This window comes from Streptomyces sp. FIT100 (assembly GCF_024584805.1).
Lineage (GTDB): Bacteria > Actinomycetota > Actinomycetes > Streptomycetales > Streptomycetaceae > Streptomyces.
In genome coordinates, this window is record NZ_CP075715.1 from 5835643 (window position 1) to 5893313 (window position 57671).

The following is a 57671-nucleotide window of genomic DNA, read 5'->3' on the forward strand; positions in this document are numbered from 1 at the left end:
CACCAGGAGACCGGCCGGGACCTCATCGTCGTCAGCGACTGGATGGCCGCCCGCTTCGTCCGCCTCGGCTGGGTCCAGGAGATGGACCGCGCCCGGCAGCCGAACGTCGCGGGACACCTTGACCCGCAGCTGCGCCGCCCCGCCTTCGACGAGGGACGGCGGCACAGCGTGCCCTGGCAGTCGGGGATCACCGGCATCGCGTACAACCGGCGCGAGCTCGGCCGGGAGCTCCGGAGCGTCCGGGACCTCTGGGCCGCCGACCTGCGCGGAAAGGTGACGCTGCTCTCCGGGCTCGACGAGTCCTTCGCCCTCCTCATGCAGGGCGAAGGCGTCGACATCACCCGCTGGACCGCCGACGACTTCCACACCGTGTGCGACCACGTCGAGAGGCTGGTCGCACAGCGGCACATCCGCCGCTTCACCGGCAACGACTACATCAAGGACCTCTCCACCGGGGACGTCCTCGCCTGCCAGGCGTACTCGGGCGATGTCATCCAGCTCCAGGCGGACAACCCCGACATCGAGTTCGTCGTGCCCGAGGAGGGCGCCGAGCTCTGGGCCGAGTCCCTGATGATCCCGAACCTCGCACGGCACAAACGCAACGCCGAAGCGCTCGTGGACCACTACTACGAGCCCGAAGTCGCGGCCGCACTCGCCGCCTGGGTCAACTACGTCTGCCCCGTGCCCGCCGCGCGCGACGTCCTCGCCGACTCGGACGACGAGGAACTCGCGGCCCTTGCCGAGGACCCGCTCATCTTCCCCGACGGTGCGATGCGCCGGCGTCTCGCCATCGCACGCGACATCACCTCCGAGGAGCGGACGGACTTCACGAAGCGGTGGAACGGGATCGTCGGCCTGTAGCGGACTCCGATCAGGCCGACCGTCGACCCGCTTGTCACCCATGGACCGTTCGCCGCCCGGGCGGTGCACGAAGCCAGGCCGTCGACGGGCGCGAATTCCCCGTCGTCGTCGGCGTGATGGGTGCCGACGTCGCCGCGGCCGCGGTCACCGGGCGGGGTTCCGGCGGCCGGTCCGGCGTCGACCAGGGCACGCTGAGCGGCTTCGGGCCTCACCCCTGCTCGTCGTCCCGTTCACGCTCCGGGCGCGGGGCCGGCTGCGTCGCCCGGGCGTGCTGCGTCCCACCCGGGCGCGTGATGCGGTCGCCGGGCGACCCCGGTTTTTGAACGCGTTCATGCCGGGCGTACGCTGCGGGCATGAGCGAGCGAAGAGCGCTGCTGAGGCGCATACGCGTGTGGCTGGTCGTGTTCATCGTCTGCCTGGTGGCGAGCGGGCTGACTGCCTTCCCGCTCGTCACCGAAGTACGCCTTGCCGACGCCGCGTTGGGGTCGTGGGCCGCCCCGGCCGGCGACGCCCTTCCGGCAGCGGCGGAGTGGATCGAGCGGGTGCGGCAGGGCCTTGACGCCGCCGACGAGCAGTACCCCTTCCTGCTGTACGGCACCGACTGGCTGGCCTTCGCCCACCTCGTCATCGCCGTCGCCTTCTACGGTCCGTACCGCGATCCCGTGCGCAACATCTGGGTCATCGAGTTCGGCATGATCGCCTGCGCCGGAATCATCCCGCTCGCGCTGGTCTGCGGACCGATCCGGGGCATCCCCTTCTGGTGGACGGTGATCGACATGTCCTTCGGGGTGTTCGGCGTGATCCCGCTGCTCGTCGTCCGGCGCATGATCAAGCGGCTGGAAGCCATGGCAGCCATGGAGGCCACAGCAGCCGGGCAAGCCGCGCAAGCCGCGCAAGCCGGGCAAGCTGGGGAAGCTGGGGACGCCGTGCAAACGGGAGGAGCCGGAGAAGCCCTGGAACGGCCGGCGGTCTGAGGCGGGGCGCCGCCGCTACGGTTTGCGGGCCACCGCGCCGAACTGCGCGACCTCCGGGTCAGGATCGCCCTCGGCACGCCAGCGCGAGCAGGAGACGATGCCGGGGTCGAGCAGGTCGAGGCCGCCGAGGAAGCCGGCGAACTCGGCGCGGCTGCGTGCGGTGATGGGCGGTGTCGCGTTCTCGTTCCAGAACGCCATCGCCTCGGCGTTGCCCTCGCCGCCCAGCTCCAGCGTGGGGTGGGTGACGGCGAGATGGCTGCCCGACGGTATGGCGTCCATGATGTGGCGGACGATCGCCGTGGCCTTCTCCGTCTCGATGATGAAGTTGAGGATGCCGAGCATGATCACCGCGACCGGCTGCGAAAGGTCGAGCGTGGGCTTGACCGAGCTCAGGATGTCGTCGGGGCGATGGGCGTCCGCGTCGATGTACGCGGTGCGGCCCTCGGGGGAGCTGGTCAGCAGCGCGCGTGCGTGGGTGAGCACGATCGGGTCGTTGTCCACGTACACGATCCGCGACTCGGGCGCGATGCGCTGGGCGACCTCGTGGGTGTTGTCGACGGTCGGCAGGCCGGTGCCGATGTCCAGGAACTGCCGCACCCCCGCCTCGGCGGCGAGGTACGTGACCGCGCGGCCGAGGAACGCCCTGTCCGCGCGGGCGACCTGGCGGATGCTCGGGAACAGCCCGGTCACCTGGTCGCCGACCTGACGGTCGATCTGGTAGTTGTCCTTGCCGCCCAGCCAGTAGTTCCACACGCGGGCGTTGTGCGCGATGTCGGTACGGATCCTGTCCATCTCGGTCACGCGGAGCGTCCTTTCGCTGCGAGGTGCGTGCGGAGTACGGAGGCGAGGGTGTCGACGCGGTTGGTGGTGATCGCGTCGACGCCGCTGCCGACGAGGCGGCGCATCGTACGGCGGGTGTCGGCGGTCCAGGCGGAGAGCAGATACCCGTCCGCGTGGACGCGGTCGGCGAGCTCCCGGCTCACCAGGCCGAAGCGGTAGTTGAGCCAGCGCGGCCGCAGGGGGGCCAGCAGGCTGGGGCGGGGCGGGGCGAGCGTCGTCCAGGTCAGGGCGATCTCCGCGCCCGGGTAGGCGGCGCGCACCGCGAACAGGGCGCCCACCCCACCGGTGTAGTAGACCCGCTCACCCGCGCCGCATTCGCGCACCGTACCCACGATGGCCCGGACCGCCGCCTCGTCCGCGCCCGGAAGGTCCAGCATCAGCCGGTGGGCGCCCACCGCGATCAGCGCCTCGCGCAGGGTGGGCACCCCGCCGTACGTCAGCTCGGTCAGCTGCTCGTGGCTGAGCCGGGCGAGCGGGCGGTCGTGGCCCCAGAGCCGCTTGAGGGTCTCGTCGTGCAGCAGCACGGGCACCCGGTCGCGGGTCAGCCTGACGTCGACCTCCACGGCGTCCGCACCCCGCTCGATCGCGGAACGCAGCGACGCGATCGTGTTCTCTCGCGCGACGTACGGGTCGCCGCGATGCGCTACGACAGTGACGGCATCCATGGGCCCGACCTCACCCCGCCAGCCACTGCTCGGTGTACGCGTCGATCTCAGCGGCGATCCGGGCCTTGCCGGCCGGGTCGAGGAACGACGCCTCCACCGCGTTCTTGGCGAGCGCGGCGACGCCCCGCTCGTCCAGGTCCAGGAGCCGGGCGGCGACCGCGTACTCGTTGTTGAGGTCGGTGCCGAACATCGGCGGGTCGTCGCTGTTGATCGTCACCAGCACTCCGGCGGCGACCATCTCCTTTATGGGGTGCTCGTCGAGCGTGGCGACGGCCCGCGTCGCGATGTTGGAGGTGGGGCAGACCTCCAGCGGAATCCGGTGCTCGGCGAGGTGGGCCAGCAGCTTCGGGTCCTGCGGGGCGCTGGTGCCGTGGCCGATGCGCTCGGCGCGCAGCTCGTTGAGGGCGTCCCAGATGGTGCCGGGCCCGGTCGTCTCGCCGGCGTGCGGAACGGACCGCAGCCCGGCGGCGATGGCCCGGTCGAAGTACGGCTTGAACTGCGGCCGGGGCACGCCGATCTCGGGCCCGCCGAGGCCGAAGGAGACCAGGCCGTCCGGGCGCAGGTCGACCGCGAGCCGCGTGGTCTCCTCGGCCGCGTCGAGCCCCGCCTCACCGGGGATGTCGAAGCACCAGCGCAGGACCACGCCCAGCTCGGACTCGGCGGCCTTGCGGGCGTCCTCGATCGCCTCCATGAAGCCCTGCGCGGGAATGCCGCGGCGGGTCGAGCTGAAGGGCGTGAGGGTCAGCTCCGCGTAGCGGATGTGCTGACGGGCCATGTCACGGGCCACCTCGAAGGTCAGCAGCCGGACGTCCTCGGGGGTGCGGACGAGGTCGACGACCGACAGGTACACCTCGATGAAGTGCGCGAAGTCGGTGAACGTGAAGTAGTCGGCGAGGGCGGCCGGATCGACGGGGACCTTGGAGTCCGGGTGCCGGGCGGCCAGTTCGGAGACGATGCGCGGCGAGGCGGAACCCACGTGGTGGACATGCAGCTCGGCCTTGGGCAGGCCCGCGATGAAGGGCTGGAGATCGGTCATCGGGGTCCTCCGTGTGTGCCGGTGCATACGTCAGGGATCATCGTAGGCGGGGTGGGTGCCGTGCGTGTGCGCCCGTAGCATGACGGAATCACGATGGGGGAGGGCCCAATGGCAGACCAGAGCGACCAGAGGCCGGACGGACACCGGACCGGCGACCCGTGGGCACCGCCCGAGCGCAGGGCGTCCCAGCCCCAGGACCGGGTGGAGCTCGGCAAGGCGACGCCGGACGCGCAGCAGGGCCGCCCCACCGTGCACGACCAGCCGACGGTGGCGTCGATGCCGTCCGCCGGCACCGGCGGCGCCGCTCCGCAGGGGGTGGACCCCGGTGCCGTACCGCCGCCGCCGACCGCCCCCGGCGGACCAGCGCAGCCCGCCCCCGGCCCGTACGGCTACCCGGCCGCGACCGCCACGCCCGGCTACGGCTATCCGGGCACGCCCGGCACCCCGGACGCCGGCACACCCGGCTACGGCTACCCGGGATACCCGGGCTACCCCGGCTCCTCCTGGGCCATCGGCCCGGCGCCGCAGAACGGCATGGGCACGGCCGCGATGGTGCTCGGCATCCTCGCGCTCTGCCTCGGCTGGTGCTACGGGATCTTCGGGCTGATACTCGGCGTCCTCGCGCTGATCTTCGGCATCCTGGGCCGCAAGCGGTGCCGGCGCGGTGAGGCGAACAACAACGGCCAGGCCCTGGCCGGGATCATCCTCGGCGCCATCGGCATGGTCGTGGCCGTGTGCTTCATCGCGCTCTACGTCTGGATCTTCGCGAACGCCGACGAATGGGAAGAGAGCGGCATCGACGACGACCCCTGGGCGACCACCCTGGTCGTCGGCGCGGCACCCCGCTGACGGACAGGCGGCACCCCGCTGACGGACTGACGGACTGACGGACTGACGACAGACGGACAGACGGACAGACGGGACGGACGGACCGTCCGGGCGGCCCCGCACCGCCCGGACACCCGCCTGCTCAGCCCTCCCGGGACCTCAGCCGCTCCCGCGCCTCCATCAGCGCGAACCCCAGCAGATTCAGCCCGCGCCACAACGCCGGGTCCTGGGCCCGCTCGTCATCCGCCGCCAGCCCGATGCCCCACACCCGGTCCATCGGACTCGCCTCCACCAGCACGCGGTCCCCGGTCGAGAGCAGGAACTCCCGCAGGTCGGCGTGGTGGGCGAACTTGTGCACATTGCCCTCGACCACGATGCCGAAGCGCTCGCGCTCCCATATCTCGCCGCTGAAGCCGCGCACCAGCCGGCCGGCCTTCTTCGCCAGCGCCGGATTCGCCGCCCCGACGGCCCTGCGCTCCGCCTCCCCGTCCCCGAAGACACGGGCCTTGCCCGCCATCATCCAGTGCTCCGCCGTCGCGTATTCGATGCCGTCCACCGTGAACGGCGCCGGCCACCACTGGCTGAGACAGCCGGCGCCGATGGTGCCGTCGCGGCGCGGCGTGTGCCCCCAGAAGTGCAGATACCTGATCGTCCCGCCCCCGCCGATCCGCTCGATCAGCGCCTCCGTGTACGCCCTGTCGCTCCCCATGCACGCGAGTCTGGCATCCGCCACTGACACTCCGTACGGGGATGGCCACGCCCACGCGACACATGGTCGACCGATTCCGTCGCGTAACCAAAAGGCAACTACGGAATCACTTGTTGGCGAAGTATCACTCTGTCAGGATCGGCACTCACTTCGAGCTGGAACAACGGAGAGCGTGATGGGCAACCGCTTCCAGGCACAGGACCGCTTCAAGGACGGCGCGCAGTTCATCGGCGGACAGTTGCGCACGGGCACATCGGGACGTCACCACAGTGTCGTCGACCCCGCCACCGGGGAGCAGGTCCTCGACTACGAGCTCGCCGGCACCGCCGACGTCGATGCCGCCGTCGCCGCCGCGCGCGCGGCGTTCCCCGGCTGGGCGGGCGCGACGCCGGGCGAGCGCTCCGACGCCCTGCACCGCTTCGCCTCCGTGCTCGCCGAACAGGCCGAGGACTTCGCCGGGGCCGAGTCGCTCCAGTGCGGCAAGCCGATCAAGCTGTCCCGTGAGTTCGACGTGCCCGGCACCGTGGACAACACCGCGTTCTTCGCCGGTGCCGCGCGTCATCTCCAGGGCCAGTCCGCGGGCGAGTACAGCGGCGACCACACCTCCTATGTGCGCCGCGAGCCGATCGGTGTCGTCGGCTCCATCGCGCCCTGGAACTACCCGCTCCAGATGGCCGCCTGGAAGGTCCTCCCCGCCGTCGCCGCGGGCAACACGATCGTCCTCAAGCCCGCCGAGATCACCCCGCTGACCTCGCTGATGTTCGCCCAGGCCGCGGCCGCGGCCGGACTCCCCGACGGTGTCGTCAACATCGTCACCGGCACGGGCAGGGAGGCCGGCGAGCACCTCGTCGGGCACCCCGACGTGGCCATGACGTCCTTCACCGGCTCCACCCCGGTCGGCAGGCGCGTCGCCGAGCTCGCCACCGCCACGGTCAAGCGGCTCCACCTGGAGCTCGGCGGCAAGGCCCCCTTCGTCGTCTTCGACGACGCCGACCTGGAGGCCGCCGTGCACGGCGCCGTCGCGGGGTCGCTGATCAACAGCGGCCAGGACTGCACGGCCGCCACCCGCGCCTATGTGCAGCGCCCGCTCTACGACGCCTTCGTCGCCGGCGTGGCCGATCTGATGGCGACCGTGCGGCTCGGCGACCCCTTCGACCCGTCCACCGACCTCGGCCCGCTCGTCTCGCACACCCAGCGCGACCGGGTCGCGGGCTTCGTCGACCGTGCCCGCTCGTACGCCACCGTCGTCACCGGCGGCCGGGCGCCCGGCGGGGAGCTGGAGCGGGGCGCGTACTACCTGCCGACGCTGATCGCCGGCGCCGCACAGGACAGCGAGGCCGTCCAGTCCGAGATCTTCGGCCCCGTGCTGGTCGTGCTGCCGTTCGACTCCGACGACGAGGGCATCGCGCTGGCCAACGACACCCCGTACGGCCTCGCCGCCTCCGCCTGGAGCCGTGACGTCTACCGGGCGGGCCGTGCCACGCGCGAGATCAAGGCGGGCTGCGTCTGGGTCAACGACCACATCCCGATCATCAGCGAGATGCCGCACGGCGGATACAAGGCCAGTGGGTTCGGAAAGGACATGTCGGCGTATTCCTTCGAGGAGTACACGCAGGTCAAGCATGTGATGTACGACAACACCGCGGTGATCAGGAAGGACTGGCACCGCACGATCTTCGGGGACCGGACGTAGCGACCTGCGGCCATCGCCGCCTGGAGCCGGCTGCCCGACCGACGGCCACACACACCCGAGAGGGAACAGCGCATGGAGCAGTACCAGTCCGACCGCCTCTCCGCGGCCCAACTGGCCGCCGTGCAGCGCAGCATGACGAACGGCAGGGGTGCCCTCTCCCGCCGCTCGCTGCTGCGTGCCTCAGGCATCGGCGCACTCGCCGTCGGCGGTGCCGGGATGCTGAGCGGCTGCGGTATCCCGCCCGCCAAGCGGGAGGGCGAGGCGGCGGTCTCCGACGACCACTCGGCCAAGGAGAAGCGCATAGCCTTCTCCAACTGGACCGAGTACATGGACATCAGCGAGGACGAGAAGAGCCGTCCCACTCTGGAGGCGTTCACCAAGCGCACCGGGATCACGGTCAAGTACACCGAGGACATCAACGACAACGTCGAGTTCTTCGGCAAGATCAAGCCGCAGCTCGCCGCCGGTCAGGACACCGGCCGCGACCTGATCTGCGTCACCGACTGGCTGGCCGCCAGGATGATCCGGCTCGGCTGGGCGCAGAAGCTCGACCCGTCGAACCTGCCGCACGCGTTCGCCAATCTGTCCCCCCAGTTCCGCAGCCCCGACTGGGACCCGGGCCGGGCCTACTCGTACCCGTGGACCGGCATCTCCACGGTCATCGCCTACAACTCCAAGGCGACCGGCGGCCGCACGGTGGACTCGGTCACCCAGCTGCTCGACGACCCCACGCTCAAGGGCCGCGTCGGCTTCCTCACCGAGATGCGCGACTCGGTCGGCATGACCCTGATCGACATGGGCAAGGACCCCGGGAACTTCACCGACGCCGACTACGACGCCGCGGTCGGCCGGCTCCAGAAGGGCGTCGACAAGAAGCAGATCCGCCGCTTCACCGGTAACGACTACACCTCGGACCTGGACAAGGGCGACCTCGCCGCGTGTCTCGCCTGGGCCGGTGACGTCATCCAGCTCCAGGCCGACAACCCGGACATCAAGTTCACGATCCCGTCGGCCGGTTACATCACCTCCAGCGACAACCTGCTGGTCCCGGCCAAGGCCCGGCACAAGACCAACGCCGAGAAGCTCATCGACTACTACTACGAGCTTCCGGTCGCCGCGCAGCTGGCCGCCTACATCAACTACGTCTGCCCGGTCGACGGCGTGAAGGACGAGCTCGCGAAGATCGACCCCGCCCTGGCCTCGAACACGCTGATCCTCCCGGACAAGGCCATGGCCGCCAAGTCCCACGCCTTCCGTTCGCTCAGCAGCAAGGAAGAGACGGCGTACGAGGAGAAGTTCGCCACGCTCATCGGCGCCTGACCGATCCCTGCCCACCGACACCACTGGGAACGCGACCCATGACTGACTCGAAGACTTCGAAGGCCGAGGGCGGCGACGTCCGGCTCTCCGGGATCAGCAAGACCTACGGCTCCTTCAGCGCCGTGCACCCGCTCGACCTGACCGTCCCCCAGGGCTCGTTCTTCGCCCTCCTCGGCGCTTCCGGCTGCGGCAAGACCACCACCCTGCGGATGATCGCGGGCCTCGAGGACCCCACCACCGGCACCGTCTTCCTCGGCGACCAGGACGTCACCGCCCTGCCGCCGCACAAGCGCCCGGTCAATACCGTCTTCCAGAGCTACGCGCTCTTCCCGCATCTGAACATCTACGAGAACGTCGCCTTCGGACTGCGCCGCCGCGGCGTCAAGTCGGTCAAGAAGCAGGTCGACGACATGCTCGACCTCGTCCAGCTCGGGGACTTCGCGCACCGCAGGCCGCACCAGCTCTCCGGCGGCCAGCAGCAGCGCGTCGCCGTCGCCCGCGCGCTCATCAACCACCCCAAGGTGCTTCTCCTCGACGAGCCGCTCGGCGCCCTCGACCTCAAGCTGCGCCGCCAGATGCAGCTGGAGCTCAAGCGCATCCAGACCGAGGTCGGCATCACCTTCGTCCACGTCACCCACGACCAGGAGGAGGCCATGACGATGGCCGACACGGTCGCGGTGATGAACGGCGGCCGGGTCGAGCAGCTGGGCGCCCCCGCCGAGCTCTACGAGCACCCGCAGACGACCTTCGTCGCGAACTTCCTCGGCACGTCGAACCTGATCGAGGCCGACGTCGTCGAGGCCGGCGACGGCCAGGTCCTGGTGACGGCCGCGGACGCCAGGCTGCGGGTGCCGCCGGTCCGCTGCGCCACCCAGCCCCGCACCGGCGGGAAGCTGCTGGTCGGGGTCAGGCCCGAGAAGATATCGCTCGCGCACGCCGACGACGCGGGCGAGATCGCCGACGGCCGCAACCGGATCACCGGCAGGATCGCCGACTCCAGCTTCATCGGCGTCTCCACGCAGTTCGTCATCGACAGCCCGGTCTGCCCCGAGCTGGAGGTCTACGTCCAGAACATCGAGCGGGACTCCCGGCTCGTGCCCGGTGCCGAGGTCGTGCTGCACTGGAACCCGGAGCACACCTTCGGCCTCGACGCCGCTCAGTCCCTGCTTGCCGGGACAGTGGGCACCGCGGGTGTCGAGACGGTCGGGGAGAGCGCATGACCGTCACCGAAGCGCCGCCCCCGGTGGCGGCCGCCGCCGAACCGCCCGTCCACAAGCCCTCGGTCCGCCGCAAGCTGGTCCCGTACTGGCTGCTGCTGCCGGGCGTCCTGTGGCTGCTGGTCTTCTTCGTGCTGCCGATGGTCTACCAGGCGTCGACCTCGGTGCAGACCGGCTCGCTCGAAAAGGGCTTCGAGGTCACCTGGCATTTCCAGACCTACTGGGACGCCTTCCGGGACTACTACCCGCAGTTCCTGCGCTCGCTGCTCTACGCCGGCACCGCCACCGCGCTGTGCCTGCTGCTCGGCTACCCGCTCGCCTACCTCATCGCGTTCAAGGCGGGCCGCTGGCGCAACGTCCTGCTCATCCTCGTCATCGCGCCGTTCTTCACCAGCTTCCTGATCCGCACGCTCGCCTGGAAGACGATCCTCGCGGACGGCGGACCGGTCGTGGAGACGCTCAACACCCTGCACGTCCTGGACATCACCAGCTGGCTGGGCATGACCGAGGGCGACCGGCTGCTGGCCACCCCGCTCGCCGTCGTGTGCGGTCTGACGTACAACTTCCTGCCGTTCATGATCCTTCCGCTGTACACCTCGCTGGAGCGGATCGACACCCGGCTGCACGAGGCGGCGGGCGACCTGTACGCCACCCCCGCCACGACCTTCCGCAAGGTCACCTTCCCGCTGTCGATGCCGGGCGTGGTCTCCGGGACGCTGCTCACCTTCATCCCGGCGAGCGGCGACTACGTCAACGCCGAACTGCTGGGCTCCACGGACACCCGCATGATCGGCAATGTCATCCAGTCGCAGTACCTGCGGATCCTGGACTACCCGACGGCGGCCGCGCTGTCGTTCATCCTGATGGCCGTCGTGCTGATCATGGTCACGGTCTACATCCGCCGCGCCGGAACGGAGGACCTGGTCTGATGCAGTGGCTGCGACGCAACCTCGTCGTCATCGCGGGCCTCGGCACGCTCGCCTACCTGATCGTGCCGAACGTCGTCGTGACGGTGTTCTCCTTCAACAACCCCAACGGGCGGTTCAACTACGCCTGGCAGGAGTTCTCGCTGGACGCCTGGAAGGACCCCTGCGGGGTCGCCGACCTGTGCGGCTCGCTCTCGCTCTCCCTCCAGATCGCCGCCTGGTCCACACTCGGCGCGACCGTCCTCGGCACGATGATCGCCTTCGCGCTCGTCCGCTACCGCTTCCGGGCACGCGGCACGATCAACTCGCTGATCTTCCTGCCGATGGCCATGCCCGAGATCGTGATGGCCGCCTCGCTGCTGGCGCTGTTCCTCAACATGGGCGTCGAGCTGGGCTTCTGGACGATCCTGATCGCCCATGTCATGTTCTGCCTCAGCTTCGTCGTCGCCGCCGTCAAGGCGCGTGTCCTGTCGATGGACCCGCGCCTGGAGGAGGCGGCGAGGGATCTCTACGCCGGGCCCGTCCAGACCTTCGTACGGGTCACCCTGCCGATCGCGGCCCCGGGCATCGCGGCGGGCGCGCTGCTGTCGTTCGCGCTCTCGTTCGACGACTTCATCATCACCAACTTCAACTCGGGCAACACCGTCACCTTCCCCATGTTCGTGTGGGGATCGGCCCAGCGCGGCACGCCCGTCCAGATCAACGTCATCGGTACGGCCATGTTCGCCATCGCCGTCATCGTCGTCGTCGCCGGCCAGGTCATCAGCAACCGGCGGAAGAAGACCGCACTGCCCCACTAGGGGGTGTCCGGTGGATCGGGCTGGGCTCGCGACGCCCTGCGACTCCGTCTCCCGCGTTGTCGTCGGTCGCCAACTCCCCCGTAGCCCTCCGGGCACGGGAGGGACCCCCACCGCGTTGTCTCCTTCCTCCGCCTTGGATCCGAAGCCACATGACGCCGCTCCCTGATCCAGCCTGATCCACCGGACACCCTCTAGCCACTGAAGGAGTGGAAACCATGGCCCCAGCAGCCATGACCTTTGCCTCATCACTCTCCGACGCCCAGCCCGTCCCCTTCTGGCTGGAAGACCCCGGCAAGCCCGCCGCCCTGCCCGCCCTCACCGGTGACGAGAGGACCGACCTCCTCGTCGTCGGCGGCGGCTACAGCGGACTGTGGACCGCGCTCCTCGCCAAGGAGCGCGACCCCCGGCGGGATGTCGTCCTGATCGAGGGCCGCGAGGTGGGCTGGGCCGCCTCGGGCCGCAACGGCGGATTCTGCGCCGCGTCCCTCACCCACGGCCTCGGCAACGGGCTCGCCCGCTGGCCGGACGAGATGCCGAAGCTGGAGGAGCTCGGCGCGCGCAACCTCGACGCCATCGAGGCCGCCGTCGCCGCGTACGGCATCGACTGCGACTTCGAGCGCTCCGGTGAGATCGACGTCGCCACCGAGCCGTACCAGCTCGACGAACTCCGCGAGGTGTACGAGGAGGCGGAGCGGCTCGGCTTCGCCGACGGTCTGGAACTGCTCGACCGGGACGCCGTACGGGCCGAGGTCGACTCGCCCGCCTTCATCGGCGGGCTGTGGGACCGCAGGGGTGTCGCCATGCTCCACCCCGCGAAGCTCGCCTGGGGCCTCAAGCGGGCGTGCCTCGGCCTCGGCGTACGGATCTACGAGAACACCCGCGCCCTCGACCTCGCCCCCTCCGGCGCAGTGATGGCCGTCCGCACCTCGTACGGCAGGGTCTTCGCCCGGCGCGTCGCGCTCGGGACGAACGTCTTCCCCTCGCTGGTCAAGCGGCTCCGCTCGTACACGGTCCCGGTGTACGACTACGCGCTGATGACGGAGCCGCTGACGGCGGAGCAGCGGGCGGCGGTCGGCTGGCGCCGCCGCCAGGGACTCGGTGACAGCGCCAACCAGTTCCACTACTTCCGCATCACCGCCGACCACCGCATCCTGTGGGGCGGCTACGACGCGATCTACCCCTTCGGGGGCCGGGTCAGCGCCGAGCTGGACCACCGGCCGGAGACGTACCTCAAGCTGGCCGGCCAGTTCTTCGACTGCTTCCCGCAGTTGGAGGGGCTGCGCTTCAGCCACGCCTGGGGCGGGGCGATCGACACCTGCTCGCGCTTCTCCGCCTTCTTCGGCACGGCGCACGGCGGCAAGGTCGCGTACGCCGCCGGGTACACCGGGCTCGGCGTCGGGGCCACCCGCTTCGGCGCGGACGTGATGCTCGATCTGCTCGCGGGCGAGCGCACCGAGCGTACGGAGCTGGAGATGGTGCGCAGAAAGCCGATGCCGTTCCCGCCCGAGCCGGTCGCCTGGGCCGGGATCGGCATCACCAAATGGTCACTGGCCCGCGCGGACGCCAACGGCGGCCGCCGCAACCTTTGGCTGAGGGTCATGGACCGCCTCGGGCTCGGCTTCGACAGCTGAGGCTTCGGGACGGGCTCGCAATCGTTTCAACTCGCCGCAGGAACCCGCGTCATAGCCGGCGCCCGTCCCGCTCTCCCCGTGTGAACGCGTAGTCCGGACATACGTCGTCGCACGGAGACGGAGGCTGTGGAGCATGACCGGTTCGGGGGCCGAGGAGGCCAAGACCGCGGTGGAGTGGCTGGTGTCGGCGGCGCCCGACCCCGACGCCTGCCGCCGGGAGTGGGAGGGCAGCCGTCTGGGGACCGCCCTGCTCCCGGCGGGCAGGCGTTGGGACGTGCTGATCCTGCCGGGGGAACTCGGCTGTCCCACGTTCGACGTGCTGACCAGGCTCGTCCGCCGGCCGGGACCGGTCCTCGCGGACCTCGGCGACGAGCGGCTGGGGTTCTTCGTGCCGCCGGGCACATCGCAGCGCTGGATCGGTACGGGCGTGCGCACCGCGGGACGGGGGACCTGGATCGTCGTCCCCTACCCCGGACGGGTCGCGGGCGGGGTGCGCTGGCTGATACCGCCGGACGGTTCGGGGACGCTCACCGATCCGTCGCTGCTGGAGCTGTCGATGCACGAGGCGGCGGCCGCGATCGCCGGGGGCGGCGAGGGGTGAGCAACGGGGCGCGCTGCCACAGGTCTTGACAAGCCGATTGGTCTGGACCATGTTGTGGCGCGCTCCACCTCGAATCCCCCACCCCCGGAGGCAGTTGTGGACCGCACCAGACCTCTCGCCGTCGCCGTGGCGGCCCTCCTCGCCGCGAGCGGACTCGTCGCCACCGCGCACACCGCCCAGGCCGCCGACGCCGAACTCGCGCGCAACGGCGGCTTCGAGTCCGCACTGGACGGCTGGAGCTGTACGGCCGGCAGCGGCGCCGCCGTCTCCTCGCCCGTGCACAGCGGCACCAAGGCGCTCCAGGCCACCCCCGCCGGCAGCGACAACGCCAAGTGCTCCCAGACCATCTCCGTCCAGCCCGACTCGGCGTACACGCTCAGCGGCTGGGTGCGCGGCAGCTACGTCTACCTCGGCGCCTCCGGGACCGGCACGACCGACGTCTCGACCTGGACCCAGTCCGCCCCCGACTGGCAGAAGCTCACGACGACGTTCCGGACCGGCCCCTCGACGACCTCGGTCACCGTCTACACCCACGGCTGGTACGGCACCGGCGCCTACCAGGCCGACGACCTCTCCCTCTTCGGCCCGGGCGGCGCGCAGGTGGAGATACCGGCCGCCCCCGGCGGGCTGGCCGCGGGCACCCCGACCTCCTCCACCGTGCCGCTCTCCTGGGCCTCCGTCTCCGGGGCGACCGGCTACAACGTCTACCGCAACGGCACCAAGGTGCTCTCGGCGACCGGGACTTCGGCCACCGTGAGCGGACTGGCCGCGGCCACCTCGTACAGCTTCCAGGTCACGGCCACCAACAGCGCGGGGGAGTCGCCCAAGTCCACGCCCGTCACGGCGACGACGACCTCGGGCGGCGGCCCCGGGCCCGGCCTGCCCTCCCACGCCCTCGTCGGCTATCTGCACGCCAGCTTCGCCAACGGCTCCGGCTACACCCGCATGGCGGACGTCCCCGACTCCTGGGACGTCATCAACCTCGCCTTCGGCGAACCGACGTCGGTGACCTCCGGCGACATCCGCTTCAGCCTCTGCCCGGCGAGCGAGTGCCCGGGCGTGGAGACCGCCGCCGAGTTCAAGGCCGCCATCGCCGCCAAGCAGGCCGCGGGCAAGAAGGTGCTGATCTCCATCGGCGGCCAGAACGGCCAGGTGCAGCTCGCCACCACGGCGGCCCGCGACACCTTCGTCTCCTCCGTGTCGAGGATCATCGACGAGTACGGCCTCGACGGCCTCGACATCGACTTCGAAGGCCACTCGCTGTCACTGAACACCGGGGACACCGACTTCCGCAGCCCGACCAGCCCGGTGATCGTCAACCTGATCTCCGCGCTGAAGACGCTCAAGGCCAGGTACGGCTCCGACTTCGTGCTCACCATGGCCCCGGAGACCTTCTTCGTCCAGCTCGGGTACCAGTTCTACGGCTCCGGCCCGTTCGGCGGCCAGGACCCCCGCGCCGGCGCGTACCTCCCGGTCATCCACGCCCTGCGCGACGACCTCACCCTGCTGCACGTCCAGCACTACAACTCGGGCCCGATCATGGGGCTCGACAACCAGTACCACACCATGGGCGGCGCCGACTTCCACATCTCCATGACGGACATGCTGCTCACCGGCTTCCCGGTCGCGGGCAACACCGACCGGTTCTTCCCGGCACTGCGCCCCGACCAGGTCGCGATCGGTCTGCCCGCCACGACCACCGCGGGCAACGGCCACACCCCGCCGGCCGAGGTCAACAAGGCGCTGGACTGCCTGACGAAGCACACCAACTGCGGCTCGTACCAGACCCACGGCACCTGGCCGGCGCTGCGCGGGCTGATGACCTGGTCGATCAACTGGGACCGGTTCGGCGGCTGGGAGTTCCAGCGGAACTTCGACGCCTACGGCTGGAGCTGACGAGCAGCGAGCCCGCCGCAAGGAGCGCCCCGCACAGGAACCAGCTCCCGAGCACGTCCAGCGGCCAGTGGTAGCCGCGCAGCACGAGGCCGATGCCCGTCGCCGCCGTCAGCAGGGCGGCGACGGGCATCAGCCGTCTGCTCACCAGCAGCGCCGCGCAGAAGTAGGCCACCATCGCCGTGGCCGCGTGGCCCGAGGGGTAGTAGCCGGTCTCCGCGGTGAGCGGCCCCGGCCGGTCGGTCAGCGCCTTCATCGGGGCGACCAGGGCCGGGACGAGGGCCATGGCGAGGACGGCGGCCAGGGCGTGGGTGCGCCGGCGGCGGTGGAGCGCCCACGCGGCCGCGGCGGCGAGCACCGGCAGCGCCACCTGCATATTGCCGAGGTCGGCGAGGAGCTCGGTGAGGGCGGCGGGGCCGTCGCCGACGACGGAGCGGTCGAGGCGCTCGTCGAGCGCGCGCAGCGGACCGCGGGCGGCCACCTGCCAGGTGGTCAGCGCGAAGAAGAGGGTGCAGAGCACCAGGAGGGGAAGCCTCGGGGAGAGAGCCGGCCGCCCCGGAACAGGGGGGGTGGTTCCGAGGCGGCCGCCAGGATCGGTGTACCGCGCGCCCCGGGGGGTTTGGGGCGGGCGGCCATCCGATCGGTGAGGAGTTCCGGAGCCGGAGGCCCCGGTGGTGTGCGCGAGGGCACGGCCAGGTCGAGGCTGGGGAGGCTCCGGCCTGGATTCGCCCGCAGTCCCCTGCGGGCGAGGTGTTTCTCTCATCTGCGAAAACCGTACGGCAGCAGGAGGGGGGACCGACAGCCGGAATGCCATCCCGCCATCGGCCCCCCACACGTTCTTCACAGAGAGCGCGCGATTACTCGGGGTCACCCCCGGGAACCGTGGCTCAGACGCCCGCGAACGCCGACTCGATGATGTCCAGGCCCTCGTTCAGCAGGTCCTCACCGATGACGAGCGGCGGCAGGAAGCGGAGCACGTTGCCGTACGTTCCGCAGGTCAGGACGAGCAGACCCTCGGCGTGGCAGGCCTTCGCCAGCGCGCCCGCGGCCTCCGGGTTCGGCTCCTTGGTGGCGCGGTCCTTGACCAGCTCGATGGCGACCATGGCGCCGCGGCCGCGGATGTCGCCGATGATGTCGAACTTCTCCGCCATCGCGGTCAGGCGGCCCTTCATGACCTCCTCGATGCGCTTGGCCTTGCCGTTGAGGTCCTGCTCGCGCATGGTCTCGATGGCGCCGAGCGCACCGGCGCAGGCGACGGGGTTGCCGCCGTAGGTGCCGCCCAGGCCGCCCGCGTGCGGGGCGTCCATGATCTCGGCGCGGCCGGTGACGGCGGCGAGCGGCAGACCGCCCGCGATGCCCTTGGCGGTGGTGATCAGGTCCGGGACGATGCCCTCGTCCTCGCAGGCGAACCACTGGCCGGTGCGGCAGAAGCCGGACTGGATCTCGTCGGCGACGAAGACGATGCCGTTGTCGTTGGCGAACTTCACGAGAGCCGGGAGGAAGCCCTTGGCCGGCTCGATGAAGCCGCCCTCGCCGAGGACCGGCTCGATGATGATCGCGGCGACGTTCTCCGCGCCGATCTGCTTGCTGATCTGGTCGATGGCCTGGGCGGCGGCCTCGGGGCCGCAGTTCTCCGCACCGGTGGGCCAGCGGTAGCCGTAGGCGACGGGCACGCGGTAGACCTCGGGGGCGAATGGGCCGAAGCCGTGCTTGTACGGCATGTTCTTGGAGGTCAGCGCCATCGTCAGGTTCGTACGGCCGTGGTAGCCGTGGTCGAAGACGACGACGGCCTGGCGCTTGGTGTACGCGCGGGCGATCTTGACGGCGTTCTCGACGGCCTCGGCGCCCGAGTTGAACAGGGCGGACTTCTTGGCGTGGTCGCCCGGGGTCAGCTCGGCGAGCTGCTCGCAGACCTCCACATAGCCCTCGTACGGGGTGACCATGAAACAGGTGTGGGTGAAGTCCTGCAGCTGGGCGGAGGCGCGGCGTACGACGGCCTCGGCGGAGGCGCCGACCGAGGTCACGGCGATGCCGGAGCCGAAGTCGATCAGGCGGTTGCCGTCGATGTCCTCGATGATGCCGCCGCCGGCGCGGGCGGTGAACACCGGCAGGACGGAGCCCACGCCGCCCGCGACCGCGGAGAGACGGCGGGTCTGCAGCTCCTGCGACTTGGGGCCGGGGATGGCGGTGACGACGCGGCGCTCCTGCGGGATTGCGGTCATGAGGGCTCCTGGGGTGTCTTTCGGACGCACTTGTGCTTTCTTCGCAGGCTAGGTCCGGCTCAGGGGGTCCGGCATGCTCCGTTCGGTAGTGGTGGGGGCGTGTCGTTGTCCGTGGCGGACATAGAGCGCGTCCGTGGCGGACATAGAGCGCGCGGCGGTGTGCGGACTCCCCGCCCCGTTCCCGCCCGACCCCTGTGCCACCGCCCGGTGTTCCCCGCCGCCGCGCGGCGGCTCGCCGGTGGCGTACTCGCGGGGCGAGATCGGTGAACTCCCCGTCCGCGCCCACTAGATTGACGGTTGCACACAGGCGCGGTCCTGGCTGGTCAGGGGGCAGGGGTTGATGGACACCGAAGGCACGTACGACGCACGCGGCAGCCGAGCGGGCGGCCCCGGCGGCCCGAGCGCCACGGGCAGCGCCCATCCCGTCCCGCGCCCGGCCGGTCCTCCGCCGGTGCCGCCCGCCGTCCCCCCGGCCCCCGCGCACGCCCCGGCGCCCGCCACCGGGGCCTCCGTCGCCGACTGGCTGCGCATTCCGCGGCCCCAGGCCGCCCCCGGCATCTGGCGGCTCGGCCACCGGCCGCGCCCGGAGCAGGAGCCGGAGCTCGTCCCCGCCCGGCCGCTGATCGGCGGCGCGGTCATCGCGTTCCTCGCCGGCTGGCTGTTCTGGTCCCTGCTGTGGAACCACTACCTCGAAGGCTGGTGGTTCTTCGTCAAGGACTGGTGGCTGCTGCCCATGCTCTGGCTGGTGCCCGACTCCTGGCAGAACGGGACCAGCGCACAGTTCGAGCTGTTCGTCACGGCGACGTACGTCTACAACGGCCTCGTGCTGACCCTGCTCGCGGTGGGTTCGGGGCGGGTCGGCAACTGGAACGAGATCTGGCGCCGGTACGGCGTGCCGCTCTGGCCGCTGTTCGTGCTGCTCCCCGGTGTGTGGCGGGAGATGCCCAGGAGCGTCTGGTGGCTCGAAGGGGCCTCGAACCTGTACTACCTGTGCCTCGTGACCGCCGTCGTCGCGGTCCTCGGCAGGGCCGGCACCTGGCCGGTGCTCGCGCGCCGCAAGGACGCACCCGCCGCCGAGGGGGCGCCGGAGCCGCAGCACGACCCCGCCGACTGGCCCGAGCTGCGGACGGCGGGGCTCGACGAGACGGCCCGCACCCTCACCGACGCGACGCGCAGGGGCGCGCTGGGCGACGTCGACTACGCCCGGATCCGCCGCGCCTGGCAGGGCGTACGCACCCGGCCCGAACGGCTGCCCGCCTTCACCGACGCCGTGCGGGCCGAGGGGCCCGCCGCCTGCGCCCACCCCTCCGGCGTGCGGGACCTGCCGGTCCGCACCGCCACCCACGATCTCGCCACCGGGCAGGTGAGGATCGGCACCGCCGCCGACCATCCCCGCAACCCCTACGCCCGCCGCACCACCGGCGTCGCCCTCGAACCCGCGCTGCTCGGCACGTCCCTGCTCGCCGTCGGCCCCTCCGGCTCCGGGAAGACCGTGCGGCTCGTGCGGCCGGTCGTGGAGGCGCTGTGCCTCCAGGCGCTCGCGAACCGTGCGGCCGTCGTCGCCGTCACCGCCCGGGGCACGGCGCTCGCCCCCGACGACGCCTTCGATCTCGTCATCGCCCCCGGCCGGGCCGAGTCGACGCACGACCTCGACCTGTACGGCGGCGCCGACGACCCCGACGAGGCCGCCCGTGTCCTCGCCGAGGCGCTCGTCGGCGATCTGGCGGCCGACAGCCGCCGCGCCGCCACCGCGCTCGCCCAGCTCATCGGCCCGTACCGGAGCGTCCACGGCCACTTCCCGGCCGTACCGGAGCTCCGCGACCTCGTCGGTGGTGCGCCCGGGGCGCTCGACGGGCTCCGCAGCGCCCTGGAGGCCGCCGGGGAGGCGTCCCAGCTGCGGGAACTCGACGCGCGGGCACGGCAGTCGGAGCGCGCCGACGACATCGGGGTGCTGCTCGCCGAGCGCATCGCGTTCCTCGACCGGCCGGCGTTCGCGCCGTTCTTCCGTACGAAGGAGACCGGCCGGCCGTTCTCGCTGCGGGCCATCGAACTCCCGCTGCGGGTCCGGGTCGATCTGCCCGAGCGCGGGCACGCCGAGGCGTCCCGGATCATCGCCCGGCTCGTCCTCGCCCAGTTCACCGAGGCCGCGCTCGCGCGCTCCGACCGCTCGCTCTTCAGCTGCCTCGTCCTCGACGACGCGACGTACACCGTGACGGCCGACTCGGTCAGGGCCGTCCAGCGCCTGCGGTCGGCCAACGCGGGGGTCGTGCTGGCGCTGCGGACCCTGGAGGACGTGCCCGAGACCCTGCGGGGGCCGCTGCTGGGCGCTGTCGGGTGCCGGATGGCGTTCGCGGGGCTCGCGCCCTGGGACGGCGGGCGGTTCGCGGAGACCTGGGGCACCGAGTGGGTGCAGACGCGGGACGTCACCAACCGGCAGATCATCTCCGACGAGCCGCTGACCAAGGCGCTGCACTTCATGCGGCGGCTGGTGACCGGGAAGGCGGCCACCGCGGAGGCCGTGACGGTCCGGGAAGTGGAGCGCGAGCGCTGGTCGGCCTCCGAGCTGGCGCACTCCGTGCCCGCGGGGCACGCGGTGCTGTCGCTCACCTCGGTGCGCGGGGAGCACGCACCGCCGCTGCTGGTGGATCTGCGTACCTGACGCGGGCACCCGTACTCTGCGTACCTGACGCGGGCACTCGTACGGGCTGGCAGAATCGAGGTACGCCGTTCGTACGGGACGGCGAAAAACTCCTCCCGACCCGTCGGGCCTCCCCCGACACCGACGCACCTGCCCGATCCGTCGAATCTGCCGAAAGCGCGCGGTCCCATGCCGGTCACCCTCGCCCAGCTCGTCCAGCACTCCGCGCTCAAGCTGACGGTCCGCGCCGGGCAGGACCGGCTCGCGACGCCCGTGCGCTGGGCGCACGTCAGCGAGCTCGCCGACCCCGTGCCGTACATGGAGGGCGGCGAGCTGCTCCTCGTCACCGCCATGACACTGGACGCCGCCGACCACGAGGCGATGCGCCGCTACGTACGCCGGCTCGCGGGCGCCGGCGTCGTCGGGCTCGGCTTCGCCGTCGGCGTCAACTACGACGCCGTCCCCGACGCCCTGCTGGAGGCGGCCGAGGCCCAGGACTTCCCGCTGCTCGAAGTGCCGCGCCGCACACCGTTCCTGGCCATCAGCAAGGCCGTCTCCGCGGCCATCGCCGCCGACCAGTACCGGGCCGTTACCGCGGGCTTCGAGGCCCAGCGGGAGCTGACCCGCGCCGCGCTCGCCGAGGGGCCGGCGGCGCTGCTCGCCAAGCTCGCCGCGCACGTCGACGGCTGGGCCGCGCTCTACGACGCCTCCGGAGCCGTCGTCGCCTCGGCGCCCGACTGGGCGCTGCGGCGGGCGGCCCGCCTCACCGCCGACGTCGAGCGGCTGCGCGAACGCCCCGCCCCCGCCAGCGCCGTCGTCGGCGGGACGGACGACCGTGTCGAGCTCCAGTCCCTGGGCACCGGGCGGCGGGTGCGCGGTGCGCTCGCCGTCGGCACGGGCGCCCCCCTGGGCACGGCCGAGCGGTACGCCGTCCACTCCGCGATCGCCCTGCTGACCCTGACGACCGAACGCTCCCGCTCGCTCCAGGCCGCCGAGCAGCGGCTCGGCGCGGCGGTCCTCCGGATGATGCTCTCCGGGCAGCCGGACCACGCGAGAGCGGTCGCCGGCGATCTGTACGGCGGTCTCCTCGACGCGCCCTTCCGGCTCCTGGTCGCGGAGCCCGCCGGTGAGCCCGACCCCGGCGCCGAGCACCCCCTGCACGTGTTCGCCGAGACGGTGGACTCGGCGGCGGCGCGCTCCGGCGAGACCGTACTGACCGTGCCCGAGGGCTCCGACGGCAGCGAGCGGCTCGTCGTCCTCGCCGCGGACGGGGGAGCGGTCGCCGGCGCCTGCGAGGCGTACACGGAGCGCGAGGCCGAGGAGGCGGGCATCGCCGTCGGCATGTCCGCACCGACCGGCCCGATCGCCGCAGCGGCCGCCTACAAGCAGGCGGAACAGTCCCTCTCCGTCGCCCGCCGCCGCGGCCGCGCCCTCGTCGAGCACGAGGAACTCGCCGCAGGCTCCGTCCTCCCGCTGCTGGCCGACGACGCCGTGCGGGCCTTCGCCGACGGCATGCTCCGCGCGCTCTACGAACACGACGCGACCGGCCGCGGTGATCTCGTCGAGTCGCTGCGGGCCTGGCTCTCGCGCCACGGCCAATGGGACGCGGCGGCGGCCGACCTCGGCGTGCACCGCCACACCCTGCGCTACCGCATGCGCCGCGTGGAGGAGATCCTCGGCCGCTCCCTGGACGACCCCGACGTCCGCATGGAACTCTGGCTCGCCCTCAAGGCGACCGGGGGCCCTGCGGAGTCCTAGGCCCTGCGGAGCCCTAGGTTTCCGGGGAGCCCGGCACCCAGGAAATCCCCTTCCGCTGCCCGAAGTCGGGCAGAAAACATGGCGTTCGGCTGCGTGAATCCCTACAGTCCTGCCTCGTGATCGCCACCGAGATCGCCACCGACGGGCACGGCAACCGGCCCCCGTCCACCAGACGAGGACGACGAAGCACACCGATGACCTCACCCGAAGCACCCGCCGCCCGCACCCCCGCCGCGACGATCGCGCCGGCCGGCACCCCCGGGCACCGGATATCCGGCGCCGTGTGGGGCGCCCTCGCCATCGTGTACGTCGTCTGGGGCTCCACCTACCTCGGCATCCGCGTCGTGGTCGAGACGATGCCCCCGTTCCTCTCCGCCGGCGCCCGCTTCATCACCGCCGGGCTGATCCTCGCCGCGCTCATCGCCTGGCGGCAGGGGCCCTCCGCCCTGAAGGCCACCCGCGCCCAGCTCGCCTCGGCCGCGCTCGTCGGGCTGCTACTGCTCCTCGGCGGCAACGGCCTCGTCGTGCTCGCCGAGACCGCCGTCCCCTCCGGGCTCGCCGCCCTCCTCGTCGCCGTCGTCCCCGCCTGGGTCGTCGTGCTGCGCAGGGCGTCGGGAGAGCGGCCCGGCATCGGGGCGTACAGCGGCGTCCTGCTCGGCCTCGCCGGGCTCGCGGTGCTCACGCTGCCCGGCCTCAGCGGCGACGTACGCCTGTGGGGCGTGCTCACCGTCGTCGCCGCGACCGTCATGTGGTCGGTCGGCTCCTTCTCGTCCGCCCGGATCCCGATGCCCGCCAACCCGTTCACGGCGAGCGCCTACGAAATGGTCGCGGGAGGCATCGGCTGCCTGCTGGTCGGACTCGTCCGCGGCGAGCAGTACGGCTTCACGCTCACCGAGGTGTCGGGCCGTTCCTGGCTCGCCCTCGGATACCTCGTCGTCTTCGGCTCGCTCGTGGCGTTCACGGCGTACGCCTGGCTGCTCCACTCCGCGCCGCTGTCGCTCGTCGCCACGTACGCGTACGTCAACCCGGTCGTCGCCGTCCTCCTCGGCGCGCTGATCCTGAACGAGCGGCTGACCTGGCCGATCGCCGTCGGCGGCGCCGTCGTCGTCGCGGGGGTCGGCCTCATCGTCAGCACCGAGCGCCGCCGCTGACCCCGGCTCTCACCGGAGCACTCGCCAAAGCGGCCAGGGCGTCACTCCGACCACTCCACCTCGGACAAACGCCATCACACCCCCATCGCCCTACCGTGTGAGGGGAAGACACCGCACAAATTCCGACTTCTGACCGCACTTCTGAAGGGCCGGGCTCGCACATGACCTCCACCCACGCCTTCTGGCTCGCCGGCCGCCAGGCCACCGGCGAGACGACTTTCGACGTCACGTCCCCCTGGGACGGCCGGGTCGTCGGCACGGTCTCGGTGCCCACCGACGCCCAGGTCGAGGAGGCCGTGGCAGCCGCGCACGCCGTTGTGGACGAGTTCGCGGCCACCCCCGCCCACGTCCGCGCCGCCGCCCTCGACCATGTGTCGAAGCGGCTCGTCGAGCGCACCGAGGAGATCGCCCAGCTGATCTCCGCCGAGAACGGCAAGCCCATCAAGTGGGCCCGCGGTGAGGTCGGCCGCGCGGTCTCGGTCTTCCGCTTCGCCGCCGAGGAGGCCCGCCGCTTCAACGGCGGCGAGGCCCAGCGCCTCGACACCGACGCAGGCGGCCAGGGCCGCCTCGCGCTCACCCGCCGCTTCCCCAAGGGTGTCGTCCTCGGCATCGCGCCGTTCAACTTCCCGCTGAACCTGTGCGCCCACAAGATCGCCCCGGCCATCGCCGTCGGCGCGCCGATCATCCTCAAGCCGGCGCCCGCCACCCCGCTCTCCGGCCTGATCCTCGGTGAGCTGCTGGCCGAGACGGAGCTGCCCGCCGGCTCCTGGTCCGTCCTGACAGTCCCGAACGACAAGATGCCGGCCCTCGTCCAGGACGAGCGCCTTCCGGTCATCTCCTTCACAGGCTCCGACAAGGTCGGCTACGCGATCATGGACTCGGTGCCGCGCAAGCACTGCACCCTGGAGCTCGGCGGCAACGGCGCGGCCGTCGTCCTCGCCGACTTCGCCTCCGAGGAGGACCTGGACTGGGCGGCGACCCGCATCGCCACCTTCTCCAACTACCAGGGCGGCCAGTCCTGCATCTCCGTGCAGCGCGTGATCGCCGACGCCACCGTCTACGACCGGCTGCTGCCGAAGATCGTCGCGGCGGTCGAGGCCCAGACCACCGGTGACCCGTCCGACTCCGCCACCGAGGTCGGCCCGCTGGTCAACGAGGACGCCGCCAAGCGCGTCGAGTCCTGGGTCGACGAGGCCGTCGAGGGCGGCGCCCAGCTGCTCACCGGCGGCAAGCGCGACGGCGCCTCCTACACCCCGACCGTCCTCACCGGCGTACCGGCGCACGCCACCCTCGCCTGCGAGGAGGTCTTCGGACCGGTCCTCACCGTGCAGAGCGTGAACGGCGAGGCCGAGGCGTTCGCCGCGGTCAACTCCTCGAAGTACGGCCTCCAGGCAGGCGTGTTCACCCACGACCTGCAGACCGCGTTCCGCGCCCACCGGGCGCTGGAGGTCGGCGGCGTGATCGTCGGTGACGTCCCGTCCTACCGCGCCGACCAGATGCCGTACGGCGGCGCCAAGCAGTCCGGCGTGGGCCGCGAGGGCGTCAAGTACGCGATGGACGACTACACCTACGAGCGGGTGCTGGTCCTCACCGGACTCGCCCTGTAGGAGCGCCCGCGGCGGCAGGACCGCCCGAAGCCGACGGCCGGAGCCCACTGTGCGGGGGCTCCGGCCGTCTTCGTACGGGCGCGGGGCACGAGCGCGGGACACGGGCACGGGGCGCGAGCACAGGGCACGAGCACGGAAGCGCCCGCCGCGCCACTCGGGCGGGCCGGTCGGGAGCGGTTCCACCCGGCTGCTCCCCAGGACTGGTGAGGCCCTCCGGAATCGGGTAGATACGGACGAGTAGCACCGGACGGTAGTTCCGCCCGGACGCCCCCCGACAAGCGGCGAGGTGAGTCCCTCATGTCCGCCCCATCCACACCGCAATCCGCGCCCAAGGTCACCGAACGGGAAGCCCGTCAGGTCGCCGAGGCCGCCCGCGAGCAGAGCTGGCGCAAGCCCAGCTTCGCCAAGGAGCTGTTCCTTGGCCGCTTCCGGCTCGACCTGATCCATCCCCATCCCATGCCCCCCGCCGAGGACGTCCAGCGCGGCGAGCAGTTCCTCGCCAAACTGCGCGACTTCTGCGAGACGAGGATCGACAGCGCACGCATCGAGCGCGAGGCCCGGATCCCGGACGACGTCATCAGCGGGCTGAAGGAGCTCGGGGCGCTCGGCATGAAGATCGACCCCAAGTACGGCGGGCTGGGGCTCACCCAGGTCTACTACAACAAGGCCCTGGCACTCGTGGGCTCCGCCAGCCCCGCCGTGGGCGCACTCCTCTCCGCCCACCAGTCGATCGGCGTGCCGCAGCCGCTGAAGATCTTCGGTACGCAGGAGCAGAAGGACGCGTTCCTGCCGCGGTGCGCCCGCACGGACATCACCGCCTTCCTGCTCACCGAGCCGGACGTGGGCTCCGACCCGGCGCGTCTGGCCACCACGGCCGTGCCCGACGGCGACGCCTACGTGCTCGACGGCGTGAAGCTGTGGACCACCAACGGCGTCGTCGCCGACCTCCTCGTCGTCATGGCGCGGGTGCCCAGGTCCGAGGGCCACAAGGGCGGCATCACCGCCTTCGTCGTCGAGGCGGCGTCCCCCGGCATCACGGTCGAGAACCGCAACGCCTTCATGGGCCTGCGCGGCATCGAGAACGGCGTGACCCGCTTCCACCAGGTGCGGGTCCCGGCCGCGAACCGCATCGGCCCCGAGGGCGCCGGCCTCAAGATCGCCCTGACCACGCTCAACACCGGACGGCTCTCCCTGCCCGCCATGTGCGTCGGCGCGGGCAAGTGGTGCCTGAAGATCGCCCGCGAATGGTCCGCCGTGCGGGAGCAGTGGGGCAAGCCGCTCGCCAAGCACGAGGCCGTGGGCTCCAAGATCTCCTTCATCGCGGCGACCACGTTCGCCCTGGAGGCGGTCGTCGACCTGTCCTCCCAGATGGCCGACGAGGACCGCAACGACATCCGCATCGAGGCGGCGCTCGCCAAGCTGTACGGCTCCGAGATGGCCTGGCTGATGGCCGACGAGCTGATCCAGATCCGCGGCGGCCGCGGCTTCGAGACGGCGGAGTCGCTCGCCGCGCGCGGCGAACGGGCCGTCCCCGCCGAGCAGATGCTGCGCGATCTGCGGATCAACCGGATCTTCGAGGGCTCGACGGAGATCATGCACCTGCTGATCGCCCGCGAGGCGGTCGACGCCCACCTCTCGGTCGCGGGGGACATCATCGACCCCGACAAGTCCCTCGGCGACAAGGCGAAGGCGGGTGCGCAGGCGACCGCGTTCTACGCCCGCTGGCTTCCCAAGCTCGTCACAGGCCCCGGCCAGCTGCCGCGCTCGTACGCCGAGTTCCACCCGCGCGGCCACACCGATCTCGCCACGCACCTGAGGTACGTGGAACGCTCGGCGCGCAAGCTCGCCCGCTCCACGTTCTACGGAATGTCCCGCTGGCAGGGCCGGATGGAGACCAAGCAGGGCTTCCTCGGCCGGGTCGTCGACATCGGTGCGGAGCTCTTCGCGATGAGCGCGGCCTGCGTACGGGCCGAGCACCTGCGCCTCACCGGGGAGCACGGTCGCGAGGCGTACGAACTCGCGGACGCGTTCTGCAAACAGTCCCGCATCCGCGTCGAGGAACTCTTCGGACGCCTCTGGTCCAACACCGACGACCTCGACCGCAAGGTCGTCAATCGTGTCCTCGCCGGCACCTACACCTGGCTGGAGGAGGGCGTCATCGACCCCAGCGGCGAAGGCCCCTGGATCGCCGACGCCACCCCGGGCCCGGCGACCCGGGAGAACGTCCACCGACCCATCCGCTGACGTCTGCTCACGTCCGCACGAGGGCGCCCGGCGCGTGACGCCGGGCGCCCTCGTGCACCACAATCGGGCCTCGATCCGATCAACCGAAGGACGGGGCAGGGATGTTCGAGGCGGGGTACCGACGGATACGGCGGCGCACGGCGGCCGTGGCACTGGCCGCAGCCGTACTCACCGCAACGGCGGGCTGCGGCGACGGCGACCCGCCCGCCGCCGACGACAAGCCCGGGGCGAGCACCACCGGCACCGGCGCCCCGGCCCCCGGGGCGTTGACCGAGGGGCAGCTCACCGCCCGCTCCTTCACCGAGGGTGAGAAGGTCGGCAGGTACACCGCGTCCGAGTACACCCTCGGCGCCCCGCTCGGCGAGGAGTACACCGCCGACCCCGTCGTCTGCCAGCCGCTGGTCAGCCTCGCCCGCGGAGCCACCGCGTACGCCCCATCGGCCGAGGTGCACCGCAAGGTCGACGTCCCCGAGGAGATGACCGGCACCACCGTCGCCGTGACGCTGCGCAGCTACAGCACCAAGGACGCCGCGGCCGTCATGAAGGCCCTCGACACCGCAGGCAAGGAGTGCGCCGCCGGATTCACCGAGGTGCGCGCCATCGCCAAGGCGACGTACCTCACGGTGGAGCCGGTTAAGGCGCCGGCCGTCGGCGGCGAGGCGGACGAGGCGAAGGCGTTCCGCTTCACCGTGCTCGACGTGAAGGGGAAGCTGAAGCTGTACGAGTACCTCACCGTCCTCCGCTCCGGCTCGACCACGCTCTCCTTCCGCGGCGAGATCACCGGCACCAAGGACATCGGAGGAGTGCCGCAGGAAGTGATCACGGCCCAGTGGGAGAAGTTCTCCGCGGGGGACACAGGGGCCGCCGAGGGCGCGGGCGCGTAGCGGCTCGGGGAGGTGCACGGGGACGCCCTGTCGGGACGCACCGCGGTTGCGGACACAATGGGGGGCATGAGCGACAGCCCATCCCCCCTCGCCGACCCGCACATCGTCTTCGATCCGGCCGAAGGCCGCCGGGACATCGTCGTCCTCGGCTCCACCGGGTCCATCGGCACGCAGGCCATCGACCTGGTCCTGCGCAACCCCGACCGTTTCCGCGTCACCGGCCTCTCCGCCGCCGGCGGCCGGGTCGAGCTGCTCGCCGAGCAGGCGCACCGGCTGCGGGTCGGCACGGTCGCCGTCGCCCGTGAGGAGGCCGTCCCCGCGCTCCGCGAGGCGCTCCGGTCGCTGTACGGGACGGGCGAGCCGCTCCCCGAGATCCTCGCCGGGCCCGGTGCGGCGACCGAGCTCGCCGCGTCGGACTGCCACACCGTGCTCAACGGCATCACCGGCTCCATCGGCCTCGCGCCGACGCTCGCCGCCCTCGAAGCGGGCCGCACGCTCGCCCTCGCCAACAAGGAGTCGCTGATCGTCGGCGGCCCCCTGGTCAGGGCGCTGGCGAAGCCCGGCCAGATCATCCCCGTCGACTCCGAGCACGCCGCGCTCTTCCAGGCGCTCGCCGCCGGCACCCGCGCCGACGTCCGCAAGCTCGTCGTGACCGCGTCCGGCGGCCCCTTCCGCGGCCGTACGAAGGCCGAACTGGCGGACGTCACCCCGAAGGACGCCCTCGCGCACCCCACCTGGGCCATGGGCCCGGTGATCACGGTCAACAGCGCGACCCTCGTCAACAAGGGCCTGGAGGTCATCGAGGCGCACCTCCTCTACGACATCCCGTTCGACCGCATCGAGGTGGTTGTCCACCCGCAGTCCTACGTCCACTCGATGGTGGAGTTCGAGGACGGCTCGACCCTCGCGCAGGCCACCCCGCCGGACATGCGCGGCCCGATCGCCATCGGCATCGGCTGGCCGCAGCGGGTGCCCGACGCGGCCCCCGCCTTCGACTGGTCCACGGCCTCCACCTGGGAGTTCTTTCCGCTCGACACCGAGGCGTTCCCCTCCGTGGGGCTCGCACGCCACGTCGGGGAACTGGGCGGCACGGCACCGGCGGTGTTCAATGCCGCCAACGAGGAATGCGTGGACGCGTTTCTCGCGGGACGGCTGCCGTTCAACGGAATCATGGATACGGTCACGGCAGTCGTCGGCGAACACCCGGGCGTACGGGGAACCTCGCTGACGGTCCCGGACGTCCTGGAAGCGGAGACCTGGGCGCGCGCCCGCGCCCGGGAACTGGCGCAACAGGCAGCGACGAAGGCGACAGCGGAGGCTCGCGCATGACGATTCTGTTGACGGTCCTCGGCATTGTGCTGTTCGCCGTCGGCCTGCTCTTCTCCATCGCCTGGCACGAGCTCGGCCATCTCTCCACGGCCAAGCTCTTCGGTATCCGCGTGCCCCAGTACATGGTGGGCTTCGGCCCCACGATCTGGTCGCGGCACAAGGGCGAGACGGAGTACGGAATCAAGGCGATCCCGGCCGGCGGCTACATCCGCATGATCGGGATGTTCCCGCCGGGTGACGACGGGCGCATCGAGGCCCGCTCCACCTCCCCCTGGCGCGGCATGATCGAGGACGCCCGCTCCGCGGCCTTCGAGGAGCTGAAGCCCGGCGACGAGACCCGGCTCTTCTACACGCGCAAGCCGTGGAAGCGCGTCATCGTGATGTTCGCGGGCCCGTTCATGAACCTGGTGCTCGCCGTCGCGATCTTCCTCGGGGTCGCGATGTCGTTCGGCTTCCAGACCCAGACCACCGAGGTCGCCGGGGTCCAGCAGTGCGTCATCCCGCAGAGCGAGGACCGCAACACCTGCGAGAAGAGCGACCCGGTCTCCCCCGGGGCGGCCGCCGGCCTGCAGAAGGGCGACCGGATCGTCGCCTTCGACGGAGTGCCCGTCAAGGACTGGACCGACCTGTCCAACCGCATCCGGGAGACCATCGGCCCCGCCACCATCACCGTGCAGCGCGGCGGCGAGGAGAAGGTCCTCGACGCCACCCTGCGGGAGAACCTGGTGGCCAAGAAGGACGCCGACGGAGAAGTCGTCCCCGACGAGTTCGTCCGCGCCGGTTACCTCGGCTTCGCGGCCAGGAGCGAGATCGTGCCGCAGACCCTCGGCCAGTCCCTGGACCGTATGGGCGACATGATCGAGAACGGTGTCGAGTCGATCATCTCGCTCCCCGCCAAGGTCCCCGACCTGTGGGACGCGGCCTTCGGCGACGGCGAGCGCAAGGACGACTCCCCGGTCGGCGTGGTCGGTGCCGCGCGCATCAGCGGCGAGGTGCTCAACCTGGACGCACCCACGCAGAACATCGTCGCCACGTTCCTGATGCTGCTCGCCGGCTTCAACCTCTCCCTCTTCCTGTTCAACATGCTTCCGCTGCTGCCGCTCGACGGCGGCCACATCGCCGGGGCGCTCTGGGAGTCCGTACGCCGCAACGTCGCCAGGCTCTTCCGCCGGCCCGACCCCGGGCCCTTCGACGTGGCGAAGCTGATGCCGGTCGCCTATGTGGTGGCGGGGATCTTCATCTGCTTCACCCTGCTCGTCCTGGTCGCCGACATCGTCAACCCGGTGAAAATCTCCTAGCAACGAGCTGTTCAGAGTGGCCGGGCACCATGGGTGCCCGGCCACTCACATCTCCGCAGACATACGGAGCCACGACCGGCGCGGTGTGCTCGGGCCGAGGCCCGTGGCGTAACCTCGAAGGCCGGAGCCCGCCGATCTCGGGACCTCGATCCACACCTTGGGGTTGCACAGCAGATGACCGCGATTTCTCTCGGAATGCCGTCCGTTCCGACCAAGCTCGCCGACCGGCGGGTCAGCCGCAAGATCCAGGTCGGCTCGGTCGCCGTCGGCGGGGACGCTCCCGTCTCCGTGCAGTCGATGACGACGACGCGGACCTCCGACATCGGCGCGACCCTTCAGCAGATCGCCGAGCTGACCGCGTCCGGCTGCCAGATCGTCCGCGTCGCCTGCCCCACCCAGGACGACGCCGACGCGCTCGCCACGATCGCCAGGAAGTCGCAGATCCCGGTGATCGCGGACATCCACTTCCAGCCGAAGTACGTCTTCGCCGCGATCGACGCGGGCTGCGCCGCGGTCCGGGTGAACCCGGGCAACATCAAGCAGTTCGACGACAAGGTCAAGGAGATCGCGCGGGCCGCGGGCGACGCGGGCACCCCGATCCGTATCGGCGTCAACGCCGGCTCGCTCGACGCCCGGCTGCTGAAGAAGTACGGCAAGGCCACCCCCGAGGCTCTCGTCGAGTCCGCCCTGTGGGAGGCGTCGCTCTTCGAGGAGCACGGCTTCCGCGACATCAAGATCTCGGTCAAGCACAACGACCCGGTCGTCATGGTCAACGCCTACCGCCAGCTGGCCGCCCAGTGCGACTACCCGCTGCACCTCGGCGTCACCGAGGCCGGCCCCGCCTTCCAGGGCACCATCAAGTCCGCCGTCGCCTTCGGCGCCCTGCTCAGCGAGGGCATCGGCGACACCATCCGGGTCTCGCTCTCCGCGCCGCCGGCCGAGGAGGTCAAGGTCGGCATCCAGATCCTGGAGTCGCTCAACCTGCGCCAGCGCCGCCTGGAGATCGTCTCCTGCCCGTCCTGCGGCCGCGCCCAGGTCGATGTCTACAAGCTCGCCGACCAGGTCACGGCCGGTCTGGAGGGCATGGAGGTGCCGCTGCGCGTCGCCGTCATGGGCTGCGTCGTCAACGGCCCGGGCGAGGCCCGCGAGGCCGACCTCGGCGTCGCCTCCGGCAACGGCAAGGGCCAGATCTTCGTCAAGGGCGAGGTCATCAAGACCGTGCCCGAGTCGAAGATCGTCGAGACCCTCATCGAAGAGGCCCTGAAGATCGCCGAGCAGATGGAGAAGGACGGCGTCGCCTCCGGCGCTCCGACCGTCATCGCCGCCGGCGAGGACCCGGTCCCCGTCGGCTGACCCACCGCGTCCCCAGGAAGGGACCGGCCCCCACCGGGGCCGGTCCCTTCCTCGCATGCGGTGCCGCACGGCATCTCCGGGTACAGTGCGGAAATCAGCAGCCCACAGGCCCGACCGGTGCCGAAGGAGTGTTGGAGCCGCCCTCTTGTTGATGCAGACGACCACCCGGGTCCTCGACCCCGGAGACCTCGGAGCCGCGCTCGCCGTCCTGGAGAGCGAGCCCGTCGTCAACGCCTTCGTCACGTCCCGCGTCCAGGTCGCCGGGCTCGACCCCTGGCGGCTCGGCGGCGAGATGTGGGGCTGGTACGAGGACGGCCGGCTCCGCTCGCTCTGCTACTCCGGCGCCAACCTCGTGCCCATCTGCGCCACCCCCGAAGCCGTGCGCGCCTTCGCCGACCGCGCGCGCCGGTCCGGCCGCCGCTGCTCGTCCATCGTCGGCCCCGCCGAACCCACCGGACTGCTGTGGCGGCTCCTCGAACCCAGCTGGGGACCGGCCCGCGAGGTCCGCTCCCACCAACCGCTGATGGTCACCGAGGCCATGCCGCAGGGCGTCGCCCCCGATCCGTACGTCCGCCGCATCCAGAAGGACGAGATGGAGGTGATCATGCCCGCGTGCGTGGCCATGTTCACCGAGGAGGTCGGGGTCTCGCCCCTCGCTGGCGACGGCGGGCTGCTCTACCAGGCACGGGTCGCCGAGCTCGTCGGCTCCGGGCGCTCCTTCGCCCGGATAGAGGACGGCAGGGTCGTCTTCAAGGCCGAGATCGGCGCGGCGACCCCGCAGGCGTGCCAGATCCAGGGCGTCTGGGTCGCCCCCGAGTTCCGCGGCCGCGGCCTCTCCGAGACCGGCATGACCGCCGTCCTGCGGTACGCCCTCGCCGATGTGGCGCCCGTCGTCAGCCTGTACGTCAACGACTTCAACACCGCCGCCCGCGCGGCCTACCGCCGCGTCGGGTTCCGCGAGGTCGGCGCGTTCATGAGCGTGCTGTTCTGACGTGCTGTTCCGACCCGATCGGGGCCAAGTAGGGTGCCCGGCATGGAACACGATGTCGTGGTCGGCCCCGTCAACCTCGCGGCCCGCGTCGACGACGCGCTCGCCGTGCAGGCCCTCGCCTTCGGGCTCAGCGAGGACGAGATCGCGATCCGCCGCCATATCGTGCTCCGGCACCTGCTCTGCCCCGGCGCCTGCGCCCTCGGTGCGACGACCCCGGACGGCCGGCTCGTCGGCTTCGTGTACGGCATGCCCAACGACCGCACCCACTGGTGGTCCACGGTGGTCGAGCCGTATCTGCGCAGGAGCGGTGCCGACGACTGGCTCGACGACTCCTTCGTCATCACCGAGCTCCATGTCCACCCCGCCCACCAGGGCAGGGGCATCGGCCGCTCCCTGATCACCACCATCACGGACACCGCCGCCCAGCCCCGCTCGATCCTCTCCGCGATCGACACCGAGAGCCCGGCGCGCGGGCTCTACCGGGCACTCGGCTACCAGGACCTGGCCCGGCACGTCCTCTTCCCCAGTGCGCCGAAGCCGTACGCGGTGATGGGTGCGCCGCTGCCGCTGCGGCGGGGGTGATGGGGGCCTGCCGGGGGTCCGGGGGTCGTCCCCCGGGAGGTGCAGCCCGAGTGCGCCGGAGCCGTATGCGGTGATGGGGGCGCCGCTGCCGCTGCGGCGGGACTTCTCGCGGGGGAACTGATTTCCACCCGCCGGGACTGCCCGGCTAACCTCCTGCACATCACCCTTTCTTGTACGCAGGAGATAACCCATGGCAGCCCAGGTCCAGCGCATGTCCCGTCTGATGGTCAAGACACTGCGCGACGACCCGGCGGACGCGGAGACGCTCAGCCACAAGCTCCTGGTCCGCGCGGGCTACGTCCGCCGCAACGCCGCCGGCATCTGGAGCTGGCTGCCGCTGGGCATGCGCGTGCTGGAGAACGTCGCGCGCGTCGTCCGCGAGGAGATGGACGCGATCGGTGCGCAGGAGGTCCTGCTGCCCGCGCTGCTGCCGAAGGAGCCGTACGAGGCGACCGGCCGCTGGGACGAGTACGGCGCGGAGCTCTTCCGCCTCCAGGACCGCAAGGGCGCGGACTACCTGCTGGGCCCGACGCACGAGGAGATCTTCACCCAGCTGGTGAAGGACCAGTGCACCTCGTACAAGGACCTGCCGGTCATCCTGTACCAGATCCAGACGAAGTACCGGGACGAGGCGCGTCCCCGCTCCGGCATCCTGCGCGGCCGTGAGTTCCAGATGAAGGACTCGTACTCCTTCGACACCTCCGACGAGGGCCTGGCCGAGTCCTACCGGCTGCACCGCGAGGCGTACATCAAGATCTTCAGCCGGCTCGGCCTGGAGCACCGCATCGTCTCGGCCGTCTCCGGGGCGATGGGCGGCTCGGCCTCCGAGGAGTTCCTCGCGCCGGCGCCCGCCGGCGAGGACACGTTCGTGTACTGCCCGTCCTGCGACTACGCCGCGAACACCGAGGCCGTCACCTTCAAGGCCCCCGTCGTGGAGGGTGTGGAGCACGGGCCGGTCGAGGAGCTGGACACCCCCGACACCCCGACCATCGAGACGCTGGCCGAGCACCTCGGTGTCCCCGCGTCCGCCACCCTGAAGAACCTCCTCGTGAAGGTCGACGGCGAGATCGTCGCGGTCGGCGTGCCGGGCGACCGCGAGGTCGACCTGGGCAAGCTCACCGACCACCTCGCACCGGCCACCGTCGAGCTGGTCACCGCCGAGGACTTCGAGGGCAGGCCCGACCTGGTCCGCGGCTACGTCGGCCCGCAGGGTCTGGAGAAGGTCCGCTACATCGCCGACCCGCGCGTCGCGCCCGGCACGGCGTGGATCACCGGCGCGAACAAGCCGGACACGCACGCGAAGAACGTCGTCTGCGGCCGTGACTTCGAGGTCGACGACCGTCTCGACGTCGTCGTGGTCGAGGACGGCGACCCGTGCCCGTCCTGCGGGGCCGGGCTGAAGCTGGACCGCGCGATCGAGATCGGCCACATCTTCCAGCTGGGCCGCAAGTACGCGGACGCCTTCCAGCTCGACGTGCTGGGCCAGAACGGCAAGCCGGTCCGCGTGACCATGGGCTCCTACGGCATCGGCGTCTCGCGCGCGGTCGCGGCGCTGGCCGAGCAGCACGCGGACGAGCAGGGTCTGTGCTGGCCGCGCGAGATCGCCCCGGCCGACGTGCACGTCGTGGCGGCGGGCAAGGCCCTCCAGACCGAGCTGGCCCTCGACGTCGCCGAGCAGCTCGGTGCGGCGGGGGCGCGGGTCCTGGTCGACGACCGCGCGGGCGTCTCCCCGGGCGTGAAGTTCACGGACGCGGAGCTCATCGGCGTCCCGACGATCCTCGTCGCCGGCCGCCGCTCGGCGGAGGGCGTCGTCGAACTCAAGGACCGTCGCACGGGCGAGCGCGAGGAGCTCCCGGTGGCGGAGGCGATCGCCCGAGTCCTCTCCTGACGGAGCACGTTCCGGGCTCGGAGAGCAGTGGTGCCCCCGTGGGTGGTGGTCGGTGACCGCCACCCACGGGGGTGACTCCGACACCCCCAGCCCGTCCGGCACTTGGGGACGGTCGCCCGGTGCTGACCGGGACCGGCCGGCGGCCCGAAGGCCGGGCGGCGGCGTCCGGTACGTGCGACCGCTGGGCGGAGGAGGAGTCCATGCGGTGGGGGCACGTCCCGTGCCCGAAGGGCTACAGGGGTGAGGGCACCCTCCCAGGCGTGAGCTCTGGGGGAGCGTGCCAGGCGTCGCCGGCAGACGGGACTCTCAAGACAACGCCCTAGAGCCAGGCCGCCAGCTCCAAGGACAGTTCCGCCTCGCGGCCGCGGCCGGAGACCATCGCTCGGGTGGCCGATTCCACCGCGCGGAAGAGGGTCCAGCCGCGCAGCCGGTCCGGGTCCAGGTCCAGGGAGTCCGCCAGGCGGTTCACACGGCGGCGGGCCGCCGAGGGGCCCGAGACCGTCGCGATGAGGTCCTCGACCCGGTCGCGGACGAGGCGGGCCAGGTCGTACGCCCGCTCACCGACCAGCGGCTCGGGCCCGACCGTCAGCCACGGCGCCCGGTCACCGCCGAGGACCTTGCTCTGGCGGAAGTTGCCGTGGAGGAGCAGCTCCTCGGCCGCCCCGGCCAGCAGCTCCTCGCGCGCCCCCAGCGCCCCGGACACGAGCGCAGGCGGCGCCTCGTCGGCGTGCTCCGACAGGGCTGCGGCCTGCCGCCCCGTACGCTCGGCGACCGTCTCGAAGGCATGGCCGGCGGGCGGCTCCACCCACAGCCGCCGCACCGTCCCCGCCGCCTCCAGGAGCGCCTTCGACTCCGGGAGCGACCGCACCGACACCTCGGGATGCAGCCGCTCCAGCAGCAGCGCCCCCTCGGACGCGTCCAGCACCCGGACCGCGCCGAACCCGTTCCAGCACTCCAGCGCGGCCCCCTCAAGACCGGCCGCGGCGGAGGGCGGGACGAGCTTCAGCGCAGCGGGCGAGCCGTCCGACCGCCGTACGAGCGCGACCAGGCTGCTGCGCCCGCCGGGGGCGACCACCCGTTCCACGTCCAGACCGTGCCGGACGACCGCGTCCTCCAGGAGCTTGGGCAGCTGCCCGAGCCATTCGCTCTCGCCGAGCGGGAGCGCCCGCACCAGACGCTGGGGCGGTTCGAAAGCCATACGTGCGTGGTTCCCTTTCACTGCCCGGGCGATCACCCGGCGGTCCGGCCGACCGCGACGGCCGGCTCGGTGAGCTCCGTGAGCCCCGGAAAGGCTACGCCGCTGCCCCGCCACCGCACCGCCCGCACCGCCGCTTCGCGCAGCGCACCGGCGGCCTCCCTCCGCAGCGGACCCTCGGCGGCGCGCACCAGGTCGGAGTAGACGCCCGCGACCCGGTCCTCCAGCACCGCGGCGAGCCGTACGGCAGCGGCCGCGTCCGGCACCGGGAACGGCAGCACATAGGCGGCGTCCGCGACCACCGGCTTGCCGCCCAGGTCACGCACCGTTCGCTCCAGGGCGTCGCGGCGCGCGCGGTGCGCCTCGTACGCAGCCGTCGCCTCCGCCCGCCTGGCGGGGGCGACGCGTCCGCCGACGACGCCGTAGCCGTACACCGCCGCATGCTCGGCGGCGAGCGCGGCCTGCGCGGCCCGCGTGGTGTGGAGGGTGCTCATGCCACCGCCCCTTCCGTCAGCAGGTACACGTGCACGGCGCCGGCCGCGGCGACCGAGGCCAGCAGCCGGGCGTACTCGGGCGGTGCACCGGACAGCGCGACAGCGTGCGCGTCGGCCGCGCGCTGCTCGGCGGCGGCCAGTTCCTGCACGGCCGTACGGGCATCGCCGGACACGGGGACGGGCGCGGGCGACGGTGCGGCCGACGCGGACGGGCCCGCGGTGGCGGACGCCGCGGGAGAGGGGCCCGCGGGGCCCCGCGCTCCTGCCGGCGCCAGCGCCTTCACATGCCGCGCCACCTCCGCCCGCAGCGGTGCCAGTCGCGCGGCGAGCCCCGGATGGGCGATCAGGACGGCGTCGTATCGGGCCAGCAGACCGGCGCTGGCCGTGGTGCTCCTGCGCCGCAGCGCGGTCTCCGCGGAGACGGGCCCCGGCGCCGTCGGCCGTGCGGGCGTCCCGCCCGACGCGCACCCGGTCAGCGCGGCCGCGGCCGCCATCGCACCCGTCGCCATGAGCGCACGTCTGCGCGTCGTTCCCGTGCGCTCCACGCGGGTCTCCTCGTGCCCAGGACCTGTCCTCGGTGTGATCACCGCAGGCGAGCGTACCTTCGCGTCAGCCCTGGGTGGACGGCAACACCCCCCGCGACCGGATACCCTTTGTGCTGACACGCGACGAAACCCACAACAGCACACGCGGCCGAGGAGTCACCCGGATGAGCACCACCCAGAGCGAGAGGCTGCGCGGACTGCTCGAACCGCTCGTCAGCGCCGCGGATCTGGATCTGGAAGAGATCGAACTGTCCCGGGCCGGCCGTCGCCGTGTGCTGCGGGTCGTCGTGGATTCCGAGGACGGCGTCGATCTGGACGCCTGCGCCGAGCTGAGCCGTGTCATCTCCGACAAGCTCGACGAGACCGACGCCATGGGCGACGACGAGTACCAGCTCGAAGTGACCTCCCCGGGAGCCGAGCGCCCGCTCAAGGAGCACCGTCACTACCTGCGCGCCAAGGGCCGGCTGGCCAGGTTCCAGCTGACCACCCCGGAGGGACAGCCCGCCGGTGAGCTGGTCGCGCGGATCCTCGACCTGGACGACGATGGCCTCGACCTGGAGGTGCCGGGCGTGAAGGGCCGTAAGCCCACCACCCGGCGCATCGCCTTCGACGAGATCGCCAAGGCGCGTGTGGAGATCGAGTTCAGCCGCAAGGACAAGAAGGAAGAGGAGGCGTAGCCGTGGACATCGACGTGAAGCTCCTGAGGGGCTTGGCACAGGAGAAGGAGATTGCCTTCGACCTGTTGGTCGAGGCGATCGAGTCGGCCCTCCTCATCGCGTACCACCGCACCCCGGACAGCCGTCGCCACGCCCGTGTCGTGCTGGACCGCCAGACCGGTCATGTGACCGTGTGGGCCAAGGAGGACCCGTCCGAGCTCGAGGAGGGCCAGGAGCCCCGCGAGTTCGACGACACCCCGCACGACTTCGGCCGTATCGCCGCCTCGACCGCCCGCCAGGTCATCCAGCAGCGGCTGCGGGACGCCGAGAACGACGTCACCTTCGGCGAGTACGCCCGCCGTGAGGGGGATGTCGTCGCCGGCCAGGTCCAGCAGGGCAAGGACCCCAAGAACGTCCTGGTCAAGCTGGACGACAAGCTGGAGGCCATCCTGCCGGTGCAGGAGCAGGTGCCGGGCGAGGAGTACACGCACGGGCTGCGGCTGCGCACGTACGTCGTCCGGGTGGCCAAGGGGGTGCGCGGCCCGTCCGTCACCCTGTCGAGGACGCACCCCAATCTGGTGAAGAAGCTCTTCGCCCTGGAGGTCCCCGAGATCGCGGACGGCTCGGTCGAGATCGCCGCGATCGCCCGGGAGGCCGGCCACCGGACCAAGATCGCCGTGCGGTCGACCCGGAGCGGCCTGAACGCCAAGGGCGCGTGCATCGGCCCGATGGGCGGCCGTGTGCGCAATGTGATGGCCGAGCTGCACGGCGAGAAGATCGACATCGTCGACTGGTCGGACGACCCGGGCGAGATGGTCGCCAACGCGCTCTCCCCGGCGCGGGTATCCAAGGTCGAGATCGTCGACCTCGCCGCCCGCTCGGCCCGGGTGACGGTGCCGGACTACCAGCTGTCGCTGGCGATCGGCAAGGAAGGGCAGAACGCCCGGCTCGCCGCCCGTCTCACCGGATGGCGTATCGACATCCGCCCGGACACCGAGCAGCCGGCCGAGCAGCCGGCCGAGCAGGACTGACCCGGTCCAGGGCCCTGGAAACACGGCGCTCACCCGTTGCGTGACCGCGGGATCGCCGAGAGTTTTGAGCCATCAACTGTTCGATTCTTGCCCCAAAGGGGTGAGGTCGGTACGGGGAGGTAGACTTAACGTTGTCTGGCCGGACGCAAGCCCGCGCCTGCCCTGAGCGAACCTGCGTGGGATGCCGGGAGCGAGCGGCCAAGAGCGATCTGCTGCGCATCGTGGCGATCGAGGACGCATGTGTCCCCGATCATCGCGGTACGCTGCCCGGCCGGGGTGCGTATCTGCACCCCGCCTCGGTCTGTCTCGACCTGGCGGTCCGCCGCCGGGCGTTCCCGAGGGCCCTCAGGGTCCAGGGGCCGCTCGATACCGCGGATGTTCGCCTGGCCGTCGAGAAGACGGCGGCGTAGGCAGCACCGTAAGAAGAGAGAAAGCAGTACCGCACGGAACCCCATGCGGTCAGGTACCTCGCGAGTCGGAAGTAGGTCGAGATTGCGATGAGCACTCGATGAGTACGCGATGAGTACGCCCATGAAGTAGCGACGGTCCGGCGGTAACCCGGACCTAAAAGGAGCGAAGTGGCTAAGGTCCGGGTATACGAACTCGCCAAGGAGTTCGGTGTAGAGAGCAAGGCCGTCATGGCCAAGCTCCAAGAACTCGGTGAATTCGTCCGTTCGGCGTCCTCGACGATCGAGGCGCCGGTTGTACGCAAATTGACTGATGCTTTCCAGCAGGGCTCCGGGGCCTCCCCCGCGAAGCGCGCTGCCGGAAAGCCCGCGGCGCCGCGCAAGGCGACGCCTGCGAAGCCCGCCGCGCCCTCCCCGGCGCAGGCGGCGCGTCCCGCTGCCCCCAAGCCCGGCGCCCCGGCCCCCAAGCCGGCCGCTGCCGAGGCTCCCAAGAGTGTTCCCGCGGCCCCGGCACCCGCCCCCGGCCCTCGGCCGACCCCGGGCCCCAAGCCCCCGGCCGCGCCGAAGCCGGCTCCGGTCACCCCGGCCGCTCCGGTTGCTCCGGTTGCACCGGCCGCTCCGGCCGCGCCGGAGTTCACCGCGCCTCCGGCAGCTCCGGCCGCCGGTCCCCGGCCCGGTGCCACTCCCGGCCCGCGTCCGTCCGCCCGCCCCGGTCAGGGCGGCGGTCAGGGCGGTGGCCGTTCCGGTGCCCCGCGCCCCGGCGGCGAACGTCAGGGCCCCCGTCCGGGCGGCCGACCCGCGGGTCCGCGTCCGGGCAACAACCCGTTCACCTCTGGTGGCTCCACCGGCATGGCGCGCCCGCAGGCGCCCCGTCCGGGCGGCGCCCCGCGTCCCGGTGGCGCCGGTGCCCCGGGTGGTCCGCGTCCGCAGGGCGCCGGTCAGGGCGGTCCCCGTCCGCAGGGCGGCGGCCCCCGTCCGACCCCGGGCGGCATGCCGCGTCCGCAGGCTCCGCGCGGAGCCGGTGGCCCCGGTGGCGGCCCCGGTGGTAACCGTCCGAACCCGGGCATGATGCCGCAGCGTCCCGCTGCCGGCCCGCGTCCCGGTCCCGGCGGCGGTGGCCGTGGTCCCGGCGGCCCCGGTGGCCGTCCGGGTGGCGGCGGCGGTGGCGGCGGTCGTCCCGGCTTCGCCGGCCGTCCGGCCGGTCCCGGCGGCGGCGGTCGTCCCGGTGGCGGCGGTGGCGGCTTCGGCGGCCCGCGTCCCGGTGGCGGCGGCTTCGGCGGCGGCCCCGGCGGCGGTGGCGGCGGCGGTCGTCCCGGCTTCGGCGGTCGTCCCGGTGGTCCCGGCGGCCGTGGTGGCACGCAGGGTGCGTTCGGCCGTCCCGGCGGTCCGGCGCGCCGTGGCCGTAAGTCGAAGCGGCAGAGGCGCCAGGAGTACGAGGCCATGCAGGCCCCGTCCGTCGGCGGTGTGATGCTGCCTCGTGGCAACGGCGAGACCGTCCGTCTGTCGCGCGGTGCGTCCCTCACCGACTTCGCGGAGAAGATCAACGCCAACCCGGCGTCGCTCGTCGCCGTGATGATGAACCTCGGCGAGATGGTCACGGCCACCCAGTCCGTGTCCGACGAGACGCTGCAGCTTCTCGCCGGCGAGATGAACTACACGGTTCAGATCGTCAGCCCGGAGGAGGAGGACCGCGAGCTTCTCGAGTCCTTCGACATCGAGTTCGGCGAGGACGAGGGCGGCGAGGAGTTCCTGGTCGCACGTCCGCCGGTGGTGACCGTCATGGGTCACGTCGACCACGGTAAGACGCGACTGCTCGACGCCATCCGCAAGACGAACGTCGTCGCGGGCGAGGCCGGCGGTATCACCCAGCACATCGGTGCGTACCAGGTCTCGACCAAGGTCAACGAGGAAGAGCGCCGCATCACCTTCATCGACACCCCGGGTCACGAGGCGTTCACCGCCATGCGTGCCCGTGGTGCCAAGTCGACCGACATCGCGATCCTCGTGGTGGCGGCCAACGACGGTGTGATGCCCCAGACGATCGAGGCGCTGAACCACGCCAAGGCGGCCGACGTGCCGATCGTGGTCGCGGTCAACAAGATCGACGTCGAGGGTGCGGACCCGACCAAGGTGCGCGGTCAGCTGACCGAGTTCGGCCTGGTGGCCGAGGAGTACGGCGGCGAGACCATGTTCGTCGACATCTCCGCCAAGCAGGGTCTGAACATCGACTCCCTGCTGGAGGCCGTGGTCCTGACGGCGGACGCCGCCCTGGACCTGCGTGCCAACCCGGAGCAGGACGCGCAGGGCATCGCGATCGAGTCCCACCTCGACCGCGGCCGCGGTGCCGTCTCGACCGTCCTGGTCCAGCGCGGAACGCTGCGCATCGGCGACACGATGGTGGTCGGCGACGCGTACGGCCGTGTCCGGGCGATGCTCGACGACAAGGGCAACAACGTCGAGGAAGCGGCTCCGTCGACCCCCGTCCTGGTCCTGGGTCTCACCAACGTCCCGGGCGCCGGCGACAACTTCCTGGTCGTCGACGAGGACCGCACGGCCCGCCAGATCGCCGAGAAGCGCGCCGCCCGTGAGCGCAACGCCGCGTTCGCCAAGCGCACCCGCAGGGTGTCGCTGGAGGACCTGGACAAGGTGCTCAAGGCCGGCGAGGTCCAGCAGCTCAACCTCATCATCAAGGGCGACGCGTCCGGTGCGGTGGAGGCTCTCGAGTCCTCGCTGCTCCAGCTCGACGTCGGCGAAGAGGTCGACATCCGGGTCCTGCACCGCGGTGTCGGTGCGGTCACCGAGTCGGACATCGACCTGGCGACCGGCTCCGACGCCATCGTGATCGGCTACAACGTGCGCGCCGCCGGGCGTGCCACGCAGATGGCCGAGCGCGAGGGTGTGGACGTCCGCTACTACTCGGTCATCTACCAGGCGATCGAGGAGATCGAGGCGGCCCTCAAGGGCATGCTCAAGCCGGAGTACGAAGAGGTCGAGCTCGGCACGGCGGAGATCCGCGAGGTCTTCCGCTCGTCCAAGCTGGGCAACATCGCGGGTGTTCTCATCCGCTCCGGCGAGGTCAAGCGCAACACCAAGGCGCGCCTCGTCCGCGACGGCAAGGTCATCGCGGAGAACCTCAACATCGAGGGTCTGCGTCGCTTCAAGGACGACGTCACCGAGATCCGCGAAGGCTTCGAGGGTGGTATCAACCTCGGAAACTTCAACGACATCAAGGTCGACGACGTCATCGCGACGTACGAGATGCGCGAGAAGCCGCGCGGCTGACGCACACAGTGGTCGGGGCCGGTCGGCGGGACGTAATCCCGTCGATCGGCCCCGGCCGTGCGTGTACGGTTTCATGATGTCCCTGCCAAGAGCGGGCAGGGCGTCTACCTAACCCGTACCGGCGGGACATCCGGACATACATGTTTGTGGGGACGCTGTCCTTCGACCTGCTTCTCGGCGATGTCCGGTCGCTGAAGGAGAAACGCTCCGTGGTCCGCCCGATCGTGGCCGAACTCCAGCGCAAATACGCGGTGGCCGTGGCCGAAGTGGGCGATCAGAACCTCCACCGCAGGGCCGAGATCGGCCTCGCGGCGGTGTCCGGGGATCCGGCACACCTCACAGATGTACTGGACCGGTGCGAGCGCCTTGTCGCCGCCCGGCCGGAAGTGGAGCTGCTGTCGGTTCGACGGCGGCTGCACGGTGACGAAGACTGAGTAGAGCGAAAGAGGAGAAGGACCGGTGGCCGACAACGCGCGGGCCCGCAAGCTGGCCGATCGCATCCAGGTCGTGGTCGCGGAGACCCTGGACCGGCGTATCAAGGATCCGCGGCTGGGCTTCGTCACGATCACGGACGCCCGGGTCACCGGCGACCTGCGGGAGGCCACGGTCTTCTACACGGTCTACGGGGACGACGAGGAGCGCGCCGCGTCCGCCGCGGCGCTGGAGTCCGCCAAGGGCGTCCTCCGCTCCGAGGTGGGCAGGCAGACCGGGGTGCGCTTCACGCCGACGCTGACCTTCGTCCCGGACGCCCTGCCGGACACGGCACGGACCATCGACGACCTGCTCGACAAGGCCCGGGCCAAGGACGCGGAGGTCCGCCAGACCGCCGTGGGCAAGGCCCACGCAGGCGAGGCCGACCCGTACCGCAAGCCGGAGGACGAGGACGAGGGCCGGGACGACGAGGGCGAGGGCGAAGCCTCCGCATGAGCCAGCAGGACAGGACGCCCGACGGGCTTGTCATCGTGGACAAGCCGTCGGGCTTCACTTCGCACGACGTCGTCGCGAAGATGCGTGGAATCGCGCGTACCCGCAGGGTCGGGCACGCGGGCACCCTCGACCCGATGGCGACCGGTGTGCTCGTCCTCGGCGTCGAGAAGGCCACCAAGCTCCTCGGCCATCTCGCGCTGACCGAGAAGGAGTACCTCGGTACGATCCGGCTCGGCCAGAACACGGTCACCGACGACGCCGAGGGCGAGATCACCTCCTCCACGGACGCCTCCGGGGTCGCGCGCGACGCCGTCTACGCGGGCGTCGCCGAGCTGACCGGCGACATCATGCAGGTGCCGTCCAAGGTCAGCGCCATCAAGATCGACGGCAAGCGCTCGTACGCACGCGTACGGGGCGGCGAGGAGTTCGACATCCCGGCCCGGCCGGTGACCGTCTCCTCGTTCCAGGTGTACGACATCCGCGAGGCCGTCGCCGACGACGGGACCCCGGTCGTCGACCTGGTCGTCTCGGTCGTCTGCTCCTCCGGTACGTACATCCGCGCCCTCGCCCGTGACCTGGGCGCCGGGCTCGGCGTCGGCGGGCACCTGACCGCGCTGCGCCGCACCCGCGTGGGCCCGTACAAGCTGGATGTGGCGAAGACACTGGACCAGCTCCAGGAGGAGCTGACCGTCATGCCGATCGGGGAGGCCGCGGCCGCGGCGTTCCCGCGCTGGGTCGTCGACGAGAGGCGTGCCCGGCTGCTCGCCAACGGCGTACGGCTGGACATGCCGGTGTACGAGACCCAGGGGCCGATCGCGGTCTTCGGGCCGGAGGACCGGCTGCTGGCGCTCGTGGAGCAGCAGCACGGCAAGGCGAAGAGCCTGGCCGTCTTCGGCTGAGCCCCGCCGTGTGATGTGCGGTACACCGTGGAGCGGGCACGGCCGCTGCCCGCTCCACGATCCCCCTCGGAAGGGGTCTGTCCGCCACGGTCAACGGATTCACCCCGCCGAACGGGCGCTCGGAGTGAACCGAGGGAGCGTTGGGGGGCGCGTTCGTCGGGCTCCGCGGGCATGGCAGTCTTAGAACTGCTTGATTTGGTCAATGACGGACACAGGTTCGGTTCGGGCGAGGAGCGGTCACAGTGCAGCGCTGGCGTGGCTTGGAGGACATCCCCCAGGACTGGGGACGCAGCGTCGTCACCATCGGCTCCTACGACGGCGTCCACCGGGGGCACCAGCTGATCATCGGGCGCGCCGTGGAGCGGGCCCGCGAGCTAGGGGTGCCGTCGGTCGTCGTCACCTTCGACCCGCACCCGAGTGAGGTCGTCCGCCCCGGCAGCCACCCGCCGCTGCTCGCCCCGCACCACCGGCGCGCGGAGCTGATGGCGGAGCTCGGTGTCGACGCGGTGCTGATCCTCCCCTTCACGTCGGAGTTCTCGAAGCTGTCGCCCGCGGACTTCATCGTGAAGGTCCTCGTCGACAAGCTGCACGCGTGCGCCGTGATCGAGGGCCCGAACTTCCGCTTCGGCCACAGGGCGGCGGGGAACGTGGACTTCCTCGCCGAGCTCGGCCGCACCTACGACTACGAGGTCGAGGTCGTCGATCTGTACGTACGGGGTGAAGCGGGTGGCGGCGAGCCCTTCTCGTCGACGCTGACGCGGCGGCTGATCACCGGTGGCGACGTCGAGGGCGCCGCCGAGATCCTCGGCCGCCCCCACCGCGTCGAGGGCGTCGTCGTGCGCGGCGCCCAGCGCGGCCGGGAGCTGGGCTATCCGACGGCGAACGTCGAGACGCTCCCGCACACGGCGATCCCCGCGGACGGGGTGTACGCGGGCTGGCTCACCGCCGACGGCGAGCGCATGCCGGCCGCGATCTCCGTCGGCACGAACCCGCAGTTCGACGGCACCGAGCGCACGGTCGAGGCGTACGCCATCGACCGCGTCGGGCTCGACCTGTACGGGCTGCACGTGGCCGTGGACTTCCTCGCGTACGTGCGGGGCATGGAGAAGTTCGTGTCGATCGAGGCGCTGCTGGACGCGATCGCGGAGGACGTGAAGCGGGCGCGGGAACTGACCACTGCGTACGACGCGTAGCGCCTCCGGCGGGTGCGGGTGGGGGCGAGTGAGCTTGCCCCCGCTTAGGGGCGCCGTCTGTGGCTGTCCTCAATCGCCGGACGGGCTTCGAGGTGGGGTCGGCGGGTGGGGTGGCGTGTCGTGGCCCCTCCGGGCTCGACTCCTCGGGTGGCGGCGGTCCGGTGAGTTCTGTTGGTGCCCGGTGCCAGCCGCCACCCCCCCCGCAGGGCCGACCCTCCACAGCCCCGCCCCGTGGCATCGTCCCCGGGCGCGAGTTGGGGTGGTCGTGGTCCCATGGCTGGGGCTGTTACCCCCACCCCCTGTTTGTGGGCATTCGTCCGGCAGGGCGAGCGAAGCGAGATGGGGGCACCCCCAGGCGAAGCTCTGGGGGAGGTTGGGCACAAACCCGCCCACCGGGCCGCAGGCGTCCGTGAATGCTCAGGCGCCGCGCATCCGGGGCGTTGGCCCACCGGGCCGACGGGCCGTGCCCGTCAATGGGTGGCCCAGTGGCAGGCAACGTCGGCTGGGCCCGCGCCCGGGAGGACCGGGAGGTCCTCGCCGCGGCAGCGGGCCGCGACGCCCGCCGTCTCCGCCTCGCCCGACGCGAGGACCTGGCAGCGGGCGTGGAAGCGGCACCCCGAAGGAATCCGGGTGGGGTCCGGGGGCTCCCCGGTGAGGACCACCGGGAGATCGGCGGACTCCGGCAGCACGGACAGCAGCGCCCGCGTGTACGGGTGCCGCGGCGCCGTGAGGACCTCCTCCACCGGGCCGGTCTCCACGATCCGGCCCAGGTACATCACCGCGACCCGGTCCGCGATGTTCCACGCAAGCCCCAGGTCGTGGGTGACCACCAGCGCGGAGAGGTCCAGTTCGTCCCGCAGCCGCAGCAGCAGCGCGAGGATCTCTCCCCGCACCGACGCGTCCAGCGACGCCACCGGCTCGTCGGCGACGATCAGTTCGGGCTGGAGGACCAGTGCGCCCGCGATGACGACGCGCTGGCGCTGGCCGCCCGACAGCTCGTGCGGGTAACGCAGGAAGAAGCGCTCCGGCGGACGCAGCCCCGCCCGGGACAGCGCCTCCGCGACCGCGGCGCGCTCGTCGCCGGCGTAGCCGTGGATCCGCAGCCCCTCGGCGACCGCGTCGTACACGGTGTGCCGTGGATTGAGCGATCCGCTCGGGTCCTGGAGGACCAGCTGCACCCGCCTGCGATACGCCCGCAGCGCCTTCGAGCCGTACGACAGCGGCGCCCCGCCGAACGTCACACGCCCCGCCGTCGGTTCGACCAGTCCGAGCAGCGCCCGCGCCAGCGACGTCTTGCCGCAGCCGGACTCGCCGACGAGCGCCACGATCTCGCCGGCGCCGATGTCGAGATCGACCCCGTCGACGGCGCGCGCCGCCGGGGCGCCCCGGCGGCCGGGGAACGTGACCCGCAGGCCGGCCGCCGACAGCAGGGGAGTTGTGGCCGGAGCCGTGGTCATGGGGGACTCCTCGATGCTCGTCACGCTTCCACCGCCGCCCCGACGTGCACGCATGCGGCCCGCCTGTCCGCACCGGCGCCGCGCAGCTCCTGGTCGTCCTCGGCGCACGAGTCGAGTGCCACCGGGCATCGCGGGTGGAACGCGCAGCCGCCCGGCAGCGCCGAGGGGTCCGGCGGGTCGCCCGGCAGCCCCCGCGGGGCCCGCCGGGACGTCGCGTCCCCGACGCGGGGGAACGCGGCGGAGAGCGCCCGGCCGTAGGGGTGCGCCGCCGCGTCGTAGACCTCGCGCGCCGGGCCCTCCTCCACGACGCGGCCCGCGTACATCACGGCGAGCCGGTCGCAGGTGTCCGCGAGCACGGCGAGGTCGTGGCTGATCATCAGCAGGCTGATGTCGTCGGATGCGACGAGCTGCTCGATCAGCCGCAGGATCTGGGCCTGGATCATGACGTCCAGTGCCGTCGTCGGCTCGTCGGCGACGATCAGCCGGGGTTCGCAGGCGAGCGCCATGGCGATCATCACGCGTTGCCGCTGCCCGCCCGACAGCTCGTGCGGATACGCCTCCGCGCGTGCGGTGGGCAGGCCGACCTGTTCGAGCAGTTCGCCGGCCCGCCTGCGTGCCGCGCCCGGGGTGCCGCGCCCGTGCACCAGCAGCGGCTCGGCGATCTGCTCCCCGATCCGGTGCACGGCGTTGAGCGAGTGCATCGCGCCCTGGAAGACGATCGAGGCACCCGCCCAGCGCACCGCCCGCAACCGCCCCCACTTCATGGTGAGGACGTCCTCGCCGTCGAGCAGGATCTCACCGGACAGCCGGGCCGACGCCGGTAGCAGCCGCAGCAGGGCGAGCGCCAGGGTGGACTTGCCGCACCCGGACTCGCCGGCGATGCCGAGCTTGCTGCCCGCGTCGACCGTCAGGCCGACGCCCCGCACGGCGGGGACGGCCGAGGCCCCCGAGCCGTAGGTGACATGCAGGTCCCTGATCTCCAACAGGCTCACCGGGCCACCCCCAGCTTCGGGTTGAGCACGGACTCGACCGCCCGCCCGCACAGCGTGAACGCGAGCGCGACCATCGCGATCGCGATGCCGGGCGGCGCGAGGTACCACCAGTGCCCGGAGGAGACGGCCCCCGCCTCCCGGGCGTCCTGGAGCATGCCGCCCCAGGACACCACCGTCGGGTCGCCGAGCCCGAGGAAGGCGAGCGTCGCCTCCGTCAGGATGGCCGTGGAGATGCCGAGAGTCGTCTGGGCGAGGACGAGCGGCATGACGTTCGGCAGGACGTGGCGGCTCATGATGTGCCCGTGTCCGCCGCCGAGCGCCTTCGCCCGCTCGATGTAGGGGCGCGACTCGACCGCGATCGTCTGCGCGCGGACCAGCCGGGCCGTCGTCGGCCAGGACGTGACGCCGATCGCCAGGATCACCGTCCACACGCTCCGCGACATGACCGTCGCCAGCACGATGGCGAGCACGAGGGCGGGCATCACCAGGAACCAGTCGGTGGTGCGCATGACGACCGTCGAGATCCAGCCGCCGTAGTGGCCGGCGAGAATGCCGACGAGGGTGCCGATGGCCACCGACAGCGCGGCGGCGAGCAGCCCCACGGTGAGCGAGATCCGCGCCCCCCAGATCAGCAGTCCCAGCAGCGAGCGTCCGAACTGGTCCGTCCCGAGCGGGAACGCGGCGCTCGGCGACTCCAGTGCGGTGCCGGGCGCGTTGGTGACGCTCTGGACGTCGGCACCGACGAGCAGCGGGGCGGCGAGCGCGACCAGGGCGATGACCGCGAGTCCGGCGAGGCCCGCGAGCCCGGCCCGGTGCCTGCGGTACTGGCGCCAGAAGCGGGCCACCGAGGCCCGGCGCCTGGCCCACGCGAGTGAGCCGGCGCTGCGCGTGCGCGTGGGGGCGGTCGGCGTGGTCGTCATCGGCCCACCCTCGGGTCGAGCAGCGGATACAGGACGTCGGCGAGCAGGTTCATGATGATCATCGCCCCCGCGAAGACGACGAACAGTCCCTGGACGAGCGGCAGATCGGGCACGCTCAGCGCCTGGTAGAACAGTCCGCCGAGCCCCGGCCAGGAGAAGACCGTCTCCACGAGGATCGAACCGGCCGCCACATGCCCCAGATTGATGAAGACCATGGTCACGGTCGGCAGCAGCGCGTTGGGCACGGCATGGCGGCGGCGTACGTCGTCGTCCCGCAGTCCCTTCGCCCGCGCGGTCGTCAGATAGTCGCTGCCCATTTCGTCGAGGAGCGAGGACCGCATGACCAGGAGCGTCTGCGCGTACCCCACGGCGACCAGGGTCAGGACGGGAAGCACCATGTGGTGTGCCACGTCGAGGACGTACGCGAAGCCGGTCTCGCTGCCCGACTCCATGCCGCCCGTCGGAAAGAGCCCGGGGAGCGGGCCGATGCCGACCGCGAAGACGATGATCAGGAGCAGGCCGAGCCAGAACGACGGCACCGACCACAGGGTCAGCGCCACGCCCGTGTTGAGCTTGTCGCCGAGACCGCCGTGCCGCCAGGCGGAGCGGGTGCCGAGCCACAGCCCGATCGCCGAGTAGACCACCACGGCGACGCCCGTGAGCAGCAGCGTCGCCGGGAGCTTCTGTGTGATGAGCTCCCCGACGGGGGCGTGGAACTGGTACGACGTCCCGAGGTCGCCGGTGAGCGCGGCGGCGCAGTAGTCCGTGAACTGCTGCCACATCGGCAGGTCGAGGCCGAACTGGCGGCGCAGCGTGGCCAGTTGCTCGGCCGAGGTCGGCATCCCGTGGGTCATGGCCTTGACCGGGTCGCCCGGGATGATCCGGAAGAGGAAGAAGCTGGTGACGAGGACGGCGAACAGCGAGACGGCCGCACCGCCCAGCTTGCCCGCCGCGTATCGCAGATACGCGGTCGTGTTGCCGCCGCGCGCGGCGCGGGCGTCCGGGGATCCCGGAGCCCGCGTCGCGGCGGCAGCGGTCGTGGTCGTGCTGCTTGCGGTGCTGCTCATCGGCTATTCACGGTCCTCCGCGGTGGCACGGCGGCGCCGGGCGACGAGGAGGCCGGCGGCGGCCACGACGACGACGGCGGCGCCGATGCCCACGGCCACGGCGGTCGAGGAGCCGCCCTCCGACGCACCGGCGGCCTTGCCGGCCGGCTCGGCGGACCACCAGCTCCAGTAACCGTCCTGGCCGAAGATGTTGCCGGCGGCCTCCGGCATGGTCGTGATCGACTTGATGTGGTCCGTACGGTACGCCTCGACGGCGTTCGGGTACGCCATGACATTCATGTACCCGGTCTCGTACAGCCGGGACTGCATCTGCTTCACCAGTTCGGAGCGCTTGGCCTGGTCGTACTCGACGGCCTGCTTGGCGTAGAGCTCGTCGAACGCGCTGTCGCAGATGAAGTTGTCCGTCGCACCGATGTCCTTGGGCGTGGCGGGCCGGGCGGCGCAGGTGTGGATGGAGAGGACGAAGTCCGGGTCGGGGTTGACCGACCAGCCGTCGAACGCCAGGTCGTAGTCGCCCTTGACCCACGGGTCGGAGACGTTGTCGAGGCAGTCGACCCGCAGGCCGATGCCGAGCTCGCCCCACCACTCCTGGAGGTACTTGCCGATCGCCTTGTCGTTCGGGTCGGTGGCGTGGCAGAGGATGCGGAAGTCCAGCGGCTTGCCGTCCTTGCCCACGCGCTTGCCGGTGCCGTTCTTCTTGTAGCCGGCCTGGTCGAGGAGTGCCGCCGCCTTCGCCGGGTCGTAGCCGATCCTCTGTTCGGCGGCCGGCTTCCAGAAGTACGAGGCGAAGCGCGGCGGAATGTACCCCTCGCCCTCGACGGCGTGGCCCTGGAACACCTTGTCGATGATGGTCTTGCGGTCGACGGCGTGGAACAGCGCCTTGCGGACGGCCGGATCGAGCAGCGCCGGATGCCCCGTGCCGAACTTCTTGCCGTCCTTCGACTGCGCACCGGGGTTGGTGGCCAGGGCGAAGAACCGACGGCCGGGAGCGTCGTTGACCTTGATGCCCTCGGCGTTCCTGAGCGAAGCGGCCTGGGCGGGGGTGAGGTTGGAGACGAAGGACACCTCGCCCTTCCGGAGCGCCGCGACCGCCGCGTCACCGTCCTTGTAGTACTTGAACACCAGCTCGTCGAACTTCGGTTCGCCGCGCCAGAACTTCTTGTTCGGCGCGAGCTTGACGTACTGGTCGACCTTGAAGTCCGTGAGGATGTAAGGCCCGTTGCCGACGACCGGGAAGTCCTTGTCGTTGTTGAACTTCGAGAAGTCGCCGACCTTCTCCCAGACGTGCTTGGGCACGATCGGCACGTCGAGGGCCGTCATGGTCGCCTGCGGCTTCTTCAGCTCTATGACGAGCGTCTGCGGGTCCGGGGCCGTGACCTTCCTGAAGTTGGCCGTGAAGCTGCCGTTCGCGGTGGCGGCGTTCTCGTCCGTCATCATCTTGTTGAAGGTCCAGGCCGCGTCCTCGGCGGTGGCCTCCTTGCCGTCGGACCAGGTGGAGTCCTCGCGGATCGTGTACGTCCACGTCAGCTTGTCCGGGGACGACTTCCACTCGGTGGCGAGGCCCGGGACCGTATGGCCGTCCTTGACGTCGTAGTTCGTCAGGTAGTCGTACATCAGCCGGTGGATGCTGGTGGAGAGGAGCCGCGCAGCGAGGAACGGGCTGAGGGAGTCCACGCTCTGCGAGACGGCGACGGTGAGGACGTTCTTGCCGCCGTTCCTGCCGTCCTGTTCGCCGCCGTCGTCCGCCTGGGCCTGCTGCGGGGCGACCACGAGCGCGGAGGCCGCGAGTCCGGTGGCGAGGAGCGTGCGGACGAATCGGTGGTGCGGTTGCCGTGCGCTGGGTGATGGAGCCTTAGTGACCATGAGACGTTGACCTCGCGTCGGTTGCTCGCTCGGAGAAGGCACGTGGATCTTGGGGCGCCCACTGGTGAAGCGAAGGTCTATCAGCGCGGTCTAGACGTGTCAACGATGCCTTGGCGGAGCGTCAAACCCCTTGTGGGCTGCGGGAATGCGGAAGGGCCCGCGCCGCCGGAAGCGGTGCGGGCCCTCATTGGTCTATACCCTTGTCGCCCTACTGCTGGGGGGCTGGCGGCGCCTGCGGAGGCTGCTGCGCGGGCGGCTGGTGGGGATAGCCGTAGCCGGCGGGCGGGACGGGGCCCGGCTGGCCTTGCGCCGGCTGGTCGGGCTGTCCTGGCATCGACTGTCCCGGCATCGGCTGTGCCGGCATCGGCTGTGCCGGGGGAGGGCCGGCCGGGCTCGCCGCGGACTGGGCCTGGGACGGCAGCGACTGCTGCCAGGGCTGCTGGACCCCCGGCTGAGGCTGCGGCGGGTACGGCTGCTGCTGTCCGCCGTACGGAGGCTGCCCGCCGTAGGGAGGCTGCTGCGGCGGGTACGGCTGGTGCCCGCCGTACGGCTGCTGCGGGTTCGGTGCGTACGACTGGCCCGGCATCGGCGGCGCCAAGTGCGGCGGCTGGTGGCCCTGGCCCTCCGACGTCCACAGCCCCTGCGCCTGCTGCGCCCGGACGAAGTCCTCGGCGACCATCGCGGAGAGGTTGAAGTACGCCTCGCGGGTCTTCGGCCGCATCATGTCCAGGTCGACCTCGGCGCCCGCCGACAGGTGCTCGTCGAACGGCACCACGACGACACCGCGGCAGCGCGTCTCGAAGTGCTGCACGATGTCCTCGACCTTGATCATTTTGCCGGTCTCGCGGACGCCCGAGATCACCGTGATCGATCGCTGCACCAGCTCCGCGTACCCGTGTGCCGACAGCCAGTCGAGCGTGGTGCTCGCGCTGCTGGCTCCGTCCACGGACGGGGTGGAGATGATGATCAGCTGGTCGGCGAGGTCGAGCACCCCGCGCATCGCGCTGTAGAGCAGGCCGGTACCGGAGTCGGTGAGGATGATCGGGTACTGCTTGCCCAGGACGTCGATCGCGCGCCGGTAGTCCTCGTCGTTGAACGTCGTCGAGACGGCCGGGTCCACGTCGTTGGCGATGATCTCCAGACCGGAGGGCGCCTGCGAGGTGAAGCGGCGGATGTCCATGTACGAGTTCAGGTACGGGATCGCCTGCACGAGGTCGCGGATGGTCGCCCCGGTCTCGCGGCGCACCCGGCGGCCGAGCGTGCCCGCGTCCGGGTTGGCGTCGATCGCCAGGATCTTGTCCTGCCGCTCGGTGGCCAGGGTCGAGCCGAGCGCGGTGGTCGTCGTGGTCTTGCCGACACCGCCCTTGAGGCTGATGACCGCGATCCGGTAGCAGGACAGCACGGGCGTGCGGATCAGATCGAGCTTGCGCTGCCGCTCCTGCTCCTCCCGCTTGCCGCCCAGCTTGAACCGTGCGGCCGCCCCGGAGGGGTTACGGCTCGACTTGGGCTTCTGCTTGTTGTTGCGCAGCAGACGGTCGGAGGAGAGCTCGACGGCCGCCGTGTAGCCGAGCGGGGCGCCCGGCACGGAACGCTCCCGCTGGTCGTGCGTCACCGGCGTGGGCCAGGCGGCCCCGGTTCGCGGGTCGACGGGAGCGGCGGGCGGCTGCTGCCCCTGCTGCGCGGGGAGGTGCGGCGCGGGCATTCCCGGCTGCGGCTGGTGAGGCTGCTGCGCGGGCGGCACCGGTCCCGGCATGGCGGGCGGCAGCGGGACTCCGGGCTGTGCGGGCTGGCCGGGGTGCCCCGGCTGTGCAGGCTGGCCCGGGTGGGGGAATCCGTAGCCGCTGGGCTGTGCGGGCTGTCCTGGCTGGGGGAAGCCGTAACCGCCCTGCTGTGCGGGCAGGTTGGGCGCGGCGGGGGCCTCGGGTGCCGGGTGTGCAGGCTGGCCGGGGTACCCCGGCTGTGCAGGCTGGCCCGGCTGCGGGAATCCGTAGCCGCTGGGCTGTGCCGGCTGACCCGGGTGGGGGAAGCCGTAACCGCCCTGCTGCGCGGGCAGATCGGGAGTGGCACCGGCCGTCGGTGCGGGGAGGGCGGGACTGTCCGTCGCCTGTGCCGGTACGGGCCACTGCGGCGCGGCCGTCGGGGCGGCCGGCTGGAACGCGGGCGGCAGGGGCGGCAGCCCCGTGCCCGCAGCGGCCGGTGGGGGAGCCCAGGTCTGGGCAGCCGCCGGAGCGGGCGGGGTGTCCTGGGGTACGGGCTCGGCAGGCACGGCGTCGGCGGGCACCACGTCGGCGGGCGCGGAGTCGGCCGGGACCGCGTCCTCGGGAGCGGACCCGGCCTCGCCGGCACCGGCGTCGGCTTCCGCCACGCTGTCGGCGTCGTCGGTGCCGTCGGTGACCTGACCGGCGGCAGCATCCTCGGGCGCTGCGGTGGCTTCGGCGGCGGCGTCCCCGGACGTCTCGTCCACCGGGGCCGCGTCGTCGGTGCCGTCGGCGGCCCCCGACGAGGCGGCCGCTTCACGCTCCGCGATCTCGCGCTTCAGCGCCGCGGGAGAGAAGCGCATCGTCGCTCCGCTCTCCAGGTCCCCGCCGCCGAACGGCTGCGGCGCAGCGGCACCCGAATCGGTGGCGCCCGCGTCCGCGGCGCCCGGGTCCGCAGGAACCGCCGGAGGCACTGGAGCGGCGGGCGCGGGATCAGGAACCGCAGGAACTGCCGGAGCTGCCGGAGCTGCCGGAACGGGCGGCGCCGACGCAGGGTCAGGAGAGGACGGCGAGGCGGACGCCGCGGGTGCCGGTGCCGGTGCCGGTGCCGGAGCGGGTGCCGGAGCGGGTGCCGGAGCGGGTGCCGGAGCGGGTGCGGGCGCCCAGTTGGGCTCGAAGCCGCTGCCCGCGGGCAGCCCGGGCACCGCTATCGGAGCCCCGGACGGCGGCGGAGGCGCCACGCTCTGCCCGCCGGTCTCCCCGGGCGCATTCTGCGTGTACCAGGCCGGCGGGGTGTAGTCGATGGTGAACTCACCCGTCATCTCGGCGGGCTCCGCGTCGGACTGATCGTCGACGGGCGTGTTCCAGCCCCCGCGGATCTCGTCCCGATCGCCGTTCACTTTGCCTCCTGTGGTCGAGCACCCTTGTGCCGTGGTGGGTGGGGGCGACCGTAACCGTCGTCCGATCCGCCGCCCGGCTCTCCCCCTTGTGACGCCCGGCACCTGCCCGCGGGTTCTTCGCCCCCGGGCTCTGGCCGCGCCCACTCCCAGCCTAATCGTCAACGGTGTCAGTGCGGCAGGGCAGACCGGTCGCCTTCGGCCGTCCCGTGCGTCACGCCCCGCCCTCACATGACGGTGAAGTGACCACAACGGGGCGAACTGTGGCGAGCGAATCGGTCAAAACCGCATGGACCCGGGTCAGTCCATTCGGCGTGCGGCGCCCAGCAGTCCGGTCTCGGCGTCCGTGGCCTGGGTCATGACGAACTGACGGTCACTCGCCGTACACCACAACGTCACACCATCGGCGAGAGTGGAGAGTGCCTCCGTCTCGGCCCCCGACAGATTCATGATGCGGCCCACTTGCGCGGCCTCGTCGGGGGAGACCCGCTGGATGCCGACCAGGGCCGACTTCTCCATGAGCCGCGGTGCCACCGGGCTGAGATAGGGCAGCAGCGTCACCACCGACTGCCAGGGGCCCGACACGACCCGGCCGCGCGGCGGCCGCATCCCGCAGTCGCGCACCACGACGACCGGACTGCCGGCCGAGGCGCCCTGCGGCGGCACCCGGCCCACGTCGTGCAGGGTGATGCACGGCTGCCCGCCGCCCGCGGCCTGCGCGAGGCTCGTCCAGGCGGGGCCGCGGCCGGTCTCCACCGTGACCCGGGCACCCGTCGCGGCCGCGCGCAGCGCCAGCACCTGCGCCGTCCACAGGCCGCCGATCAGCGTGATGTCGTACGCCGTGGGCCTGTTGATGCCGAGCACGGCGGGCCGCCCCTCGGCGTCCACGCCGATCACCGTGCCGTCGTCGCCGACCGGCAGGGCCAGCGCGTCCAGTTGCTCCACCGCGACGGCGTGGCGGTCGCGGCGCGGCCCGATCAGCCCGAAGCCGATACGCGGCCTGCCGCCGCGCCCGCTCCGTACGGATGCGGTCCGGGCCGGCGAAGGACCGGCGGACTGCCTCGCCCCCAGCGGGCCCGTGGAGGGAACACCCGCAGATACACCTGCGGGCATACCCGCAGGAACACCCGCAGAGGAAACAGAACCCATCGACATCAGCGCGCACCTCCCAGCGGCAGCGTCGCCAGCATCGCCGGCAGTTGCTCCCGGTCGAGCCTGACCAGTCCGGTCTTCACTCCGCGCGCCGCGCGCTCCAGTTCGTGGCGTGCGCTCACCAGCTCGTCGTCACTGCGCCCGGTGATCCGCACATGCCCGGTGACCGTCACCTCCTGCCGGTCGCCGTGCCCCAGCGTCAGACTGAAGGTCGTGGCGAGCGCGGGCAGCGACGTCAGCAGCGCCACGAGCTGCGGCATCGACGCGCCTCCGCCCGCCGCGCCGCGGCCCGCGAGCTGCGGCCAGCGCCCCACCCAGTACGTCGTGTGCCTGCGGTCGTCGCAGCGCCAGGTCCGCGACGTCTCCTCGGTGCGCCGCCCCGGCACCTCGGCGCGGCTCGCCTGGGCTATCGCCATGGGGCTGGCGCAGGTGGAGGTCGCGATGGCGGCTATGAGCTCCTGCTCGGTCAGGACGGTCGCGGTGAACCCGGCCCCGGCCAGCCGGCTCGCCAGCTGGTCCGCGGTCCGTACGACGCACTTCTGCGCGCCCGTGAGTCCG

Annotated in this window: 48 protein-coding genes and 1 pseudogene (2 of these 49 only partly in view); 32 read left to right on the plus strand and 17 right to left on the minus strand. The window is 71.8% G+C overall.

The genetic code is table 11. The features are described 5' to 3' along the window. Together KK483_RS26405 and KK483_RS26415 are read left to right on the plus strand one after the other, a co-directional pair. Nucleotides 1–861, plus strand: the 3' portion of a protein-coding gene (locus KK483_RS26405) for a PotD/PotF family extracellular solute-binding protein (protein ID WP_262007705.1). It extends 324 nt beyond the left edge of the window; the window shows 861 of its 1185 coding nt (coding positions 325–1185); the start codon falls outside the window, past its left edge; its stop codon occupies nucleotides 859–861. A 353-nt stretch (nucleotides 862–1214) separates the two neighbouring features. Next, nucleotides 1215–1733, plus strand: a pseudogene (locus KK483_RS26415) (hypothetical protein); the annotation flags it as partial. A gap of 117 nt (nucleotides 1734–1850) precedes the next feature. On the opposite strand, the gene KK483_RS26420 reads toward KK483_RS26415, so the two are convergent. The 3 genes from KK483_RS26420 to KK483_RS26430 are packed head-to-tail and all read right to left on the minus strand — an operon-like array spanning nucleotide 1851 to nucleotide 4376. Then, nucleotides 1851–2627 carry an SAM-dependent methyltransferase gene (locus tag KK483_RS26420; RefSeq protein WP_262009701.1) on the minus strand — a complete coding sequence of 259 codons (777 nt, stop codon included), beginning with the start codon at nucleotides 2625–2627 and terminating at the stop codon, nucleotides 1851–1853. A 5-nt stretch (nucleotides 2628–2632) separates the two neighbouring features. Then, on the minus strand, nucleotides 2633–3340 hold the full coding sequence (locus KK483_RS26425) for a glycerophosphodiester phosphodiesterase (protein WP_262007706.1): 708 nt from the start codon (nucleotides 3338–3340) through the stop codon (nucleotides 2633–2635). 10 nt (nucleotides 3341–3350) lie between these two features. Beyond that, nucleotides 3351–4376, minus strand: a complete 1026-nt coding sequence (locus KK483_RS26430; protein WP_262007707.1) for an adenosine deaminase — start codon at nucleotides 4374–4376, stop codon at nucleotides 3351–3353. A gap of 108 nt (nucleotides 4377–4484) precedes the next feature. Here KK483_RS26430 and KK483_RS26435 point away from each other — a divergent pair, with 108 nt between their 5' ends. Further along, entirely contained in the window at nucleotides 4485–5225 is a 741-nt protein-coding gene (locus KK483_RS26435) for a DUF4190 domain-containing protein (RefSeq protein ID WP_262007708.1), read from the plus strand. Nucleotides 5226–5346: 121 nt separating this feature from the next. Here KK483_RS26435 and KK483_RS26440 read toward each other — a convergent pair whose 3' ends face one another. Further along, entirely contained in the window at nucleotides 5347–5913 is a 567-nt protein-coding gene (locus KK483_RS26440) for an NADAR family protein (protein WP_262007709.1), read from the minus strand. A gap of 175 nt (nucleotides 5914–6088) precedes the next feature. On the opposite strand from KK483_RS26440, the gene KK483_RS26445 reads away from it, so the two are divergent. The 8 genes from KK483_RS26445 to KK483_RS26480 all read left to right on the plus strand — a co-directional run bounded on the left by KK483_RS26445 (nucleotide 6089) and on the right by KK483_RS26480 (nucleotide 15997). After that, the gene (locus KK483_RS26445; protein ID WP_262007710.1) at nucleotides 6089–7606 is read left to right on the plus strand and encodes a gamma-aminobutyraldehyde dehydrogenase; all 1518 of its coding nucleotides are present in this window, start codon (nucleotides 6089–6091) and stop codon (nucleotides 7604–7606) included. Between the two features lie 72 nt (nucleotides 7607–7678). Then, a complete protein-coding gene (locus tag KK483_RS26450) occupies nucleotides 7679–8926 on the plus strand; it encodes a spermidine/putrescine ABC transporter substrate-binding protein (RefSeq protein ID WP_262007711.1) in 1248 nt (415 codons plus the stop codon). Between the two features lie 38 nt (nucleotides 8927–8964). Further along, nucleotides 8965–10146, plus strand: coding sequence for an ABC transporter ATP-binding protein (locus KK483_RS26455; RefSeq protein ID WP_262007712.1), 1182 nt, complete (start codon nucleotides 8965–8967; stop codon nucleotides 10144–10146). Next, entirely contained in the window at nucleotides 10143–11072 is a 930-nt protein-coding gene (locus tag KK483_RS26460; protein WP_262007713.1) for an ABC transporter permease, read from the plus strand. Before KK483_RS26455 ends, KK483_RS26460 begins: the two co-directional genes overlap by 4 nt. Next, nucleotides 11072–11869, plus strand: coding sequence for an ABC transporter permease (locus KK483_RS26465; protein WP_262007714.1), 798 nt, complete (start codon nucleotides 11072–11074; stop codon nucleotides 11867–11869). The genes KK483_RS26460 and KK483_RS26465 overlap by 1 nt, the downstream gene beginning before the upstream one ends. A 215-nt stretch (nucleotides 11870–12084) precedes the next feature. Next, the gene (locus KK483_RS26470) at nucleotides 12085–13500 is read left to right on the plus strand and encodes an FAD-binding oxidoreductase (RefSeq protein WP_262007715.1); all 1416 of its coding nucleotides are present in this window, start codon (nucleotides 12085–12087) and stop codon (nucleotides 13498–13500) included. Nucleotides 13501–13633: 133 nt separating this feature from the next. After that, nucleotides 13634–14101, plus strand: coding sequence for a hypothetical protein (locus tag KK483_RS26475; protein WP_262007716.1), 468 nt, complete (start codon nucleotides 13634–13636; stop codon nucleotides 14099–14101). 96 nt (nucleotides 14102–14197) lie between these two features. Beyond that, nucleotides 14198–15997 (plus strand): chitinase, encoded by a 1800-nt coding sequence (locus KK483_RS26480; protein ID WP_262007717.1) that lies wholly within the window; start codon nucleotides 14198–14200, stop codon nucleotides 15995–15997. Here KK483_RS26480 and KK483_RS26485 read toward each other — a convergent pair. After that, nucleotides 15933–16757, minus strand: a complete 825-nt coding sequence (locus KK483_RS26485; RefSeq protein WP_262007718.1) for a phosphatase PAP2 family protein — start codon at nucleotides 16755–16757, stop codon at nucleotides 15933–15935. The two genes, KK483_RS26480 and KK483_RS26485, sit on opposite strands and share 65 nt — an antisense overlap. Before the next feature lie 124 nt (nucleotides 16758–16881). Continuing rightward, nucleotides 16882–18216, minus strand: coding sequence for a 4-aminobutyrate--2-oxoglutarate transaminase (gabT, locus tag KK483_RS26490; RefSeq protein WP_262007719.1), 1335 nt, complete (start codon nucleotides 18214–18216; stop codon nucleotides 16882–16884). Nucleotides 18217–18349: 133 nt separating this feature from the next. Between gabT and KK483_RS26495 the strand changes: the two genes are divergently transcribed. The 13 genes from KK483_RS26495 to KK483_RS26555 all read left to right on the plus strand — a co-directional run bounded on the left by KK483_RS26495 (nucleotide 18350) and on the right by KK483_RS26555 (nucleotide 35939). Continuing rightward, on the plus strand, nucleotides 18350–18505 hold the full coding sequence (locus KK483_RS26495) for a hypothetical protein (RefSeq protein WP_262007720.1): 156 nt from the start codon (nucleotides 18350–18352) through the stop codon (nucleotides 18503–18505). Between the two features lie 51 nt (nucleotides 18506–18556). After that, nucleotides 18557–20875, plus strand: a complete 2319-nt coding sequence (locus tag KK483_RS26500; protein WP_262007721.1) for an ATP/GTP-binding protein — start codon at nucleotides 18557–18559, stop codon at nucleotides 20873–20875. Between the two features lie 168 nt (nucleotides 20876–21043). After that, entirely contained in the window at nucleotides 21044–22612 is a 1569-nt protein-coding gene (locus KK483_RS26505; RefSeq protein WP_262007722.1) for a PucR family transcriptional regulator, read from the plus strand. Nucleotides 22613–22806: 194 nt separating this feature from the next. Then, nucleotides 22807–23763 carry an EamA family transporter gene (locus tag KK483_RS26510; RefSeq protein ID WP_262009702.1) on the plus strand — a complete coding sequence of 319 codons (957 nt, stop codon included), beginning with the start codon at nucleotides 22807–22809 and terminating at the stop codon, nucleotides 23761–23763. 161 nt (nucleotides 23764–23924) lie between these two features. Beyond that, on the plus strand, nucleotides 23925–25370 hold the full coding sequence (locus KK483_RS26515; RefSeq protein WP_262007723.1) for an aldehyde dehydrogenase family protein: 1446 nt from the start codon (nucleotides 23925–23927) through the stop codon (nucleotides 25368–25370). A 297-nt stretch (nucleotides 25371–25667) separates the two neighbouring features. Then, complete coding sequence (locus tag KK483_RS26520; RefSeq protein ID WP_262007724.1) at nucleotides 25668–27614, plus strand: acyl-CoA dehydrogenase family protein; 1947 nt, start codon at nucleotides 25668–25670, stop codon at nucleotides 27612–27614. Nucleotides 27615–27715: 101 nt separating this feature from the next. Beyond that, on the plus strand, nucleotides 27716–28498 hold the full coding sequence (locus KK483_RS26525; RefSeq protein ID WP_262007725.1) for a hypothetical protein: 783 nt from the start codon (nucleotides 27716–27718) through the stop codon (nucleotides 28496–28498). A 66-nt stretch (nucleotides 28499–28564) separates the two neighbouring features. Beyond that, entirely contained in the window at nucleotides 28565–29827 is a 1263-nt protein-coding gene (gene dxr / locus KK483_RS26530) for a 1-deoxy-D-xylulose-5-phosphate reductoisomerase (RefSeq protein ID WP_262007726.1), read from the plus strand. Next, nucleotides 29824–31125: an RIP metalloprotease gene (locus KK483_RS26535; RefSeq protein WP_262007727.1), complete on the plus strand. Its 1302-nt coding sequence runs from the start codon at nucleotides 29824–29826 to the stop codon at nucleotides 31123–31125. Before dxr ends, KK483_RS26535 begins: the two co-directional genes overlap by 4 nt. A gap of 174 nt (nucleotides 31126–31299) precedes the next feature. Then, nucleotides 31300–32478 carry a flavodoxin-dependent (E)-4-hydroxy-3-methylbut-2-enyl-diphosphate synthase gene (gene ispG, locus KK483_RS26540; protein WP_262007728.1) on the plus strand — a complete coding sequence of 393 codons (1179 nt, stop codon included), beginning with the start codon at nucleotides 31300–31302 and terminating at the stop codon, nucleotides 32476–32478. A gap of 148 nt (nucleotides 32479–32626) precedes the next feature. Then, nucleotides 32627–33469 (plus strand): GNAT family N-acetyltransferase, encoded by an 843-nt coding sequence (locus KK483_RS26545; protein ID WP_262009703.1) that lies wholly within the window; start codon nucleotides 32627–32629, stop codon nucleotides 33467–33469. A 42-nt stretch (nucleotides 33470–33511) separates the two neighbouring features. Beyond that, complete coding sequence (locus KK483_RS26550) at nucleotides 33512–34051, plus strand: GNAT family N-acetyltransferase (protein ID WP_262007729.1); 540 nt, start codon at nucleotides 33512–33514, stop codon at nucleotides 34049–34051. Between the two features lie 190 nt (nucleotides 34052–34241). After that, nucleotides 34242–35939: a proline--tRNA ligase gene (locus KK483_RS26555; protein ID WP_262007730.1), complete on the plus strand. Its 1698-nt coding sequence runs from the start codon at nucleotides 34242–34244 to the stop codon at nucleotides 35937–35939. A 319-nt stretch (nucleotides 35940–36258) separates the two neighbouring features. On the opposite strand, the gene KK483_RS26560 is transcribed toward KK483_RS26555, so the two are convergent. The 3 genes from KK483_RS26560 to KK483_RS26570 are packed head-to-tail and all read right to left on the minus strand — an operon-like array spanning nucleotide 36259 to nucleotide 38173. Beyond that, the gene (locus tag KK483_RS26560; RefSeq protein ID WP_262007731.1) at nucleotides 36259–37137 is read right to left on the minus strand and encodes an aminoglycoside phosphotransferase family protein; all 879 of its coding nucleotides are present in this window, start codon (nucleotides 37135–37137) and stop codon (nucleotides 36259–36261) included. Nucleotides 37138–37169: 32 nt separating this feature from the next. Further along, nucleotides 37170–37628, minus strand: coding sequence for a ferritin-like domain-containing protein (locus KK483_RS26565; RefSeq protein ID WP_262007732.1), 459 nt, complete (start codon nucleotides 37626–37628; stop codon nucleotides 37170–37172). Beyond that, nucleotides 37625–38173, minus strand: coding sequence for a hypothetical protein (locus tag KK483_RS26570; RefSeq protein WP_262007733.1), 549 nt, complete (start codon nucleotides 38171–38173; stop codon nucleotides 37625–37627). Before KK483_RS26570 ends, KK483_RS26565 begins: the two co-directional genes overlap by 4 nt. A gap of 164 nt (nucleotides 38174–38337) precedes the next feature. Between KK483_RS26570 and rimP the strand changes: the two genes are divergently transcribed. From rimP to KK483_RS26610, 8 genes are all read left to right on the plus strand, one after another. Beyond that, nucleotides 38338–38850, plus strand: coding sequence for a ribosome maturation factor RimP (gene rimP, locus KK483_RS26575; RefSeq protein WP_262007734.1), 513 nt, complete (start codon nucleotides 38338–38340; stop codon nucleotides 38848–38850). 2 nt (nucleotides 38851–38852) lie between these two features. Beyond that, nucleotides 38853–39860 carry a transcription termination factor NusA gene (gene nusA / locus KK483_RS26580; protein ID WP_262007735.1) on the plus strand — a complete coding sequence of 336 codons (1008 nt, stop codon included), beginning with the start codon at nucleotides 38853–38855 and terminating at the stop codon, nucleotides 39858–39860. A gap of 131 nt (nucleotides 39861–39991) precedes the next feature. Further along, nucleotides 39992–40270: a YlxR family protein gene (locus KK483_RS26585; protein ID WP_262007736.1), complete on the plus strand. Its 279-nt coding sequence runs from the start codon at nucleotides 39992–39994 to the stop codon at nucleotides 40268–40270. A gap of 168 nt (nucleotides 40271–40438) precedes the next feature. Continuing rightward, nucleotides 40439–43549: a translation initiation factor IF-2 gene (gene infB / locus KK483_RS26590; RefSeq protein WP_262007737.1), complete on the plus strand. Its 3111-nt coding sequence runs from the start codon at nucleotides 40439–40441 to the stop codon at nucleotides 43547–43549. Between the two features lie 140 nt (nucleotides 43550–43689). Continuing rightward, nucleotides 43690–43983 carry a DUF503 domain-containing protein gene (locus tag KK483_RS26595; RefSeq protein WP_262007738.1) on the plus strand — a complete coding sequence of 98 codons (294 nt, stop codon included), beginning with the start codon at nucleotides 43690–43692 and terminating at the stop codon, nucleotides 43981–43983. A 25-nt stretch (nucleotides 43984–44008) separates the two neighbouring features. Then, the gene (gene rbfA, locus KK483_RS26600; RefSeq protein WP_262007739.1) at nucleotides 44009–44476 is read left to right on the plus strand and encodes a 30S ribosome-binding factor RbfA; all 468 of its coding nucleotides are present in this window, start codon (nucleotides 44009–44011) and stop codon (nucleotides 44474–44476) included. After that, nucleotides 44473–45375: a tRNA pseudouridine(55) synthase TruB gene (gene truB, locus KK483_RS26605; protein ID WP_262007740.1), complete on the plus strand. Its 903-nt coding sequence runs from the start codon at nucleotides 44473–44475 to the stop codon at nucleotides 45373–45375. Before rbfA ends, truB begins: the two co-directional genes overlap by 4 nt. A gap of 242 nt (nucleotides 45376–45617) precedes the next feature. Next, on the plus strand, nucleotides 45618–46568 hold the full coding sequence (locus KK483_RS26610; protein ID WP_262007741.1) for a bifunctional riboflavin kinase/FAD synthetase: 951 nt from the start codon (nucleotides 45618–45620) through the stop codon (nucleotides 46566–46568). A 470-nt stretch (nucleotides 46569–47038) separates the two neighbouring features. Here the strand turns inward: KK483_RS26610 and KK483_RS26615 are convergent, their stop codons facing one another. The 8 genes from KK483_RS26615 to eccE form a co-directional block, all read right to left on the minus strand. After that, entirely contained in the window at nucleotides 47039–48025 is a 987-nt protein-coding gene (locus KK483_RS26615) for an ABC transporter ATP-binding protein (RefSeq protein WP_262007742.1), read from the minus strand. 20 nt (nucleotides 48026–48045) lie between these two features. Beyond that, entirely contained in the window at nucleotides 48046–49068 is a 1023-nt protein-coding gene (locus KK483_RS26620) for an ABC transporter ATP-binding protein (protein ID WP_399014987.1), read from the minus strand. Then, entirely contained in the window at nucleotides 49014–49937 is a 924-nt protein-coding gene (locus KK483_RS26625) for an ABC transporter permease (RefSeq protein WP_262007744.1), read from the minus strand. The genes KK483_RS26620 and KK483_RS26625 overlap by 55 nt, the downstream gene beginning before the upstream one ends. Beyond that, nucleotides 49934–51004 (minus strand): ABC transporter permease, encoded by a 1071-nt coding sequence (locus KK483_RS26630; protein ID WP_262007745.1) that lies wholly within the window; start codon nucleotides 51002–51004, stop codon nucleotides 49934–49936. Before KK483_RS26630 ends, KK483_RS26625 begins: the two co-directional genes overlap by 4 nt. 3 nt (nucleotides 51005–51007) lie before the next feature. Then, entirely contained in the window at nucleotides 51008–52867 is a 1860-nt protein-coding gene (locus KK483_RS26635; protein WP_262007746.1) for an ABC transporter substrate-binding protein, read from the minus strand. 208 nt (nucleotides 52868–53075) lie between these two features. After that, nucleotides 53076–55964 carry an SCO5717 family growth-regulating ATPase gene (locus tag KK483_RS26640; protein ID WP_262007747.1) on the minus strand — a complete coding sequence of 963 codons (2889 nt, stop codon included), beginning with the start codon at nucleotides 55962–55964 and terminating at the stop codon, nucleotides 53076–53078. Nucleotides 55965–56261: 297 nt separating this feature from the next. Continuing rightward, nucleotides 56262–57074: a hypothetical protein gene (locus KK483_RS26645; protein WP_262007748.1), complete on the minus strand. Its 813-nt coding sequence runs from the start codon at nucleotides 57072–57074 to the stop codon at nucleotides 56262–56264. 41 nt (nucleotides 57075–57115) lie between these two features. Next, nucleotides 57116–57671, minus strand: partial view of a type VII secretion protein EccE gene (gene eccE / locus KK483_RS26650; protein ID WP_262007749.1) — the final stretch only. Its footprint extends 803 nt past the window's final position; the window shows 556 of its 1359 coding nt (coding positions 804–1359); its start codon lies beyond the right edge, outside the window; its stop codon occupies nucleotides 57116–57118.

What these genes read in the sequence shown, in the direction of transcription:
- KK483_RS26465 (WP_262007714.1), top strand. Translation starts at nt 11,072, where the DNA reads ATGCAGTGGCTGCGACGCAACCTCGTCGTCATCGCGGGCCTCGGCACG.
- KK483_RS26475 (WP_262007716.1), top strand. Translation starts at nt 13,634, where the DNA reads ATGACCGGTTCGGGGGCCGAGGAGGCCAAGACCGCGGTGGAGTGGCTG.
- KK483_RS26520 (WP_262007724.1), top strand. Translation starts at nt 25,668, where the DNA reads ATGTCCGCCCCATCCACACCGCAATCCGCGCCCAAGGTCACCGAACGG.
- KK483_RS26445 (WP_262007710.1), top strand. Translation starts at nt 6,089, where the DNA reads ATGGGCAACCGCTTCCAGGCACAGGACCGCTTCAAGGACGGCGCGCAG.
- KK483_RS26455 (WP_262007712.1), top strand. Translation starts at nt 8,965, where the DNA reads ATGACTGACTCGAAGACTTCGAAGGCCGAGGGCGGCGACGTCCGGCTC.
- KK483_RS26560 (WP_262007731.1), bottom strand. Translation starts at nt 37,137, where the DNA reads ATGGCTTTCGAACCGCCCCAGCGTCTGGTGCGGGCGCTCCCGCTCGGC.
- truB (WP_262007740.1), top strand. Translation starts at nt 44,473, where the DNA reads ATGAGCCAGCAGGACAGGACGCCCGACGGGCTTGTCATCGTGGACAAG.
- ispG (WP_262007728.1), top strand. Translation starts at nt 31,300, where the DNA reads ATGACCGCGATTTCTCTCGGAATGCCGTCCGTTCCGACCAAGCTCGCC.
- KK483_RS26565 (WP_262007732.1), bottom strand. Translation starts at nt 37,628, where the DNA reads ATGAGCACCCTCCACACCACGCGGGCCGCGCAGGCCGCGCTCGCCGCC.
- KK483_RS26500 (WP_262007721.1), top strand. Translation starts at nt 18,557, where the DNA reads ATGGACACCGAAGGCACGTACGACGCACGCGGCAGCCGAGCGGGCGGC.
- KK483_RS26440 (WP_262007709.1), bottom strand. Translation starts at nt 5,913, where the DNA reads ATGGGGAGCGACAGGGCGTACACGGAGGCGCTGATCGAGCGGATCGGC.
- rimP (WP_262007734.1), top strand. Translation starts at nt 38,338, where the DNA reads ATGAGCACCACCCAGAGCGAGAGGCTGCGCGGACTGCTCGAACCGCTC.
- KK483_RS26525 (WP_262007725.1), top strand. Translation starts at nt 27,716, where the DNA reads ATGTTCGAGGCGGGGTACCGACGGATACGGCGGCGCACGGCGGCCGTG.
- KK483_RS26420 (WP_262009701.1), bottom strand. Translation starts at nt 2,627, where the DNA reads ATGGACAGGATCCGTACCGACATCGCGCACAACGCCCGCGTGTGGAAC.
- KK483_RS26460 (WP_262007713.1), top strand. Translation starts at nt 10,143, where the DNA reads ATGACCGTCACCGAAGCGCCGCCCCCGGTGGCGGCCGCCGCCGAACCG.
- KK483_RS26550 (WP_262007729.1), top strand. Translation starts at nt 33,512, where the DNA reads ATGGAACACGATGTCGTGGTCGGCCCCGTCAACCTCGCGGCCCGCGTC.
- dxr (WP_262007726.1), top strand. Translation starts at nt 28,565, where the DNA reads ATGAGCGACAGCCCATCCCCCCTCGCCGACCCGCACATCGTCTTCGAT.
- gabT (WP_262007719.1), bottom strand. Translation starts at nt 18,216, where the DNA reads ATGACCGCAATCCCGCAGGAGCGCCGCGTCGTCACCGCCATCCCCGGC.
- KK483_RS26485 (WP_262007718.1), bottom strand. Translation starts at nt 16,757, where the DNA reads ATGAGAGAAACACCTCGCCCGCAGGGGACTGCGGGCGAATCCAGGCCG.
- KK483_RS26645 (WP_262007748.1), bottom strand. Translation starts at nt 57,074, where the DNA reads ATGCCCGCAGGTGTATCTGCGGGTGTTCCCTCCACGGGCCCGCTGGGG.
- KK483_RS26430 (WP_262007707.1), bottom strand. Translation starts at nt 4,376, where the DNA reads ATGACCGATCTCCAGCCCTTCATCGCGGGCCTGCCCAAGGCCGAGCTG.
- KK483_RS26505 (WP_262007722.1), top strand. Translation starts at nt 21,044, where the DNA reads ATGCCGGTCACCCTCGCCCAGCTCGTCCAGCACTCCGCGCTCAAGCTG.
- KK483_RS26625 (WP_262007744.1), bottom strand. Translation starts at nt 49,937, where the DNA reads ATGACGACCACGCCGACCGCCCCCACGCGCACGCGCAGCGCCGGCTCA.
- KK483_RS26595 (WP_262007738.1), top strand. Translation starts at nt 43,690, where the DNA reads ATGTTTGTGGGGACGCTGTCCTTCGACCTGCTTCTCGGCGATGTCCGG.
- KK483_RS26635 (WP_262007746.1), bottom strand. Translation starts at nt 52,867, where the DNA reads ATGGTCACTAAGGCTCCATCACCCAGCGCACGGCAACCGCACCACCGA.
- KK483_RS26630 (WP_262007745.1), bottom strand. Translation starts at nt 51,004, where the DNA reads ATGAGCAGCACCGCAAGCAGCACGACCACGACCGCTGCCGCCGCGACG.
- KK483_RS26615 (WP_262007742.1), bottom strand. Translation starts at nt 48,025, where the DNA reads ATGACCACGGCTCCGGCCACAACTCCCCTGCTGTCGGCGGCCGGCCTG.
- KK483_RS26535 (WP_262007727.1), top strand. Translation starts at nt 29,824, where the DNA reads ATGACGATTCTGTTGACGGTCCTCGGCATTGTGCTGTTCGCCGTCGGC.
- KK483_RS26555 (WP_262007730.1), top strand. Translation starts at nt 34,242, where the DNA reads ATGGCAGCCCAGGTCCAGCGCATGTCCCGTCTGATGGTCAAGACACTG.
- KK483_RS26515 (WP_262007723.1), top strand. Translation starts at nt 23,925, where the DNA reads ATGACCTCCACCCACGCCTTCTGGCTCGCCGGCCGCCAGGCCACCGGC.
- KK483_RS26450 (WP_262007711.1), top strand. Translation starts at nt 7,679, where the DNA reads ATGGAGCAGTACCAGTCCGACCGCCTCTCCGCGGCCCAACTGGCCGCC.
- KK483_RS26425 (WP_262007706.1), bottom strand. Translation starts at nt 3,340, where the DNA reads ATGGATGCCGTCACTGTCGTAGCGCATCGCGGCGACCCGTACGTCGCG.
- KK483_RS26510 (WP_262009702.1), top strand. Translation starts at nt 22,807, where the DNA reads ATGACCTCACCCGAAGCACCCGCCGCCCGCACCCCCGCCGCGACGATC.
- KK483_RS26470 (WP_262007715.1), top strand. Translation starts at nt 12,085, where the DNA reads ATGGCCCCAGCAGCCATGACCTTTGCCTCATCACTCTCCGACGCCCAG.
- KK483_RS26435 (WP_262007708.1), top strand. Translation starts at nt 4,485, where the DNA reads ATGGCAGACCAGAGCGACCAGAGGCCGGACGGACACCGGACCGGCGAC.